Source organism: Pseudanabaena sp. Chao 1811, from assembly GCF_027942295.1.
In the GTDB taxonomy this organism is placed as follows: domain Bacteria; phylum Cyanobacteriota; class Cyanobacteriia; order Pseudanabaenales; family Pseudanabaenaceae; genus Pseudanabaena.
Map to the genome: position 1 here is coordinate 1,697,501 of NZ_CP101416.1, position 57,671 is coordinate 1,755,171.

Here is a 57,671-nt window from a genome sequence, read left to right on the forward strand (position 1 = left end):
TTGCCAACTTTAACTTTTAATTACGAGGCTTTCACTCTCTTTGGCGTGTCATTCCAAACACTTCATCTAATCTCTGTTGTACATTATTGCTGTCCTATAACCCCAATCAGTCTTGCCGATTGGTTTGGGCTCTTTCCCGTTCGCTCGCCGCTACTTAGGAAATCATTATTTATTTTCTCTTCCTTCAGCTACTAAGATGTTTCAATTCGCTGAGTTCGCTCTTTCCCGTCTATTTTATTCAACGGGCAGTATTTAGGGTTGCCCCATTCGGAAACCTGCGGATCAGGGCTCGCTTCCAGCTCCCCGCAGCTTATCGTAGGTAACCACGTCCTTCATCGCCTTCTTGTGCCTAGGTATCCACCGTAAGCCCTTTGTAGCTTGACCTCTGTATCTCTACTTTGGATCTACTTGCTTCTTAATTACTATTACTATGCAGTTTTCAAGGTTCTTTCTAAATTCTCGCTCTCGCTAGAATTTAGCAGTCTCTCTAGTTTTTTGTCTTATGTGACATGACTAGATGAGTTGCTAAACTCTTGCTCTTGCTTTTGTTGGTCTTTCGTTAGTAGTTTGGTGGAGATAAGGAGATTCGAACTCCTGACTTCCTGCGTGCAAAGCAGGCGCTCTACCAACTGAGCTATATCCCCAGAGTTAACTATTGCTTTTGGCTTTTTGCCTCTAGCTTTTAGCTTCTCAAGTGGGCCATACTGGACACGAACCAGTGACCTCACCCTTATCAGGGGTGCGCTCTAACCAACTGAGCTAATGGCCCGTTTGTTCTTAGCCAAATTTAGAACCTGACTTAGTTTGAAAGCTTTCCAATAAACTTCGTTCGACCTTGGGATGACTTATGCCTGACTTAATTCTGTATTGGTTCAGTCTAGACATAAATAGGTCTCCCTATAAGGAGGTGATCCAGCCGCACCTTCCGGTACGGCTACCTTGTTACGACTTCACCCCAGTCACCAGCCCTGCCTTAGGCGCCTCCCTCCGCGAACGGTTGAGATAACGACTTCGGGCGTGACCAGCTTCCATGGTGTGACGGGCGGTGTGTACAAGGCCCGGGAACGTATTCACCGCAGTATGCTGACCTGCGATTACTAGCGATTCCGCCTTCATGCAGGCGAGTTGCAGCCTGCAATCTGAACTAAGACCGGGTTTATGAGATTAGCTTGCATTCGCATGCTCGCGACTCTTTGTCCCGGCCATTGTAGTACGTGTGTAGCCCAAGGCGTAAGGGGCATGATGACTTGACGTCATCCCCACCTTCCTCCGGTTTGTCACCGGCAGTCTATCTAGAGTGCCCAACTTAATGATGGCAACTAAATACGAGGGTTGCGCTCGTTGCGGGACTTAACCCAACATCTCACGACACGAGCTGACGACAGCCATGCACCACCTGTGTTCCAGCTCCCGAAGGCACTCCTCCCTTTCAAGAGGATTCTGGACATGTCAAGCCTTGGTAAGGTTCTTCGCGTTGCATCGAATTAAACCACATACTCCACCGCTTGTGCGGGCCCCCGTCAATTCCTTTGAGTTTCAATCTTGCGACCGTACTCCCCAGGCGGGGTACTTAACGCGTTAGCTACGGCACTGACCGGGTCGATACGGCCAACACCTAGTACCCATCGTTTACGGCTAGGACTACTGGGGTATCTAATCCCATTCGCTCCCCTAGCTTTCGTACTTCAGCGTCAGTTGAGATCCAGCAGGACGCTTTCGCCACTGGTGTTCTTCCAGATATCTACGCATTTCACCGCTACACCTGGAATTCCTCCTGCCCCTATCTCTCTCTAGTCTTACAGTTTCCATTGCCTTTCCAAGGTTAAGCCTCGGGCTTTGACAACAGACTTATAAAACCGCCTACGTACGCTTTACGCCCAATAATTCCGGATAACGCTTGCATCCTCCGTCTTACCGCGGCTGCTGGCACGGAGTTAGCCGATGCTTATTCGTTAGGTACCGTCATTATCTTCCCTAACAAAAGAGGTTTACAATCCACAGACCTTCGTCCCTCACGCGGTATTGCTCCGTCAGGCTTTCGCCCATTGCGGAAAATTCCCCACTGCTGCCTCCCGTAGGAGTCTGGACCGTGTCTCAGTTCCAGTGTGACTGGTCATCCTCTCAGACCAGTTACCGATCGTCGCCATGGTGTGCCGTTACCACTCCATCTAGCTAATCGGACGCAAGCTCATCTACAGGCATTTAAACTTTCACCCGAAGGCACATCCGGTATTAGCAGTCATTTCTAACTGTTGTCCCGAACCTATAGGTAGATTCTTACGCGTTACTCACCCGTCCGCCACTAGTACCGAAGTACCCGTTCGACTTGCATGTGTTAAGCATACCGCCAGCGTTCATCCTGAGCCAGGATCAAACTCTCCATGGTGTCTATCAGTTTCAAGATTTCTCTCTACTCCCTCTAGCTTTTTTCCTTTCGGATGGGTTTGACTTTTTTTTGCTTTTCGCTTATCCTGTCGGATAGCTGGTTATTTTTCAATAATCCAGTCTTTATTTTCTTGACGAGGTTTATTGGTTTCTTAAAGCTTTCAAACTATTCTTTTGTCTAGGTTCTCGCGCCTTTCCTTTCAGTTCGGTTCGCTTCGCTTTCGCTTGGCTCCCCTTCAGCGCTTTATTAATATAGCTACCTTAAATCCCTTTGTCAACTACTTTTCCGAAAAAGTTTTTTTGAGTCTCCTCTGCTAGAGCTGAATACCTTCCTAGGTAAAGCCTTGATAGTGAAATATTCTTTTAGATTTGACCTCCTTAATCTGCTTATCAAGGCTTGGAAGGCTACTGGTTGACAATATACGAGGAGGGAGTTGCTTTTATTTGCCCCGATCGCACTAGAGCTTGGTAGATAAAAGCGGCAACTTCAGCTCTAGTTGCAGTCTGATTAGGATTTAGAATTTTTAAATTAGGGTAATTGACAACCATCCGATTTTCAGTTGCGGCAGCTACACTATTACGAGCATAGGTAGGGATAGTGCTTGCATCTGAGTACACTTGTAAGGTTAAGTCAGTAGATTTAGTGGGGGAATAGCCTAAACCATTGGCTAGAGAAACCAAAATCTGGACACGGGAAATATTTTCATTTGGGCGAAATGTGGTAGCAGAATAACCAGACATAAAGCCTGTGGTATAAGCTTTTTGAATGGCGGTAGCAGCCCAATAATCTGAGGCAACATCGGTAAAGGTGGTGTTGCCACGGATAGTTTGCTTATTCATTGATTGACTGAGAATGGCAGCAAATTGTGCTCTGGTGACAGGAGCATCTGGACGGAAACTACCGTCGGGGAAGCCTTTAATAATATTTCTGGCGGCTAGTTCTTGGATAAAAGTTTGTGCCCAGTAGTTAGCAGGGACATCCTTAAATGAGACTTGATTAGTCGGTGTTGTTGGTGTAGATGGTGGGGTAATGGGTGATGTTGATTGACCAATATTGACTGAGCCTTGAATAAGTTTGGGGTTCACTTGGTTGCCGATCGCTACGACGGTGACTCCCGAAGCATTGTTAATATCAGCTTGCTTATTATTTTGAAAAATATTTTGACCAGGGCTCGCAGTTGTACCGAGATCGACCGTAGGCTGACCTTTACGATCTTTCAAGATTACTAATCCGTTTTCTTGGTTATTGGCAATGAGATTATTGCGAAATGATGGGGTAGATAAATTAGAAACTACAACCCCCCCACGGTTATTGACAATACGATTGGAACTCACAGCTACTTTTGAGTTTTGACCGATCGCTAGACCAAATCCAGTGTTGTCAAAGGTATTCGACTGAATATTTCCTGTACTTGTCCCAACAGCCGAAAGACCATTTGCACCATTTTTGGTAAAAATGTTGTTGCTAATATTGGCGGAAGTTGCACCTGTTAAGAAAACTCCGTCATGGTCAGAGTTGGCAAATGTATTGTTGGTAATAGTGACATTTTGGGCAGATTCTAACCAAAGAGCATAGCCCCTAGTATTTTTATTAGTTAGAGTAATGCCTTCAATACGAGCGCCATTGCCTGCAAGCATGGCAATATTTTGGCGAGCAAAGGTGGGACTAATAAAGCCACCTCCACCTAAAATAATAATTTCTTGCCCCTGATTAGTGGGATTGCCACGCAAAGTTACACCTGCGGGGATTGTGAGGGGGAATTGTTCTCCTGTTGCAGTGGAGTAAGTCCCTGATGCTAGTTGAATAATCGCCCCATTTTGTGGATTTTTTTTGAGTGCGGCTGTTATTGATCTCAATGGCTGATTGGCATCAAGTCCTGAATTAGTATCTGAACCATTAGGAGAAACAAAAATAATTGTATTAGCTTGGGCGATTTGTAGAGTTGTTGAATTTGAGATTTCCGAATTAGCATTTGTAACATTCTGAGCGATCGCTACCTCAGTTAATGTGACAATTTGAGATAGTCCAAAAGTCAAAAGAAATGAAAGTCTCAGAGATGTCTGTGAAAATGACATAAATTTATCCTCTACAATTTATTTAAGTCTCAAATTCTTAAGTCTTGGGTGTCCAGCTTGACGCAAAGCCTCTCAAAATAGTTTCTTGAGCAGCTTTGAGCGCTAGGCACCAAAACTTCAACTAAATATACAGCCAAGTTTTAATTTTGGTTTTGCATTGATCGAGGTATTTGTGAGTTCACTTCCTGTTCCGTCCCATATCCACTACGAGCTTTTACTTCAGTTACTGGAGCGCCAGACCTTGCCTGCACTGCATAACGAGATGAAACAACCTCATTTAGGGGCAAAGCTAAATGTTTCTAGAGAGCATCTTCAGGCTGCAATTATTAATTTACGTAAAGCCTTTGCTTTGCAGAAGCAGGTTGAAGATCTATGCGAATACCACGGTATTCAAGTTTCTTATCGTTGGTCACTGAGTGAGTCGGAGCAAGAAATGGGGAAATCATTAAAAGAAATTTCTAGTCCGCCTAAAGATACTTAAGCATTGCCAAGCAATAAGCCGCCGATTGGGTTAGGGCAAAAACACTCCCCAAGAAGAGAAAGGTGGCGCGATGTGCCACCTTTCTCTTCTTGGGGAGTATGTACTAGGTATCTGGGCAACCGCTGTACTTTGTGTTCTTGCCTAAGGCAACTCCTAATATAGAAATAGAGTGCAGAAGTCTACATATGTCTTTGGACTTGAGTTTACAAAAGTTGAACGCAATTGTGACGAAATTGTTACAATGTGGAGGAGAGTTATTTGTAAATATTAAATATGGTTCAGACTGCATCGCCTACTTTTTCCCGTGAAGATTGGCAAAAGGGATATGAGTCTCTGCGTACTGAGCAAGCTTATTGGATTGATGAAATTGAGGGGGCAATTCCTTTAGGGCTAGAAGGAACTTTATTTCGGAACGGACCTGGGCAGCTTGATATCAATGGTCAGAAATATGGACATCCTTTTGATGGAGATGGGATGATCTGCGCGATCGCCTTCAAAAATGGCAAGGCACATTTTGCGAATCAATTTGTGAAAACACCTGAATTTTTAGCAGAGCAGAAAGCAGGGAAAATTTTATATCGGGGTGTATTTGGGACACAAAAGGCTGGGGGATGGCTGAGCAATATTTTTGATTTGCGGAATAAAAATGTTGCAAATACCAATGTGGTTTATCAGGGAGGTAAGTTACTAGCTCTATGGGAAGCAGCACACCCTTACTCCCTCAATCCTAAAAGTTTAGACACAGTGGGGTTAGAAAATTTTGGTGGTAAGTTAGGGGCAGGAGAGGTTTTTACCGCACATCCTAGAAAAGACGATCGCACAGGGGATCTATGGGGATTTGGGGTACAGCCAGGACCTAAGTCCACGATTTCGATTTATCGGATCACACCTCAAGGTGAATTATCAACGGAATCTCAGGTTAAGGTTTCAGGATTTTGCTTCCTGCATGATTTTGCTTACACGCCTAACTATCGGATTTTTATGCAGAATCCTGTTTCCTTCAAGCCCTTACCCTTTATTTTGGGATTGGCTACGGCTGGTGAATGTATTGAATTAAAGCCAAATTCGCCCAGTCAGTTTTTACTGATCGATCGCCAAGGTAATTTACAAACTATAGAAACCGATCCTTGTTTTGTCTTTCATCATTGCAATGCCTTTGAAAAAAAATCCGAGCAGGGTGATGAAATTATTGTGGATTCGGTTTGCTATCCTGACTATCCCAAATTAGAACCCAATACAGATTTTCGAGAAATTGATTTTGACAAAGTAATTGCGGGGCAGCTATGCCGCTTTACGATTAATCCCCAACTTGGCACAGTGAAGCGAGAATTAATCTTAGAAAGATCCTGTGAGTTTCCTGTAGTACATCCCCGCTGTGTAGGGCAAGAGTATCGTTATGCCTATATTGGCGCGATCGCAAAGGAATCAGGTAATGCACCTTTGCAGGCGATCGCTAAGGTCGATATGCAAACGGGCAAGCAAGAATTTCATAGCTTTGCGCCACGCGGTTTTATTAGTGAGCCAATTTTTGTCCCCCGCGATCGCAGTGCAACTAGCGCGGAAGATGATGGATGGGTATTGACTTTAATTTTTAATGCTGAACATAACCGTTCGGATCTAGTGATCCTTGATGCTCAGAATATTTCTGGTAAACCTGTAGCGACTTTGCATTTAAAGCATCATGTCCCCTATGGATTGCATGGTACTTTTACACAGGAAGTTTTCTAAGAAAAAAGCGATGCATTGCGTCGCTTTTTTCTGTGCTAATACAACGCGAGTTCGGGATAATTTGAAACAGGCTTTGATAGATGTTTTGCTATGCAAACCATCTATCAAAATCCAAAAGCAAAATCCTTGCTAAGCAAGGATTTTACTTTTGGATTTTTAAAATTTGCCAGCTTAACCCAAACAGCTATAAAAAAAGGTCTAACGGAAAATGTCCGTGAGTGCCGCTATATCCATCGGTAAAGTCGGTGTGAAAAGAAAGCAATACACCACGATAAGTACCTTTGTAATTATCGGTATGATAGCGACGGCTGCGCGGATTATATTTTAGATAAATACCATCCGCGATCGCGGGTAAATCGGCTGTGGGTAAATCGTATCGAAAATGCGCCGCATAATTTTGTAAAGTTTGCAAGGCTTCTTGAGTGCTATCAGCACAGATCCCAAAAATGTGATAATCGGCTTGTTTAGTCAAAAAATCTAGGGCTTCACAGATTTGAGATCGGCGCTCTGGAGTCGCTGTTTCTGGGTCTAAGTCACTTAATTCCCAGAGAACACGCTCAGCATCGGCGATAGTTAAATTATTGCTCATGGGTTGCGAAGTGAAGGAAGAAGCTCAATTGTATTATGAACATCAATGAAGAAATCGCGCGTTTGAGAGATCTGCTACCCGCATCTTGGCGCATGTATACATCAGTTAAGTCCAAACCTGAACAACCTGAGTTACTCTCTAGCCTGCCCATCTTACCTTGGCAAAGAGGAACCCAACTAAATATCAATTTTCGTCTATGGAGACAATTGACTGAAGCCCAAAGAGACTTGTTATTTTTGCATGAGATAAGCTGGCGACAACAGACTAAATGGCTGCAAATGGGGGCTTATCAGGGTATTGCCGCAGTATCTGTGGTGGGGGGCATAGTTGAAGCAGTACAGGGTGATGTCACGGGCATTGCGATCGCCTTATTGCTAGGAACCATCGGTTTTAACCAAATTTTGCGGAGTCACAAAAGCTCACAGGTAAAAGTACAAGCTGATAATGAGGCGATCGCTGTTGCTCAAAAACGTGGCTATAGAGAGGAGGAAGCAGCTCAAGCATTACTCGAAGCCATTCCTGCGATGGCAAGGTTAATGGGACGAAATACACCAGAATTTACGGAATTGATCCGTTGTCAAAATCTAAGAGCGATCGCAGGGCTATCCAAAACAACGATCCCAGACAAAGAAATTAATGATTTTTAAGCATATATATACAGAAAATATAATGTAAATACACTGATAGATAACAAAAGGATTGTCACGATCAATCAACTCTTTTTGAAGTGGTGCTAGTTATAATACGAAAATATATTTTTATGCTAGTATTTAAGGCTTTATAGGATTAGATAAAGCTGAATCCTAGCGTGTTTAATCCTCAGAATAAAAGGGTCTCAGTATGAGCAGTTGTAGAAATGCCCTAGAAGAACTAGTCATCGAAGAAGCAGAAGCACAATACAAACGATTAGGTGCTGATGTAAAAAAGCGCGTTGATCTCAGTGAAGTGATCGCTTATACGCTAAATCGCTTACCACCAATGTATGCAACTACTCAGCGTGGCTGGGTACAACAGCGCAAAAAAGCCGATCAGGAATTAGGGGCGGCGATCGCTAAGACAGTACGCAACGGATTTTTAAGTACTCAAAGTGATGTTTTACGGCAGCAAGATCCAATCCCTGCCCATGAGCTAATCAGCCAAGCGCGCTCACTAGTTAAATTAAGAAAATTATTTAATAAAGACTATCTCAAGTGGAAAGATGTTCCCGATGTTGTGCGCGATGCTCTAGATTCAGGTTATTATCAAGGTTTATCTAATGGCACATACATCAGCTTAGATCGTCGCAATTCGCTATTAGCTCGCAGCTATGCAGTGCGTCGCCGAGCAACACCTATTTTAAATAGCTCCTCCAAATCTCCTAAGACTGAGCAAGATATCTCTGCGGAAATTAGGGATTTCGAGTCATATATGTCAGGAACTGTTTATCGATACAGCAATATTTTAGAAAGTTTAGTATCTGCGATCGTGGAGCGCCGAGTCCAGCGCCTTGACGAAGCAATTCAGAAAAAAATTAGCATTGATGATGTGGCTGCCTATGTCCTCAATCGATTGCCTCCGATGTATGCCACTAGTCGTCGCGGCTTACAAAGCCTACGCCAGAGGGTCAAGTCAGAGATGACCAATCAAATTATTAGTATCGTCAAAGAAGCTTTAGTAAAGGTAATCCAAGCCCCTGAACGAGCTTTATCTCCATTACCTTTTGAAAGATTTAATCTCGAACTAGAAGATACCCTAGTTCAACTACGTGAATTACTCCAAAGGGATGACATCACTTGGCGCAATATCGCAGAGATTGTCGAAGAGTGTTTAAGAGCACCTAGATCCGATTATCCAGTTTGGCGGGCAAAACATGATGTTTGATCAAACATCTTTTTCATAAAGAAGAACAGTTATACAACTCTTATTTTTTCGAGATTGCTATAGTAACAGTAGTAAATTAATTAAAATCAAACCTCAGCCTACATTTAATATGCTTAGCCCTATTTTGCAAACTAAAATCGAAAGCCAGATCAAAACTAACAAAATCTTCCTTTACATCAAAGGCACACCTCAACAGCCCCAATGTGGATTCTCTGCCGCAGTTGTCCAAGTATTTAATGCCTTGGGACAGCCCTATGAATCTGCCAACATTTTGGAAGATAACGATTTGCGCCAAGGGCTAAAGGAATTTTCCAGTTGGCCAACTTTCCCTCAAGTGTATATTGATGGCGAGTTTATCGGTGGTTGTGACATCGTGATGGAACTGAATAATCGCGGTGAACTAGCACAAATCGTCCAAGAGGCGATCGCTAAGTAAATCAAAAAGGGCGCTAAGCGCCCTTTTTTTATAGGACTTTTTGTAATGCCTTTTTAGTACGATTCCAAGCCCATGTCCCAAGGGCAAGCACAATCACACTAAAGGCGATTAAGACGATCTGAAACCCCAAAAATCCCTTCTCTCGCCCCCCAAATGTACTAGTGGAAATATCAAGGGCGATCGCAATTAGAGCAAGGGGTAAACTCGCCGCAATATTTTCGCCATTATTTAATAAACCAAATACTTTGCCCCGCATATTTTCAGGCGTATGTTCTTGGATTGCCGTTTGCATAGGAATCGCAATCATTGCCCCATGAATACCAATAAAACCTCCAACAGCTAGCCCCACCCATACATTAGATACAAAAGCAAACATCAATAGCCCGATCGCCATCCCGATAAAACCTACAAAGGGCAAGGGTCGATGGGCAAAGCGATCGCCAAATTGCCCCAAAATAAACGCACCAATTGCTAAGCCAACACCTACCGAAGCAATAAAAAAACCAAAATCATCACGATTATTTGTGACCACTTCAGCCAAATTGAGGGATAGTTTTTGCATCGTTCCTAACACCGAATAGAGCAGAGTTAGCTGGATCATCGCTCCACCAATCAAATGATGATGCCTTACATATTTAAAACCATCCTTTAAGTCTGACCAAATTCCCACCCCTTCTTTTTTCGGCTCAATTATTTCATCCTTGGGCAATATAAATAAAATGAGTCCCGACAAAATATAGATAGAACCAAGCAAAAGCTCACGACTATATTCCCTCGCACTAGGAACAAGATGCATTGTCCATGTCAGCAATGGTGAACCGATCGCAAAGCCCACAATTAACGAACCCACCATTGTGATCGTAAATAGAGCATTGGCTGGTAATAGATCGGACTTCGGCACGATCAAGGGAATTGCCGACTGTTCAGCAGGGGCAAAAAAGTTGGTAAGCGTAGAAATGATAAAAGTGATTAACAAAAGCACCATCAGCGAATGGGGCAGAAAGGGAATCACAAAAATACAAGCCCCCCGCAGAAAGTTGCATAAAATCATCACCTCACGTTTAGGATGCCAATCCACAAAAATTCCTGCGATCGAGCCTAAAAATACCGCAGGCAAAGTCATGGCAATCATGATCAATGACTCACGGGTATTCACAGGTACAGGATAATCTTTGTAATCACTAGAAACAGCGATCGCAATTAGCAAGATCAGCACAATTTTATCGACCAGTTGCGACAGGATTTGCGCGATCCATAGTGCTAAAAATTGACGATTACGCAAAACTGTTAAATAGCCAGCAGTCGAATTCAGATCGGGTTGAGACATCAATTAAGGTAGCTAAAGTAGCATTCAGAGAAATATTGTATAGCGATCAGAAAGGCGGCGCGTTGCGCCGCCTTTCTGAATTATTGAGGGTCTGTTCCATTCATGAAAACTGCCTTCTTGTACCGAGCTTATCCTGACGTTTATTTTTGAGATCATTCCCCCCTTTTCCCCTAGCGATCGGAATGACTTCTGCTGACGACATTTCTCGCGCTGAGCGAATTAGTAAACCTGCAATAAATAAACAAGATAGGGTTGAGCTACCACCATAGCTCAAAAAAGGAAATGGCAAGCCCGTGGTTGGTAACACTCCAGTTGCCACACCCACATTCAAGATTGCCTGTACCACTATTAAAGATGTAGAGCCAAGGGCAATTAAGCGAATGACAGGATCTTTACATTTATAGGTCACGGACAAACCAATCGTGCCGTAAATCATGACCAACATCAACAAACAAATCCCACCAAACAAGCCAAATTCTTCTGCAAAAATGGCGAAGATAAAGTCTGTATATTGAATTGGGAGAAATAGCTTTTGTTGCGACAACCCAAAACCACTGCCCCACAAACCACCTGAACCGATCGCCATCAAACTCTGCACCAACTGATATCCATCTCCCGCTTGATCTTGCCAAGGATCAAGAAAGGACATAATCCGTCGTCGTTGATATTCCCGAAAAGTCACACTGGCTACAGCAACACAAGTACCTAAAGCTGCCGTCCCAAACATCTGAATGCTCGGTAAGCCTGCTCCTAACGCAATCAACCATAGCGTAATACCACAAAGCGCTGTTACGCTCAAACTGGGCTGCATCAAAATACCGCCCAAAACCAACAAAAATATTACGATCCAGAAAGTTCGCGTTTTCCAATGGGTACGATTCCAATTGCCGAAAAGTTGGGCGGCTTGCAAAATCAAAAATGGCTTGATTAACTCCGATGGTTGCAGCAAAAATGAGCTTGACCCCACTGACAGCCATCTTGTTGCTGCATTTCGCGTGGTTCCTAATCCTGGGATATGCGTCGCATATAGCAAAGCCAGAATAATAAATAAGAAGATTGGGCTAATTTTGAGCATGAACCGTAATGGCAAATGCACAATCCCGTTAAAAATCAATAAGCCGATCGCTGCCCAAGCCAATTGATATTTGAAATAAAGCGTGCCATCCTTGAAGGCAATATCCGCAACAGGATAGGATGCCGAGAAAAGCACAGCTAATCCTGCAAATAGCCACAAAAACGTCAGCCAGCGGAGGAGGCGAGCTTCTGTTGCCCATTTATCGACGGTGCGATCGAAAAAGGGGAAGGCTTGAAAAATTTGGAGGAGTTTCACGGTTGCGTGGGGACTTGTGTATTTAAAAGCAAAGCAATATTTCGTGATGCTATTTTAACCACGATTTTTCGCGATCGCTGAAAACAAAAAATTATTTCTTGCAATTACTTGAAGAGAGACACGGCACAAAGCGCTATCCCTCTCCTTTATACGTGCAACTCAAAACTCAAGTTATAAAGTTTGCGTAAATTACAGACCTCATAATCATTGATATTCGTGTCATGTAATTCCAGATTATAAAAATCAATAAATTCTTCTTCAAAAAGGGGACCAGCGTGCCAAGTGCCAGCATTGAGCTTGATGAAACAATTGCCTGTAATCCGAAATGCGGCAATTTGCTCTAAATTAATCTGATCGGTTGCTGATGCGGGGGCTACCGCCATAAACCATTCCTTACCGCCAAGAGAGCCAAGACATTGTGTACATTGCTGATGCCGCGCCAAGCTCTGAAATTTCAAACCAACTTTGCGGAGATGCATGATGTAAAAACGCGGAATCCCTGCCAAAGATAGCTGAGCATCCTTCTCATCAAATTGCTTACCATCGTCAGTAGGAAAAATCACCTGACCATAGGGCTGAAAGTTTTCAGGTGTGATTAATTGCGGAGTTAATTGAGTTGTTAAATTTGCGATCGCCATATTCAAACTGCCTCCCTAAAAAGCGAGTTCAAAAATACTAAATAACTCCTTGAGATTTTGCTTGTCTTGCTCATCGAAAGGAAAAATGATGTTTTTAATTTGAGTGGGAGATCTTTGTTTAATACTTAAAATTTCCACACCAACTATCTTGTTTTGTTCATCAAAGTCACAAATAACCCCATCAGCCACTTCTTCTGACTCTACAATTTCTGTTTCTCGCATACGAATGTAAGCAGCATTAGCGATCGGGTCATATTCAACTCTCATAATTTCCCTCGCATTTTTCGATCAAAATATACTGAGACAACTTTATTAGGGATGACTTTCACATTATAAATGACCCGCAAAACCCTATTGTCGTAATCAGTAATGGTTAACAGAGCATGTCGTAAATCAGGATCTTTGGAGTCTAATTCAACTTTTTGAGGTGCGCTTAAAGTCATCTTAATCCAATTCAAGGATATTTGGCGATCGCTAATCCTTAATTTTGCGTGTTCAGTTAGCTCAAAATCCACGGGAAATTTTTAAATTTTGTGATGCGAATATGCGTAGCTTCAGGGTTTATTTCCCATAGACAATATCTAAATTATCTAATTTTTTATTTAAGCCTGCTTGAGATTCAAAGCTTCAATCATGATCCGAATATTTTCAGCTTGAATTTTCACTGTTTCCGCTTGCAGTTGAGCCGAAATTGCATAGCGATCGGCAGTTGCACTTTGTTGTTTAGTGACTTCCTTGAGTTCGTGTAACTCATCTTTTATATCCACCACATCAAGGGCAACCACATCACGTTGAGTGTAAAGATGCTCAATCAGGCTATCTAATCTACTATTGGTAGATCTCAATTCTTGATTAGTAGCACGTAATTCTTGGCGTAATGCTTGAGATTCTTCAGTTAAAGCAATCAAAGCACTCTCTACGCGATCTAGTCTATTGTTTATTTCTTGAGTCATTTTTAGCTCCCTTGGCTCACAACTCAATTCTATACCTGATGTAAGCCCATCATAAAGTACATCAAAATGCGCTTGAGAGGCGCAATTTGCAAAAGGAGCAACCCAAAGCGGCGTAAGACTTTGAAGAACCAATTATGGTTAGAAAAGAGGATGTTAGAAATATGTGTCAGCAAAATCACACCGAGGTTATCCCACTTACGTTTGGATTCGTAACGCTTTAGGACAGCGATCGCGCCGAGATCTTCTTTGTTTTGATGAGCAGCTTTTAACACCTTGGCTAAAGCATTGACATCACGAATACCGAGATTCATGCCCTGCCCTGCGATCGGGTGCGTGGTATGCGCCGCATCACCAATTAAGGCTAAACGGGACTGGATATATGTCTGGCTATGCATCCAACGGGGAACATAGTTGGCGCGTTCACGGGAAATTACTTTAATCTTGCCGAGCTTTTCCATGAGGGGATTACCAAAACGTTGAGTTAACTCTTGGAGAAATGTCGATTCATCGAGGGCAAGCAGATGGGGCGTTTCCTCAGTAGTGGCAGTCCAGACGATACAAGAGCGATCGCTACCGAGTGGCAAAATTGCGAAGGGTCCACTGGGCTGAAATCTTTCATGGGCAAAATTTTGGTGAGGCTTTTCTGACTGAATCGTAGTGACGATGCAGGTTTGTTCGTATGGGCGTTGATCGATCGCAATATTGGCTAATTGCCGTACTAGCGATCGCCCACCATCGGCTCCCACTAATAATTTTGTTTCTAGATATTGCTCACCAATGTCGGAGCTTATTTTTACGCGCATGACATTGCGCTCTGTGACCTCCTCAATATCTAAAATTTTGGCAGGACAAATTAATTCCAAATTTTGACATTCCCGCGCAAATTCCCAGAGCGAAGCCAAGGTCACTGAATTTTCGACAATATAGCCTAAGGCTTCTTGCCCCATATCTTCGCGCCGCAATTGCACCTGATAGGGCAGATCACCTTCTGAGACTTGGATCGCGTGCATCGGTGTAACTCCACGACGCTGCATCCCACCCCACACACCGATATTTTGCCAAATCTGGCTCGATCCATAGGCGATCGCACTGGCGCGACCATCGGCAGTAAATTCTCCGCGCAAGAAATTACCATTAGCCTCAATAATTCCCACTTTGAGATCACGGGTTGCCGCGCAGTTCTTATCACCTAGCGCACAAGCTAAACTCGCGCCCACCATACCCGCACCAACAATTAGTACATCAAACATGAGTTAAATTATTACTCCTACTACTCCAAGAGAAGATACTTTGCGTTCTCCCTTGATTATCAATGGTTCTAGTTGAATAGAAGGCACAAAGCGTCTTTTTTTGATTGCTCGATAGCTTTACCTCAAGAGCGTAAAACTTCGTGTTCTCTCTTCATTATGGACGCTTTGTAAAGAAATATTGCAGAAGTATAGATATTTTTAACTAGAGCGCTCACAAATGATAACCAAAAAATTACTAGCAGATTCCTAGCAAATTACTAGCAAAACAGGCTACAACTAACAAACGGGTAGGCTGGTATGGTATAGAAAACAATAGAGATTTTATGCTTGCTTCTTGCCATGAGATTTCAGCACAGCAGGAAAATTTTGGACTAGAAAGAAATATTGGAGAAAGTTGGATGAGTTCCCCAGCAGCACTGTCAGCGTCATTAGTACAGATTGTCAACATTGAGAGCGATCTGCGTGCCGCCAATTCTCGTCTGCGATATCGTCTCAAGCTCGTCGAGGATTTGTGGGAATCAGTCCTATTAAGAGAAAGCGGTCAAGAACTAGTTGATTTATTGAGGCAACTGCGGGCGATGTGTTCACCAGAGGGGCAAGCCCCTGAATACCCTGCGGAAGAAGTGCTAAAGGTGGTTGAAAGTCTAGATTTACACCAAGCAACCACAGCCGCTAGAGCCTTTGCTTTATTTTTTCAACTCATTAATATTGTTGAACAAGATCATGAGCAGGAACAAACTAGCATCTATCGGGTTAGTCCGATCAATAGCGAAACCGAATATCCCGTTGGTACCTTTCGCTGGCTATTTCCTGAACTGAAAAAGCTCAATGTACCACCACGTCAAATCCAAAAGATCCTAGACAATCTTGATATTCGCCTCGTCTTCACTGCCCACCCTACGGAAATTGTGCGCCATACCATTCGAGAGAAGCAGCGCACGATCGCCAAGATGCTCAAGGAATTAGATCGCTTAATCGGCTTTCGTGGCGATGAAGCTGTCACCCAAGCGATCGCTATGAACTGGGAAGCAGCCTCATTACAAGACCAAATAGCAGAGGAAATCCGTCTCTGGTGGCGCACTGATGAGCTAAACCAAATTAAGCCCACTGTTTTAGACGAAGCCGACTACACCCTACATTATTTTGAGGAAGTTTTATTTGATGCGATCCCAGTTCTTTACGATCGCATTGCCTCCGCAATTTCTGTAACTTTTCCGAAACTAAAGTTACCGCGCTATGACTTTTGCAAATTTGGTTCATGGGTTGGCAGCGATCGCGATGGCAATCCCTATGTCACCCCCGAAGTCACATGGCAAACCGCCTGCTATCAACGCAATCTAGTTTTAAACAAATATATTAAGTCCGTAGATCGCCTCAGCCGTTTACTGTCACTATCCCAAAGCCTCAGTGATGTCTCTCAAGATTTACTAGACTCCCTTGGTGATGACCAAATCCATTTACCTGAAATTTACGAGAAATATTCGATCAAATTCCGCCAAGAGCCTTATCGACTCAAACTCGCCTACATCAAAAATAGACTAGAGAGAACGCGCGATCGCAATCAAAAGCTTCGCCATAGCGGTTGGCAAGCCTCGGAAATGGAATTGTCTACCAAAGGGCAAGAGCATCAGCTATATACCAATGTTGCCGACTTCTTATCAGAGTTAAAGCTAGTTCAAGCCAGTTTAATCGAAACCAAACTCAATCCGAAGCCCCTTGAGAATCTGATCCGCCAAGTTGAGGTCTATGGTTTTCACCTAGCACACCTTGATATTCGCCAAGAAAGTACGCAGCATAGCAATACGATCACCGAAATTGCCGAGACCTTGCAACTTTTACCCAAGCCTTACGATGAACTCACTGAAGTAGAAAAGGTGACTTGGTTAACGCAAGAGCTAAAAACGCGCCGCCCAATGATCCCTGCCAATCTAAACTTTAGTACCAAAACCAACGAGATTATTGAGACATTTCGGATGGTGGCAAAGGTTCAACAGGAATTTTCCGTAGAAATTTGCAACAACTACGTGATCAGTATGAACCGTAGTGTCAGCGATATTCTTGAAGTATTGCTCCTCGCCAAGGAAGCAGGACTCTACGACCCTGCTACAGGCAAAGGCTCCCTCAGCATTGCCCCCCTCTTTGAAACGGTCGAGGACTTGCAAAGCGCACCGCCAATTATGACGGAGTTGTTTGAATTGCCCCTCTATCGCGCCTATCTTGAAAGTCACGATCATCTACAAGAGGTGATGCTGGGCTATTCTGACAGCAACAAAGATTCAGGATTTTTGAGTAGTAACTGGGAAATTTATAAAGCCCAGCGGGCGCTGCAAGATGTTTGCCAAAAATATCAGGTGGAACTACGGATGTTTCATGGACGTGGCGGCTCAGTTGGACGTGGTGGTGGCCCGACCTATGAGGCAATCTTGGCGCAACCCGGTCGCAGCATCGAAGGCAGGATCAAGATCACCGAACAGGGTGAAGTACTTGCCTCAAAGTATTCATTGCCCGAAATCGCTCTTTACAACCTCGAAACGATCACCACAGCAGTTATTCAAGCTGCCCTATTACCCAGTAGCACCGATACCCTCGATTGCTGGCTGGACACGATGGAAGAAATTTCTAAGCGATCGCGCCAAGTGTATCGCCATTTAATTTACGAGCAGCCGAATCTGGTGGAATTTTTTCACCAAGTTACGCCGATCGAAGAAATTAGCCAGTTACAAATCAGCTCCCGTCCTGCCCGTCGTGCGGGTAAGCGCGATCTTGGCAGTCTCAGAGCCATTCCTTGGGTATTTAGTTGGACACAAAGCCGCTTTTTATTACCCTCTTGGTATGGCATCGGTGCAGCCCTAGAAGAATTTCTCCAAGAAAACCCCGACGGGCATTTGTCACTATTGCAATATTTCTACAGCAAATGGCCATTCTTTAAAACGGCGATCTCCCGTGTCGAGATGACGATCGCCAAAACCGATCTGCAAATCGCCCATCACTACATGCGAGAGCTAACTAAAGAGGGTTACGAGGAAGCCTTTGTCGAAATATTTGCGGAAATCACCGAAGAGTTTCAACGCACACGCAAAGTACTGCAATTGATCACAGGTCAAAAACAAATGCTAGATAGCGATCGCGATCTCCAAAGATCAGTGCAGCTCCGCAATGGCTCAATTGTGCCACTTGGATTTATTCAAGCATCTTTACTCAAGCGTCTCCGTCAACATCGTCCTGATACCGTCGATCTGCGATCGCGCTATTCCAAGAACGAGCTATTACGTGGGGCATTACTCACTATTAACGGCATTGCGGCAGGTATGCGGAATACAGGTTGATCCCTATTGATAGAAAGCACCCTAGGGGTGCTTTCTATTTAGAGCGCAAAGCGTTATACATCCATGTTACGATTTTGGACAAACTGAGCGTGTTTATTGAGCGTGTGTGAGGAGTATGAGCCCCAATCGTAATTTCCACGATCCCATAAGGGTTGGTGTCATTGGTATCGGTAATATGGGGCAGCATCATGCAAGAGTCCTCAGCTTGCTCAAGGATGCAGAATTGATTGGTGTTTCCGATGTCAGTGTAGAGCGTGGGCGTGATACAGCAAACAAACACCGTGTACTTTATTTTGAAGACTACCGCGAACTCTTACCCCTCGTTGATGCAGTTTGTATCGCCGTTCCCACTCGCCTACATTACGATGTTGGCACAACTTGCCTGAAGGCTGGCGTACATGTGCTGATCGAAAAGCCGATCGCCGCCACCATCGAAGAAGCCGAAGCCTTAGTTAAAATTGCTGCCGACCATAACCGTATTCTCCAAGTTGGCCATATTGAAAGATTTAACCCCGCTTTCCAAGAACTCAGCAAAGTTTTAAAGCATGAGACGATTTTAGCGATCGAAGCCGATCGCATGAGTCCCTATTCCCAAAGGGCAAATGATGTCTCGGTCGTATTCGATTTGATGATCCACGATATTGATCTGATCCTTGAACTAGTACCATCAGCGATCGTGCGCGTCTCCGCTCATGGTAATCGCGTTTCCCCAGAATCCAGCTATCTCGACTATGTAACCGCTACCATCGGTTTTGAAAATGGCGTAATCGCTACGCTTACCGCCAGCAAAGTTACCCATCGCAAAAAGCGCAAAATCACGGCTCACTGTACCAACTCCCTCACCGAGTCCGATTTCCTCAATAACGAAATTTTGATTCACCGTCAAACTACAGCCAACTGGACAACCGATTACGGACAAGTCCTCTATCGTCAAGATGGCTTCATCGAAAAAGTCTATACCAGCAACATTGAGCCACTGCACGCCGAACTAGAGCATTTTGTTGCCTGTGTTCGTGATAAGGCACAACCCTCCGTCGGCGGTGATCAAGCTTTAAAAACCCTCCGTCTCGCTAGTCTGATCGAACAAACAGCGATCGATGGTCAAGTCTGGAGAAGTTGTGATTTGCAATTACGCGAGGTTGCCACCGCAGGAAATTATTCCTAAAAAGATTCATCAAAAGGAACTTACCAAAGCCAAGTTCCTTTTATATCTCTCACCCATTAGCATGATTCTCTAGAGATAGAAACCACTCAAAAGGGCAGAAATCCAGTCGGTGAATGGATTTCTGCCCTTTTGAGATTAAAGGGAACATGGGAACTATGCCAATTATCTCCAGTCAAAATAGGCATAGTTCAGCAGGAAATCAATCTCATGAAAGCTCTTACAAAAATCTATTTAGGTGTTGCGATCGCTACTTCAGTTCTTACCTCCTTTAGCGCAGTCGCCTCAGCCGAAGAAGTAAAATTACCAGGTAGCTATGTAGGTGCTGGCATATCTCTCCAAGGATTGGCTACTAACCCTTCTAACGTTGGCGCAAACTTAGCAGGTCGCTATAAGTTTGATGACGTACCACTTTCCGTTAGAAGTTCTGTTCTCTTTGGTAATGGCGGTACTTCCATTGTTCCTACTGTTTCCTATGACTTGCCAGTAGGCGATCGCACTAACGTTTATCTTGGTGCTGGTGCTTCCTTTAAAGTTGGTGGTAACAGCAGCATGACGGGTGATCAAACTGCCTTTGCAGTTCAACCTGGTGTCGAAGTTAGTCTCAACAAAAATATGTTGCTTTATAGCAATGCCGTAATTCCATTTAATGGACAAAGTAATGGTTCTGCAGGAACCTCTCTCCAAGCTGGCGTGGGTCTTCAATTCTAACTTCCCAAAAAAGGCGGCGCAATGCGCCGCCTTTTTTATGCTTCCCAAAAGCGACATCCCTGACAAGGGCCATTCGGATTGACCGCACAACGAAGTATTTCCGAACCTGCGTTATATCGACAACTTCCATCCCCAATTATCCAACGTCCATTCACCAAGCTTCTTTCTAAATTCTCTGGTGCTGGTTGTACATATACTAAGACCCTAAATAAGTTATATTTTCCTCTCCGAAACTGATATCGATGACGGCGCTCTAAGATCACATAGGTTTTACCTTCTAAATCAATATAGTTTCCTGGTTGAGGCATCCAATCAAGATATATTTTACCCAAAGTGCTTTCAGGATGAAGGGTGCACACCTCTGTAGGCACTGCTGATATTTCCATAGGGTTAAGTGTTTAATTGCGCTAAGACATTGTGCCATTAAGTTACAGCGTCATTATAATTTAAAACCTCACAATGAGAGACAGCGCAATAGACCACCAATGATTTATAAGAGAATGGCAGCGCAAAGCGCCACCATTCTCTTATTGGATTTTACATACTTGACGACAGCTAAGTAGATGAGCATATTAAAACCTAAAACCAGAGATTGTTCCGCCCGCGTAGCGGACGGAACAATCTTTTCGGTTTTCAGTTTATTTATGACTAGCTACTTATAAATAGTTGATAAATACAAGATTTCAAAAATCTATAAATAATTCCTGATTGTGATATGCGATGATTTACATAATTATCGCATTCACTCCGAGGTTATCCTATGCCCAAAGCGATCGCCGAAGCAGACACTTTTCTGAAAAAAAAGTTGCTTGGCTCAACGGATTTAGCCGATTCCGAGAAGATTTTTATCAAAAAGGGGCAGTCTTTTTTTGTGACTGAGTATAGCCCCGATCGCAATCAACATCTTCTGCTAACTCTTGCCTCTCCATTCCCTGCCTTAGATGGCAAAGCGCAACTGCAAAAGGTCTATGCCTACGATCCTCATATCAAAATTGAGGGAGAAGATCTTAATACCCTGATTAAACTACCAGTCAAATATTGTTCACAATTAGATAATGATCAGGCAATCTTTGGACCTGGTTGGCGACAGTGCAATACGACTAGCAATACGATGCTAGCCGATTTTGTGCTAAATGGAGCCTTGACAACTATGGCAAAAGCACAGGGATTTGCCGAACCCGAATCTGTCTATATGCGAATCGTGGGTAAGTACGGTGATACCACTGATCACGATGCTCAAACATGGGCATTGAAAGAACTCGGTATCAACTCTTACTTTAGCTATTCCCTCTCCGCAAAAGATGTCTTAATGTCTCTTAAGGCAAATATTCCTGTAGTTGTAGGATTTGCGTATAAAGGCAGTGGTCACATTTGCCTGATCGTGGGACATGACCCTAACAAAAAAGTTTGGCTTGTCCATGATCCTTACGGAACTCGTCATGGGGCTAGCGATAGCTATGATGTTGGGGTTGGTGGAGCTTATGATCCCTATACCTATACGGTAATGCAGCAAATTTTTTGGGATGGCGGCGGTGAAGCTGGCTGGGGAAGAGTCGTCACCAGTATTAAGGGCAAGCCAACGGGTTTACCTTCAGGACTATAATCCTCTCCATTACGGCTCAATAGAGTCATTGAGCCGTAACAAATTTTTAGAAAAACTAGCCAATCTGCTAGTTTTTCTAAAAATTTATTGGCATTTGAATCAATACAAAGTGCTATAAAACAAGATTAAAAAAGGTATTAAGGCAGCGTGAATATTTTAGAACCGAAGCAATTAGTTGACTCTCTGGGATCTATCGGTGGTCATTTAGCAATTTGGGCGATCGTCTTTGCAGAATCTGGTCTACTTATCGGTTTCTTTTTACCAGGGGACTCGCTTCTATTTGCCGCAGGTTTTTTGGCTTCTATAGGAAAGCTCAATATTTTTGCACTGATTATCGGATGCTTTTTTTGTGCAGTGCTGGGAGATAACGTGGGGTATGCTACAGGCAAACGCTTTGGGCATAAATTATTTTCTAGAGAAGATTCGATATTTTTCCATAAGAAGCATATTATCAAGGCACAAAACTTTTATGATAAGCATGGAAAAAAAACTATCATCCTAGCTCGCTTTTTGCCCGTTGTTCGCACTTTTGCCCCCATCGTCGCAGGCATTGGGAAAATGGACTATGAAACATTCTTTAAGTTTAATCTAGTTGGTGGCTTGATTTGGACTTCTGGTTTGTCTCTATTGGGTTATGGATTGGGAAATGTTATTCCTGATGTTGATAAATATTTGCTTCCTATTACGATCGCTATTGTTGTGATTTCGGTTGTTCCTTCGCTTTTACATTTACTTCCAGAACGCGAAAAATAATGAAGGTGATGCTTTGCATCATCTTCATTATTTTGTACGAAAGATAGCTCTAACGGGCAGATGATCAGAGACGTTAGAAAAATAGGTGCGATCGCTATCAAAGCCTAAATCTTTTTGCGGATCGAGAATTTGCACTGATTGAGGAATATATTCTTCTTCTGCACCCTTAGGAGCTTTGGAAACAGCAATATGGTCGATGACGCAACCAGTGCCACGATTGGAATAACGCGGACGACCATCAGGGGTTTTCGGTTGACCATGTTTTTTCAAACAGTTCTCTTGAGCATTGGTTTCCACCGATCTTGTTAAGAAGGTCAAGGGTGCATCACGTAAGCCTCGATTTTGTTCTGCCCATGTGGGACTATTGAAATCGCCGACCAGAATCAAGTCAGGATCGGATTGAGAATTCTTTTGATATTGATCAACCTCTTTCCGTAGGATATCGCTTTGATGTTGACGCAGGCGATCAGCCTCAGCACCGCCACTACCCTTTTGATGCACTACTACTAAGGTAAAATCAAACTTCTGTCCAGCTTTGATGTAGGTGACAAGGGGCGATCGCAAAGTCCCTGTGATATTTACCTGTTTCCATTCCGTCACTTTTTGAGCAGATACTTCATCTTGGCGATAGAAAAGAGCGACCCTTTGTTTATTGCCCGATTCTCCTAAGATAAAGTTCCATTTTTGAGATTTATTCAACTTCTCTTTGAGCTTCTCCGCAGCGACGGGACTGACCTCTTGTAAGCCGATGACATCAAAATTCCGCTCAATAATTTGGCTCACCGCATCAACCTTTGCTGAGTTCAATCCATCAAAATTTTCCAGATTAAAGGTTCCGAGGCGAATTTGGTCGGGGGTATTGGCAGTCGCGAAGGGATTGGAGCAACCCGCAGCGATCGCAAATACACCAAAAACAGCTAAACCCAGAATATGTAAGTATTTAACATTGTGAAAACGCGATCGCATCATAATATTCACATATTTCATGAAAACAAGATGTCAGCAAGGCTATAGCTTAGAATGAACCACTCAAAAAATCATCTAGAGTTACCGATCTTAATTTGATGTAAAAAATCTTCAAGTACATCGATTAACCAACTCACCTCCGTTGGTCGCAAATCGGATACTGCCAAAGTATAGGGAACTCCCGCTAGATAGAGAATCACATTAGACTTCATTGAGTTATCTTCACTGGGTTCACTCGCAGCCCAAGCGAGCCAATTGAAAAAGTTACTATTCTTTCTTTCAATCATTTTCCATTGTGGCTCTACCCTTTGAAATTCACGGGTGGGAAATTTCGCGTGCCAGTAAATTTTGCCAAGTAGCGATCGCCTTAACCAAGTTTCTTGCTCACCGATTTCTAAGATGATGGTTGTTAGGGAATTTACAGTGCCAATGAGCAATAGTAGTAAGATGAAAGCAACACCAATGTAGCTCCAATTTCCTATAGTCGCAATGAGTATCAGGATACTAGGAAAAAATGGCTGAAGAAAGAAACTAATTACAATAACTAATACCCAAATCGCAATTGCTGTCCAGATCTGACAAGGAATAATAATTCTCAGTTGGTTTGCCGATTGCTCAACTTGGATATTGGTATTGTCTGGTGGATAAACTCTACGCTTGGGGCGAACCGTGGCAGTTGGGGCAGATATATTCGAGTTAACTTGAGGTTTTACTAAGGGAGCCGATGGTTCTTTGAGAGCTTGTAAAGCCTCTCTCGCTGACCCATAGCGTTTTTTGACTGTAGGCTCTACTAATTTTTGAATCCATTGCACTAGATGAGAACTAGCACTGGTGCGATCGCGAAAAACTATCTTTGCATCATCATCCTGTGGTAAATCCGCAGGAGAAATCCCCGTCAATAGATGAATCATCGTTGCACCCAAAGCGTAGAGATCAGAGGCAGCTACGGCTCTACCTCCATATTGTTCCATCGGCGCATAGCCATAGGTTCCGACCACGGTAAAAGATTTGCCTTCAGCACTAGCTTTGTCCTGTACTGCTCCAAAATCCACCAGATAAATATTTCTAGATTCCCCTTCTTTACCAGCCAAAATCAAGTTACTAGGCTTAATATCACGATGGAGAACTTGAGGATTCAATTCATGCAGATAAATGAGAATTTCTAAAATGGCGATCGCCATTTGTTTGACCTGTACTTCTGTAAATTTATGTCCCTGAGCAATATATTCTCGCAAAGAATTTCCTTGAATATATTCCTGTACGAGTCCAAACCACAAAGAGCGATCGTCAATGGAAAAGTAATCGCGATATTTAGGAATCCTTGGATGATCTAACTGTTTAAGTACATTTGCCTCCCGTTCAAACAGTTTCAAATCTTCCCATTGCACATTCCCTCCAAAAGCTAATAGCTTGACCACCACCAGTTCATTCTCTTGCTGCAAATCCTTGGCAAGCCAAGTTTCTCGTCCTGCATTCTGACCTAGTTGACGTTCTAATTGATAGCGCTGATTAATGACTTCTTGAGGCTGAAGTGTAGTCATAGAATTTGCTCAAAGAATTGAGTAGTTATACCAAAACTAAAAATGGCTACGCCATTTTTAGTTTTAAAAATCCTTACTGGGCTTGTTTTTTAATTCGCGAAAGTGTTGTCATACTTTCGTGAATTGGTATTAAGCATAGATAAACTTAAAACTTAAACTGTGTGGTTGCACGCTATGTGGGCAGCCACACAATTTGGGTTGAGTTTACAACCATGCTGAGCTATTTATAATATAAACATAATGACAATGAGGAAGATCGAAAGTCATGACTTTCACAATCGATCCATCTATAGATCCTGTTGTACTACCCGATCACACCCAACTGCCAGAGTCAGATGGCACATTTGTGAAAAATTTCCAAGAGCATCCCCAAAGTATTCTCCTGACAGATTCAATAGAGCCTGTATTACAAAAAATCCATCCCGATGGACAATATGCGATCGGTCAGGATAGCGGCATTTATTGGCGCATGACTGAACCTCCCGAAAAAGGAGCAGAGGCTCCCGATTGGTTTTATGTACCAAATGTACCCCCATTATTAAATGGGATTCCGCGACGTTCCTATGTTCTCTGGCAAGAATTTATTGCTCCGTTAATCATTTTGGAATTTGTGTCTGGAACTGGTAAGGAAGAGAGGGATAAAACGCCTTGGAAAGGTAAATTCTTCATCTATGAACAGGTGATTCGTCCTGCTTTTTATGGCATTTACGAGGTTCAAACTGCTAGCGTTGAGCTATATCAATTTGTTGGCAATCAATTTAAACTTGTACCCGCTAATGAGCGCGGACATTACCCCATTGAACAACTGGGGGTTGAGATCGGGATTTGGCAAGGACAATATCAAAATATAGAACTACCTTGGCTCCGTTGGTGGGATGCTCAAGGCAATTTATTAATCACTGGCTCAGAACGTGCTGAGATTGAAAGCCAAAGAGCAACCAAGGAATATCAACGCGCTGAGCAAGAACACCAACGCGCTGAACAAGAACGCCAACGCGCTGATCGCTTACTTGCTCAACTCAAGGCGGCAGGAATTGAACCAGAGGCTTAAGTGCCTAGAGTGTCATATCTTATAAGTCGCTCGGCATAGTTATAAACGAAACCAATATTTCTGTACCGCCCGCTACGCGGGCGGTACAGAAATATTGGTTTTAAGTTTACTTATGCTTGACTACTTAAAACAAATTTGGCGATCGCTGCGGCTGCACCATCATCTTCCACACTAGGCGCAACCCAATCCGCGAGAGGCTTTAATCCTTCAGGACTATTACCCATCGCCACACCGATGCCTGCATATTCGATCATCTCTAAATCGTTGAAGTTATCACCGATCGCTAAAACCTGAGAGCGATCAAATCCCAAAATATTCTCTGCTAAATGTTTTACGGCAGTACCTTTATTAGCGATCGGATTGGTTGCCTCAAAGAATGTCGCCACCGACTTCGTGAGATAAAGTTGCTGCGGCGTATAGCGATCTTTCAATACTCTTAGCATTTCCGTTACTAGTTCGGCGGTATCACTCAGAGCCAGAATTTTTGTGGGGGGATGATCGGTACTAGCACTAGTCAAAAATTCGCGCAAATCACCAACTACCTTAACGCCAACCTTAGAACGTTCGGCATAGGCTTGGGTTTGGGCAGTCATTTTGCGAACATAGAGTTCATCATTGACATAGATATGAATCGAAAGCTGGTCATGGGTCGCAAATTCGCCCAGATCATCTAACAAAGAAAGAGCCTGCTCTAGTTCAACTGGCCAATGTCCTACTAATTCATCGGTTTGAGGATCTTTAATAAATGCACCTTGATAGGAGATCAATGGCATATCTGAGGCGATCGCTTCATGAAAGCGTAATGCTGAGCGATACATTCTCCCTGTGGCGATCGCGACCTTTACCCCCTTTGCCTGAGCTGCTTTGACTGCCTCTTTAACTGCATCATTGACCTGATTGGCATCACCGCTAATCGTGCCATCAATATCTACCACGACCAGTTTAATGTCTTGCGCCATGAGTTTTTGCTTGCCTTATATAAATATATGTAGGGAAAATACGGGTTTCCTACGAAATAGCTGGCAATAGTGTAGCGAAAATTGCCCCAGTCAGGCTGTAGTTAGTGATGCTTATAAAAAAGAAAGGTGACGCTTTGCGTCACCTTTCTTTACGCGAGTTTTGAGAGAGAGTTTGCGTAGCAAACCCTCTCTCAAAGCCCAAAAGTAAAAGCCTTGCTTAGCAAGGCTTTTACTTTTGGGCTTTTAAAATTTGCCAGCTTAACCCGAACTGACATTTTCTTAGGATGAGCGTCAATTATTTTTCAGGACAGGCTACCCCACCTGAGATATTACGACATTGCTCACGAATTTCAGATAACAGACTTGGGTTCAACTGCTTGGCTTTACTCAGAGCGAGTTCAAATTGTTTTTTCGCCTCAGGCACGTTATTCCCCATCCACAACACCTGCCCCTTCAGATAATATAGCTCTGGATTGTTAGGTGCAGAAACTAGTGCCTTATTTACGGCTTCTAAGGCAGGAGCCGCAATTCTTGCATCACGATAGGCTAGAGCAATACCACGCCATTTCAGATAGTCAGGAGCCGCATATTGCTTCAGGCTTGCTAATGCAGACTCAAGGTCAGACAAAGGTAGTACTGAGGCAATCAGCATATCGATATAGCCCTTAATCAAATTCAGCTCAGGATCGTTAGGGTCGATATCCTGTGCTTTTTTGATATTGTCAAATACACTCTGCACAAGGGGCAAAGCTCTAGGGGCGCTAGATACGCCTTCAGTTTTAACAATATATCCAGCTTCAATCAAGTCACTTGCAGCTAGATAAAGATAGGCACGGAGGTTATCTTTCCCCTGTAATGCCTCAGCATTGCGCCGAACTCGTTTGCCAGCTACTTGCATTCCTAGATAGTCTTCTTTGGCATAAAAAGTCGAAGCCCGCAACGCAAAGACGAGTGGCTCATCAGCTTCTGTACCTATGGCTTTGTCTATTTGCTTCACTGCCTCTACATAGTTGCCCTCTTTAAACATTAGTTCAAAGGCTTTTTGGGTTTCGCTACCGATCGCCCTAGCATTTGAGGTGCGAAACGGATCGGCGGCGAAGCTAGGCATTGCGGTGGCGACGCTGACTAATGCTGCCAATAGGGATGCAAATATTGGTGCAGATATTGGTTTCAAAGGACGCTTCATATAATTTCCCCGAAAATCTCAGGCTATAGGTAGTTAGCAAAGTTTAGATCGTATTCTTAGGCATTCTGTCAAAATTTATTCGGACTTAACCTAAACACTTAATCTAAATTTAGTCTGAATTTTTGATCTGCCTGCAATATAGTACTTTGATATATCGAAAGACGATTTTAATTTACAAAAAGTTTCTGACCTTCACCTGATGGTCTAGATCACAAGCTAGCGATCAGTTTTACATTTGCGATTCGACTACTTTTGCGTACCAATCCCATCGCAGAGATGTCTGTCGCTTTCGCTGACGTTAATGTTGTAGGTTAAATAAGCGCGTACTCTGTCGCAACTGCGCCCCATCAAAGCGTCTAAATCCCAACCTGTATTACGATTCCAGAGTTTGATAGTGGTATCACTGCTACCAGAAGCCAAAGTCTTGCCATCGGGACTAAAACTCACGTGCAAGACACTGCCGTCATGCCCCTTGAGGGTGCGAATTTCGGTTCCTGTCTCCAGATTCCAGAGTTTGATTGTCTTGTCTTTACTACTAGAAGCCAAAATCTTGCCATCAGGGCTAAAACTCACACTCCCGACAGACTTATCATGCCCCTTGAGGGTGCGAATTTCGGTTCCTGTTTCTAGATTCCAGAGTTTGATTGTCTTGTCAAAGCTACCAGAAGCCAAAGTCTTGCCATCAGGACTAAAACTCACGCTAATGACAAAGTTATCATGTCCCTTGAGGGTGCGAATTTCGGTTCCTGTCTCCAGATTCCAGAGTTTGATTGTATAGTCACCACTACCAGAAGCCAAAGTCTTGCCATCGGGGCTAAAATTCACGCTATAGACAGAGCTATCATGTCCTTTGAAGGTGCGAATTTCGGTTCCTGTCTCTAGATTCCAGAGTTTGATTGTATAGTCACCACTACCAGAAGCCAAAGTCTTGCCTTCGGGGCTAAAACTCACGCTATTGACAAAGTTATCATGTCCCTTGAGAGTGCGAATTTCGGTTCCTGTCTCTAGATTCCAGAGTTTGATTGTCGTGTCAACACTACCAGAAGCCAATGTCTTGCCATCGGGGCTAAAACTCACGCTAAAGACAGAGTTATCATGTCCCTTGAGAGTGCGAATTTCGTTTCCTGTCTCTAGATTCCAAAGTTTGATTTTATAGGCACTATTACCAGAAGCCAAAGTCTTGCCATCGGGACTAAAATTCACGCTATTGACAGAGTTCTCCTGCCTCTTGAGAGTGCGAATTTCGGTTCCTATCTCTAGATTCCAGAGTTTGATTGTCTTGTCCCAACTACCAGAAGCCAAAGTCTTGCCATCAGGACTAAAAATCACGCTAAAGACAGAGTTATCATGTCCCTTGAGGGTGCGAATTTCGGTTCCTGTCTCTAGATTCCAGAGTTTGATTGTCTTGTCACCACTACCAGAAACCAAAGTCTTGCCATCGGGTCTAAAACTCACGCTAAAGACAAAGTTATCATGTCCCTTGAGAGTGCGAATTTCGGTTCCTGTCTCTAGATTCCAGAGTTTGATTGTCTTGTCACCACTACCAGAAACCAAAGTCTTGCCATCGGGGCTAAAACTCACGCTAAAGACAAAGTTATCATGTCCTTTGAGGGTGCGAATTTCGTTTCCTGTCTCTAGATTCCAGAGTTTGATTGTCTTGTCACCACTACCAGAAACCAAAGTCTTGCCATCGGGGCTAAAACTCACGCTAAAGACAAAGTTATCATGTCCTTTGAGTGTGCGAATTTCGTTTCCTGTCTCTAGATTCCAGAGTTTGATTGTCTTATCTTCACTACCAGAAGCCAAAGTCTTGCCATCGGGGCTAAAACTCACTCTTGTGACAGAAATATCATGCCCATTGAAGGTACGAATTTCGGTTCCTGTCTCCAGATTCCAGAGTTTGATTGTCTTGTCATCACTACCAGAAGCCAAAGTCTTGCCATCGTGGCTGAAGCTCAAGCTATTGACAGCTTTCTCATGCCCCTTGAGGGTGCGAATTTCAGTTCCTGTCTCTAGATTCCAAAGTTTGATTGTCTTGTCACCACTACCAGAAGCCAAAGTCTTGCCATCGGGGCTAAAACTCACTCTTATGACAGAACTATCATGCCCTTCTATGCGGTTACGTTCGCCTCCCTCATTAAGAGCTTCTAGCAGAGCGTTTGTCACCTCTGGACGGCTTACCCGTTGGCTTTGTAGGATTTTCCCTGCCTTAATTGCTGTAACAAAAGCATCCAATTCCTTTCCCTTATCCAACAGAGACAAAGACGCAGATCCAAGAGCATCGGCAAGATTAAGTTCTGCCTCTCTATTTTTTTGCCAAGCCATCCACCCCAACCCCGCACTAATCAGCACCGCCACCAACGAACCCGCCGCAATTCGCCTCGCGGTTCTAATCTTTTCATTCTTCTGTCGTTCCACTTGCGTGACACTCGACTCAATAAACGCGATCGCTATCGCATCCAAATTAGGCAGAGATCCTTCCTTTTGGAGTTCCACAATTCGCGCCAACTTCGAGCCATTCCAGAGTTCGCTATTAGCTTTTTGCCGATCCTGCTGACCCAACTCATGCCACTGGTTCGCATCCGCATACAAGCGATTTCTGAGGACAATGATCTCCTCCTTTTCTCGAATTAAATCCTGTAACACCTTCCAAGAACGCAGCAATTCCTCATGGGCAACTTCCACCGTCGCTTTGCCATCTTCTCCCTTGCTCACCAAAAGCCGATGATCGATCAGTTGATCCAGCACATCCTTTTGGATCGCATCCACCTCAAAAATCGCCTTGTCAGCCCTTCTACTCACCGCCTCCTTGCCCGACAACTCGATTAACTCTAGAAAAATTTGCTCCGCGACTTTCCGTTCTTGTTCATTAAATTGACCATAAATCCTATTCGCCTGTTGCTGAAGTGCGCCCGTTACGCCCCCCAACTCCTGATAAGTCTCAGCATTTAAAACCCTGTCTTGCAGATCATCCTTATTCCACAATAAATTCAAGGTATATTGCAAAAGCGGCAAAGAACCAGCCTGTTGCTTAAAATCAGCAATAATTTGCTCGATTAATCCCTTTTCAAAAACAACGCCATTTCTAGCCGCAGGTTCCGCGATCGCCAATCTCAGATCGCGATCGTCCATATCTGTGAGCATCAAACTATAGCGATCGTGGAGTTTCCCTAAGTCTGGATAAGGACTTAATTTATCCAGAAAATCCGCCCGCATCGTCAAAATGACTTTAATAGAACTATCTGATTTCTCAATCAACTTAATCAGACTTTTAATAAACAAATCCCGCTCTGTCTTCGGTGTGCGCGTAAACAACTCCTCAAATTGATCGATAAAAATCAACCACTGAGCATCCTGCTTCAGAGATTGCTCCACTTGAATTAACGTATCCTCTTTAACTATTTGAGCCAGTTTCGCTTTCGATTTGTATGTAGGTTGAAGAGAGACATAAAAAGATTCAAAGGGACTAACATCAGGAACAAAAGAGAATAGCTTAAATAGACTCAAACTTGGTTGCTTTTTTAACGCAGGCACTAATCCCGCCTGAATCAGCGATGATTTCCCACTGCCAGATGCGCCCAAAAGCAAAAGCACATTCTTATGTTTTAAATGCTCTGTTAAATTTTCAATCCAGCGATCGCGCCCAAAAAATTTATCATGATCCTCTACACCAAACTTCTCCAAACCCAGATAAGGCGAAGCCTCAATCAGTTTGCTAGCCTGAATCTCAGCATCAGATTTTGTCTGAGAAATATAGGTGATATTGACCGTTCCTGTGTTTGTCCCAGCAACGCCAAAAACATCTTGAGCAGATACATCGGAATGGGGTTCAGTCACATAAACCTCTATTAAACTTAATTACTGATAATTGCCCCCTAGCCCCCAATTCTGGGGGAACAAGAAAAGAACTATCTTTCAAAGTCCCCCAGAATTGGGGGACTTAGGGGGAACAAGAAAATAAAATTCTTTCAAAGTCCCCCAGAATTGGGGGATTTAGGGGGCTTAGATATCTTCGCTTATTTCCCCTTATTCACATTCCCAACATTAACCGTTCCTGTGTTTGTACCAGCAACACCAAACACATCACCCGCAACCGTTACAGTTGTATTGTATTTGCCATCTTTAAACCCTTCAGGATCATTTTGTTTCAGTACATCCTCGGCGGCTCTCAGAATTTCTGCATCGCGATCGATCGCGGCCTCAGTTAATTTCTTCTTGAGTGGTACTTCATAGGTTTCAGGATCTTTTTCATGTTCCTCTAAAACCACTTTTGCCCCATTATTGTCAGCAAACCTACGCTTAATCAGCGCTTTTAAACCCTCATAAGCATCCTTAACGCCTTTTTCTGCTACATCCTTAGAAGCAGCAACCGCACCAGCAACTAACGCAGTAATAATGAGAGAAACTGGTTCCATCGTCTGACTCTCCAATGAATGACTAAACTTTATCTAAATTTTATATAGTTTACATAAAAAAAGCAAGCTCTCTCTTGTTTGACGCGCTGTCTTTTGACTGACTGAGCAAATACCATCATGATGAGTACAGACTAAAATTCAACTCGACTTTGCGGCTAAAACCGCGTAGGGCATTAGCGGAGGCTTTGCCCTTATTTTTCGTGAATATATAAAGGAATAAATAAACTATGAAACGCATTTTTTCGATCCTCGCGATCGCCTTAACTATTTTAATGAGTCTCACCTTCAGTCAGCCCGCATTTGCAGAAGTATCCGCAGGGGCAAAAATCTTTAACAATAACTGCGCTCAATGTCATGCAGGTGGCAGAAATAATGTAGTCGCAGCCAAAACCTTGAAAGCAGATGCTTTAGAAAAGTATGGCAAGAACACCGTTGAAGCGATTACCGCGCAAGTTACCAATGGCAAAGGAGCTATGCCTGCTTTTGGCAAAAAACTTAGCGCCGAGGAAATTAACTTAGTAGCAAACTACGTCCTAGAGCAAGCTCAGAACGGTTGGGCTAAAGGCTAAAAATCAACAGTAAAGCCACGCAATGCGTGGCTTTACTGTTGATTTATAAAAGTTGCATTTTTTAGGTAATTGCATGAATCAAAATAATTTTCAATCTCGATTTATATCTAAATTCGTAGTCTTGCTATCCTGCGCTACCGTAGCAGCGATCGCTACTCCAACTACAGCTATAGCCACTGAACAAACCAAAATCCCTAGAGCTAGTTCGCGTATTTTCAATATCAAAGGCGAACAGATAGGAACTGCCACCTTTGTTCAAACCCATGCAGGTGTCAAAGTAACTTTGCAAGTGCAGAAACTCAGAAAGGGTGAACATATGGTGCATCTCCATGAAAATGGAAAATGTGACGCACCAAACTTTAAGACTGCTGGCGATCATTTCAATCCCCAACCTTCAGATCAGACTGGAGAGCATGAGCTTCATCACAAGCATGAAGATGGAAAGCACCAAAAACCTGCGGGAGATTTGCCCAACATTAATGTGCAGCAGGATGGTACTGGCTCATTAACCGCCATATTACCAGCCCTAACCTTAGGTACTGGCAAAAATTCTTTGCTCAAGCAGGGAGGTACAGCAATCCTCATCCATGCAGGTGCAAATGGAAAATCGACAATTCCTAATGTGGATTACAAAACTCGGATTGCCTGTGGCGTTATTAAATCTGAATAGTAAGTAGTTCAGCATATTTATCAACGCAACCCATATTTATGTACCACCTGCTATGCGGACGTTACATAAATATGGATTTTAAGTTTACTTATGCTTGACTAATTGAAGGTAAAGATTATGACATTTATTGCTGGTTTGACCAAAAATCTGTTGCTCAATTTGAACTTCTCTGATCACCCATGCTTGAATTAGCTTCCATTGTATTGACTTTGAATTTATCTACAGCTCCGAACCTAGAGTCTCATTCAAGTAGCAATCCCTTACCTATTAAAATTGCCCATGAGGTGAGAACTTCACAGGAAGTCGGTGGCACAATTCATATTGAACCAAACGATCGCCCCATTGCTGGCAAGAAAACACGCATCTGGATCGCTTTGACTAAAAGGGGTGGCGAAATCATTCCCTATGAGAAATGTAATTGTCAAATGGAGGTGCGATCACTAAGCGATCGCAGCATTAAATTTACTTTATCCAATTCGCTAAATGTTATCGCGCGTTATTTTGGATTACCTAGCCTCGAAGTTACTTTTCCCCAGATAGGAAGATATGAGTTAAAACTGAGTGGTTCACCAAGGGAAGGTGAAAATTTTGCCCCCTTTGAATTAACTTTTACTACGAATGTTGGCAAATAGCAGGGTTATGTCCCCGCCTTCGGCGGGGACATAACCCTGTAATTCAAAACGCTATATACAGATATAGATATAGTTCGGCACAAAGCGGTATAAATAAAGAATGTTGGATTTATTGCTTGTTGCTGCTTTAGGATTTTTGGGGAGCTTTGGTCATTGTGTGGGCATGTGTGGACCTTTGACCGTTGCTTTTTCACTTTCAGGTAAAGAAAATCAGCCTAAAGTGTGGCAACAGCATTTTTATTTCCATATATTGCTCAATATTGGCAGAATTTGCAGTTATGCGATCACAGGGGCTGCCATTGGAGCGATCGGTTCTGTACTTGTAGCTAGCGGACAGTTGGCGGGGATTGAGAGCGACTTGCGCCGTTGGTTAGCAATTTTCACAGGGACTTTATTAGTGTGGATGGGAATATCCCAAATTAAGCCCGAAGGCTTGCCTAATATTCCTTTTTTAAATCCTATGGCAATGGTTGCCCTCCACCAACGACTCAATGCTGCCATGATGAAGTTATCTCTGCATTCCCATCCACTTATGCCTGCATTACTGGGGATGACTTGGGGATTAATACCCTGTGGATTTCTCTATACCGCCCAGATTAAGGCAGCCGAAACGAGCAGTATGGGACAGGGGGCATTGACGATGTTGGCTTTTGGTATCGGTACTTTACCCTCAATGATTGGTATTGGTGTGTTTGCAGGTTTATTAAGTCGCGATCGCCGTAGTCAGTTATTTCGCATGGGGGGATGGATTACGCTCACCATCGGCATCTTAACCCTATTACGCACCAGTGACATGGTGGACTACACAGGTCATGCGGGTTTAATTTTGTTGATCCTTGCTCTCGCCGCCCGTCCCCTCAGTCATATTTTTAAACCTTGGTCTGGATTAATGACCTATCGCCGTGCGATCGGTGTCGGTGCATTTGTTCTATCTATTGCCCACACATTCCACATGATCGAGCATACTTTCCAATGGAACTTTGATGCTTTATCCTTCATGATTCCAAGGCATCAGGTCTCCATCTGGCTCGGCGCGATCGCGATCGCATTGATGACTCCTGCCGCACTTACTAGTTCCGATTGGATGATGACTAAACTCGGTAAGTCTTGGCGCTATTTACATTTACTATCGGTTCCTGCGTTGGTATTAGCGTCAATCCATACAATTGCGATCGGTTCTAATTATCTCGGTGCAGTGGACTGGACTCCGAAAAATTGGATTTTAACGATTTTATGCGGGGTAATTACGGTGGGGACTTTGTTGATTAGGACTTGGAGATTTAGAAAGTAATTGCGATCGCTAGATTGGAAATTGCGATCGCATGATATTGTAGCCACATCAAATAATGACTAGCAGAATTTTGCTACATTAAGCTAAGCAATTCGGTCTCCTTAGATGCAACCCAGCTTTCAAGTTAATTTCGAGAATGGATCAGTGGCGCAAATCATAGAAGTTGAGCGTCAGCAAGACTTATCGGCGGCAATAGATGCAATGGGTTTGCAAGAAACTCGCCCTGTTTTAGTCGTGATTGGTGGTGCGAGTTTAATTTCTGATGAAGATTTTGCACGATTGCAAAAATTATTTGTAGAAGTTCTTGCACCATTAGTAAACAATTTAGGCTGCTTTGTGGTGGACGGTGGGACGGATGCAGGGGTAATGAAACTGATGGGAGATGCTAAACGTCAAACAGGTTTTGGATTCCCGCTAATTGGTGTTTCGCCCATAGGACTTGTCCAACTACCTGATACCACCAATCCACCACTCAAATCTGTGCCCTTAGAACCTCACCATACACATTTCTTTCTTGTAGCAGGATTTAACTGGGGAGACGAATCGCCTTGGTTAGCAAAGATTGCGAGTTTATTGGCTGGAGATTATCCATCGGTGACAGTACTAATCAATGGTGGCGAGATCGCTTTAGTCGATGCTAAGGAAAGTACTAAAGTTGATCGGCCGATTGTGGCAATCGCAGGTAGCGGTAGATTGGCTGATGAGATTGCTAATGCAGCGTTGCATCCAGATATGGAACGGCGTGAGGAAATAGGATTGTTATTAGAACAGGGACAAATTCATTTATTCGATCTTGACGCGCCGATTGCTGAGTTAGAGAAAGTGCTTAGACAGAAACTGTCAGGAGAATAGGATTAATGGAAGCGATACCAGAATCAAATCCACTTAATCGTTCGCTTTTGGAAGATGCATGGCGATTGTTTTGTGTTTATGATCGCACAGCAGTTGTAACGCAGAGGCGTTTTTTAAATTTTCGGATTGCAATTTTAGTTGTGGGTGTGATTTCGACAATCTTGGTGATAATCAGATCTGCATGGGATAAGCATCTGATCGGATTGATTGGTTTGGATAAGCCTGAATTTAGCCAAATTTTCAATATTCTCAGCAATGGTTTTTATTGGTTGGTGATTATTGCGCCGATCACGGTCAGTGTTTTGTTGGCGGCTTCAGTGAAGTTAGATCGCGGGATGAATTGGATTATTTTGCGAGCTAGTGCCGAAATCCTCAAAAAGGAAATCTATTGCTATCGCACACTCAGTATTTACGAACCCAAAGATGCGGATATGCGGTTGGCGGAGTCGATTCAGGTAGTTAGCGATCGCTTGATGAAAACACAAGTGAATCGATCAGGATTAGCTCTTGATAGTGGGTTAGAGATTGGTAGTAAGGAACTACTAAAAGCAATTAAAAATAATGTTTGTAGAGAAGATACAGAAACATTTTCACCACTAACAGTTGAGCAGTATTTAGGATATCGATTGATTGACCAGCTTAGTTGGTATCGCCGTAAAACAGTGAAGCTAGATCGACAATGGCAACTTCTGCAATGGTCGATTTATGTTTGGGGCGGTTTGGGAACTTTTTTGGCGGCGGTTCAGGCGGAGATATGGATTGCGATTACCAATGCGATCGCTACAGCGATCGCTAGTTTTTTGGATTTTAAGCAATTAGATACGACCATGATGGCTTATAACCAAGCTGCTTGCAATTTAGAGAATCTGTTGTGTTGGTGGCACGCGCTGACGGATGAGGCGAGGGCAAATCCAGATAACATCAAAAAATTAGTCAACAGTACGGAGAAGGTAATTCAGTCGGAGACGAGTAGTTGGGTGGAGGAGATGCGCGAGGCGCTGTCGGAACTCTATAAAGAGAAAGAAGAGGCAGAAAGCAAGAAAAATTAATGATTTTTAACTTGATTATTAGCTAAAAATTAAGTTAAGATAAAGCTATTTTTCAGGCTTGTCAGGTAAGGGTTTTCATGGCTGACGTTTTTATTTCATACTCACGTAAAGATAAAGAATTTGTCAGTATCTTATACGAAGCATTTGAACGCAGCCAAAAGAAGATCTGGATTGATTGGAAAGATATTCCGCTTACTTCGGATTGGTGGACAGAGATTGAGAAGGGGATTGAAGCTGCAGATACGTTTGTATTTGTGATTAGTCCTGACTCGGTTGCCTCTGAGGTTTGTGCGAAGGAAATCGATCATGCTGTAAAACATAATAAGAGATTGTTTCCGATTGTGAGACGCGATGTGGAGAAATTTGAGGAGGGGAATGTTGCTCATGCGGTTTTGCAAAGACATAATTGGTTGATGTTTCGGGAGCAGGATGATTTTGAGGTGGCATTTGAGAAGCTGACTCTAGCAATTTCGATAGATTTAGAACATTTACATCGGCATACAAGGCTGTTGGTAAAGGCGATCGAATGGAATGATCTGGGGCGCAAAGATAGTTTATTATTGCGGGGTGAGGATCTTGAAACTGCGGAGATGTGGTTGACGGAGAATGAAGATACGGAACCACTACCAACAGAACTTCAGGAAACCTATATCAAAAATAGTCGTGATGTAGAGGACGCTAATCATCGCGCAGCAGAGATCCTTCAGGCTGCTGTGCAGAAAGCGACACGACGCACCAAAGTTGGCGCGGTAATTTTGGCTGGAGCTATCTTGATGGCAGGAGTTGCAGTTTTTTTAGGGACTAATTCATTGCATCAAGCTAATGAAGCTAATAAAAAAGCTAAGGATGAGGCAAACAAAGCTCTACAAGCTAAGACTGAAGCTGATAAAGCTAAGACTGAAGCTGATAAAGCTAATAACAAAGCTAAGACTGAAGCAAACAAATCTCTACAAGCTAAGACTGAAGCTGATAAAGCTAATAACAAAGCTAAAGCTGAGGCTGATAAAGCTCTACAAGCTAAGACTGAAGCTGATAAAGCTAATAACAAAGCTAAAGCTGAGGCTGATAAAGCTCTACAAGCTAAGACTGAAGCTCGTACTGAGGCAGACATAGCTCTAAAAGCCAAAAAGGAAGCTGACAATTTATTCGTAGAAACTACAAAATTACAACTCGCTTTTTTAGGTCAAAAGTCCATCGATCAGATCATTAGACCAGACTCTGTACCAGGTGTCTTAAAAGTACTCAATAACGATCAAGCTTGGTCAACGCTACTAAAAAAAGACAATCAGATATTTGCAATGTTAAGAGAGTTTGAGCGTGGAAGAATATTAGCAGCTTCCCATGATGGTATCCTCCATGATGAATTGTTGAATTTCAAAAATGAAGAAAGTCAAGAATTTATAAAGACAGTACTTAAATGGTTGAATGGACGTTATGGAAGACAGAGAATAGTTGTCTCAAGTGGACATTGTGAGATCCTTACAGTGAGCCAAAATGACAAATTATCAAGATTATCAAAATGGAAAAAACAATTTGAAAATTGGAAATATACAGTAAATGATATTCCTGCACCAATTACAGATATTAATCTTAATGAAGTAGATATTCTAATAGTTGGTAATGCTTGGGGCAACTTAAAACAAGAAGAAATCGATGCAATCAAAAAGTTTGTCTCTAAAGGAGGGGGAGTACTCGCTGTTGGAATAGGATGGTCTTGGAGAGATTATAATTTTAATAATTCTGCATGGGAACGTGCACTTGAATGTGAAGATAAAAAATTAGGTCAATCGCTCGAAAATCCTTCAACATATCCAATGAATCGACTATTTGAACCTTTTAATTTGCAATGGACTATGGATTACATTGATAGAACCAAATAATTACTGATAAAAAGATTAGATACTGGTTTATAAGGATATCCTGCTAACTCCTCCAGAAGATATTTGTTTTTCAGAAAAGCCTATAAAGTTAGTTGGAACACTATAATACCCAACCTCAAAAAACAACAAAATAAAGTAAGGGAAAAACTTATAATGCAGGACTAATGACACAAAATTTATTCAGAAAATCATGATAATCTGTTCATATGATAATCTAAGTTTTAGCCTATTTAAATAACATAATTAAAATTTTTTTATGGCTGATGTTTTTATTTCTTACTCACGCAAAGATAAAGAATTTGTCAGTGTCTTATATAAGGCTTTAGAACGCAGCCAAAAGAAGATTTGGGTAGATTGGAAGGATATTCCGCTTACTTCGGATTGGTGGTCAGAGATCGAGAAAGGAATCGAAGCTGCGGATACTTTTATTTTTGTGATTAGTCCCGATTCGATTGCCTCTGAGGTATGCGCGAAGGAAATCCTCCATGCGGTGCGAAATAATAAGCGATTGTTTCCAATTGTGCGGCGCGATGCGTTTAACTTTGAGGATGGGAATCTTGCCCATGAGAGGATCAAGCAGCACAATTGGTTGATGTTTCGGGAGCAGGATGATTTTGAGGCGGCGTTTAAGACGCTGACGGAGACGATTTCGCTGGATCTAGAGCATTTGCATAGTCATACGCGGCTATTGGTGAGGGCGATCGAATGGGGTAAAGGGCGATCGGATAGTTTGTTATTGCGCGGGGACGATCTCGCAAGTGCGGAGATGTGGTTGGGTGAGAGTGCGGGTAAAGATCCGCAGCCAACAGAACTTCAGGAAACCTATATCAAAAATAGTCGCGATGTGGAGGATGCAAGCGATCACGCGGCGGCGATTCTACGAGAGGCGGTGCAGAAGGCAGCGCTGCGTACCAAAATTGGCTCAGGGATTTTGGCGGGGACGATTTTGTTGGCTGTGGTTGCGAGTGTGTCGGCAAATAAGTTTGTGAATGAGGCTAATGTTAAGGTCGAGAAAACAGAGAAGGAGGCAAAGGCTAAGTTACAAGAAGCTGATAACTCTGTATCAATGGCGCAGAAAAAGGCTGATGAAATTCAAAAAGACTCGGAAAAAGTGAAGCGATCATCGGCGACAACGATAAGGGATGCCAATGAGAAGAAAAAAGAGGCGGATCTGAAGGTTAAGGAGGCACAAAAGAATCTGGAATTGGCTAAGGCTGAGGCGGAGAAGGTGGCGCAAGAATCGGCGGAGAAGGTAGCGGTGGCACAGGCGAAAATTGTGGATGCGGAAGGGAAGGTGAAGGTTGCCTTAGCGGAACAGGCAAAGGCGGCGGCGGCAGTGAAAGAAGCAACTGATGATATTAAACTGGCGGATATAAAACTGAAATCTCTTGAGGCAAAAGCATCTTTTCAGGGAGGGAAAGATATTGATGCATTGTTACAATTATTCAGTGCAGTTCAGAAGCTAAAGCAATTAGATTTTAAGCTTTGGTTAAAAAATGATACAAAAATGTTGGTTACAGCGAACTTATCTCAACTTTTATATGAAATCAAAGAAAAAAATCGTTTCACTCATGATTATATGATCTTTAGTATGGTCTTTAGCCTCAATGGGAAAATGATCGTGACAGGAAGTTGGGATGGAACCGTGACGTTATGGAATCTTGATGGCACAAAAATTAAATCCTTCAAAAAGCATAGTACTCCTGTTAACTGTATTGCCATTAGTCCAGATGGTGAGACAATTGCTTCTAGCAGTGACGAAACAGTGAAATTGTGGAGTCTAGATGGTAAGGAAAATAAACCGTTGATTGGACACACTGCTTCTGTCAATAGCATAGCGTTTAGTCCAGATGGAAAAACGATCGCGACAGCAAGTGGGGATAAAACTGTGAAATTATGGAGTTTAGATAGCAAGGAACAGAAAACATTTGCTGAACACACTGCTTCTGTCAATAGTGTAGCGTTTAGTCCCGATGGCAAAATGATTGCCTCTGGTAGTGACGACAAAACCGTAAAATTTTGGAGTCTAGATGGCAAGGAGATATCAAAAAAAATTGAAGGAGTAACTGCATTTTCCTCGCTTGCCTTTAGTCTAGACGGAAAAATGCTAGTGACAGGAAGTGGGGAAGGAACCGTAGAATTGTGGAGTTTGGTGGATTACAAGAAACAGAAGACATTCACTGGGCATAGTGATAATGTCTCTAGTGTCACCTTTAGTCCAGATGGAAAAATGATCGCCTCTGGCAGTTATGACAAAACCATGAAATTGTGGAGTCTAGATGGCAAGGAACAGAAAACATTTACTGGACATAGTGAATATGTTTCTAGTGTTGCTTTTAGTCCCGATGGCAAGACGATTGCGACAGGAAGTGGGGACAGCAGCCTCAAATTGTGGAGTTTGGATGGTAGGAAACTAAAAACTTTAGAGCATAGCAACCATGTCAATAGCGTAGCATTTAGTCCCGATGGAAAAATGCTAGTAACAGGAAACCGAGACGGAATTGTGAAACTATGGAATCTGGACAGAAATGAAAAGAAGACATTTGAAATGCAGACTAATTCTGTCAATAGTATAGCGTTTAGTCCCGATGGCAAAATACTGGTGACGGGAAATAGTGATGGAACTATAAAATTGTGGGATCTGAACGGAAATGAAAAGAAGACGTTTGAAATGCAGCCTGCTTCTGTCAATAGTGTAGCATTTAGTCCCGATGGAAAAATGCTGGTGACAGGAAATAGTGATGGAACTGTAAAACTATGGAATCTGGACAGAAATGAAAAGAAGACGTTTGAAATGCAGCCTGCTTCTGTCAATAGTGTAGCGTTTAGTCCCGATGGCAAAATGCTAGTGACAGGAAGCAGGGACGGAACTGTAAAATTGTGGAATCTGGACGTAAATGAAAAGAAAACGTTTGAAAAACACACCGCTCCCGTTAATAGCGTAGCGTTTAGTCCCGATGGCAAGATGATCGCCACTGGTAGTGACGACAAAACCGTGAAATTGTGGAACCTAGATGGGATGAGTCCCAAAACCCTCACAGGGCATAGCTCTTTTGTCTCTAGTGTAGCCTTTAGTCCTGATGGAAAAACACTTGCGACAGGAAGCTTAGACGACACCATCAAATTGTGGAGCTTGGACGGACAAGAATTGCAAACGTTGAAAGGTCATAGTGATGATGTGCTTAGCGTTGCATTTAGACCTGATGGTAAAATGATCGCCTCTGGTAGTCAAGACAACAATGTAATTTTATGGAATCTTGATCTCGATGACCTGATGGCGAGGAGTTGCACGTGGCTGCATGATTATCTGGTTAATAATCCCAACGCGAGTGATGAAGACAGACAGATGTGTGGCATTGAGCCAAGGAAAAAGTAAAAAGATAAAAGGAAAAAATTCGGATTAAACTAGAGAATATGTAACAGGGTAAAAACATGAAAGAGGTCTGCACGATGCTCGACACACCAACCCAATATATGCACATCCAACTTCAAGACAACGTACCTATCATTTCAGGTACGACCATGAAAGTCATCGAGCTAGTCACCTCGCATCTTACCTATGGCTGGAGTCCAGAAGAACTACATTTTCAATATCCCCACATTGCCCTCAGTAAGATCTATTCTGCCCTCGCCTACTACTGGGATCACAAACAAGAACTTGATAACGATATCCAGCGCCGCCTCGACTACGCCGAACAAATGCGCCTAAACGCTCCAATCTCACCATTGCAAGCTAAACTTCAAGCAAGACCTCATTAATCTATGGCGATCGCCCTATACATGGATGAAAACGTACCGCGCCAAATTTTACTTGGATTGCGTCTAAGAGGAGTAGATGTGCTTTCTGTTCAAGAAGATCAGCGATCAGGAGATCCAGACCCTCAGGTTTTAGCGAGAGCTAACGAGTTACAGCGAGTTTTATTCACTAGAGATGATGATTTTTTGGCGATCGCCAATCAACTTCTACAAGAAGAGACTAACTTTATTGGCATCATTTATGCCGCACAACAAATTGCGAGTATAGGCGTTTGCGTGAGGGACTTAGAACTAATTGCCAAAGTTAGTGATCTGGAAGACTTCTCTAACCATATTCAATACTTGCCTCTATAGGGGATGACGCGAAAATATAGAAGAAAGGGAAATTTACTATGGCTATATCGAGAGAAGAACAACTGAAAATCCTTGGACAGATGCAGGAATCTGACATCGACTATTCAGATGCACCAGCCACTAATACAGAATTCTGGCAAAAAGCTACACTCAACATTCCCCCCGTCAAAGTTCCCGTCACCATCAGAATCGATCCAAACGTCCTAGCATGGTATAAGCAACAAGTTCCACGAGGCTACCAAACCTTGATTAATACTGTCCTCAAGAAATACATGATAGAACATCAAACAGAAGGAACAAATAGAATGTAAAAAATTGGAGATGTAAGGAATTTTGTGTTTGAGCGATCGCGTTTTTTGGTGATGAGTTTAGCGACAATATATATGGTGATATAGTAGCTTCATGGCTGTCATCTCGCCGTTAATTCAGGAACATCATAAGATTCATGGACGTAAAAGCCGCAGTTGCCTTTGCCGCAGGACAACCCCTCAAAATTGAGACCGTACAACTAGATCCTCCCAAAGCAGGAGAAGTGCTTGTCGAGATCAAAGCCACGGGAGTCTGTCACACCGACGCATTCACCCTCTCAGGAGATGACCCCGAAGGACTATTTCCCGCCATCCTCGGACATGAAGGCGCAGGTGTCGTCGTCGAAGTCGGTGCAGGTGTTACCTCTCTTAAAGCAGGCGATCGCGTCATTCCTCTCTACACTCCCGAATGCCGTAACTGCTCCTACTGCCTCAGTGGTAAAACCAACCTCTGCCAAGCAATCCGCGTCACCCAAGGTCAAGGCTTAATGCCCGATGGAACTAGTCGATTCTCCATCAATGGCGAAAAAATTCATCATTATATGGGAACTTCCACCTTCGCCAACTACACAGTTCTCCCTGAAATTGCCTTAGCCAAAATTCGTGATGATGCCCCCTTCGAGAAAGTCTGCTACATCGGCTGTGGTGTCACGACTGGCATCGGCGCAGTGATTAACACCGCCAAAGTTGAAGTTGGTTCCAATGTCGTTGTCTTTGGCTTAGGTGGGATTGGTCTAAACGTAATCCAAGCATGTCGCATGGTCGGCGCAAACATGATTGTCGGCGTAGACATTAATCCCAAAAAACGCGCCCTCGCTGAAAAAATGGGCATGACCCATTTTGTGAATCCTTTAGAAGTAGAAGGCGATCTCGTTCCCTATCTCGTTGACCTGACTAAAGGCGGTGCGGACTATAGCTTTGAATGTATCGGCAGAACCCAAACTATGCGCCAAGCTCTCGAATGCTGTCATAAAGGATGGGGTGTCAGCGTGATTGTCGGTGTTGCAGGCGCAGGACAAGAAATCAGCACCCGTCCATTCCAATTAGTCACAGGTCGAGTCTGGAAAGGTACAGCCTTTGGTGGCGCAAAGGGAAGGACTGATGTTCCTAAAATTGTTGATTGGTATATGGAAGGCAAAATCGATATCGATAGTTTGATTACAAATGTCATGCCAATTGAGCAGATCAATGAGGCTTTCGATATGATGCACAGAGGCGATGCAATCCGCACAGTACTAACCTTCTCATAGATAGAAGATAGTGGTATACCACTATCTTCTATCTAAACTGTTCCATTAACCATGCAGTTGTTGCCGACTGGTTTTCTTGGCGACTGCGTTGTATGGCTTGTTCCAAGATTTCTAGCTTCAGTCCTACCAATACTAGCGATTCACGAATTCGCCGAGTACTACCATCTATCCCAATTGTAAAAGCAAAAATTTGCATGGTCTGAACATTCACAATCCAATATTCTGAAATACCGAGTTCCTCATATTGTAAGCGCTTTGTGCCTAAGTCATCGGAGATAGAAGTATCCGATATTTCAATAACCAGATCAGGTAATGGATATTGCTCTAAATCAAATATTCTAGTTCCCCAAGGTATGACATCAGCTTTGTCACCAATGTAGTAAGACGCATCAGGCTGAAACTCAGTAGCGCCTTTCTTACGATAGGAACAGCAATCATGTCCATTGATTGGGATATTTCGCAAAGCCGCAAATAAACCAACACTCAAGATGATCGTCATGTGATCTTTGGAATGATCGGAGCCTGTAGACATGTTTTCAAACCTCATCTTGCCGTTGTAATAGTAGCTTTTAAGTTTGGTGGAGTCTGGGGCATCGGCAATATTGACAAACTCTTCCCAAGTCACAGCTATCCAACTATCTAGTAAAGCTTTGGTTTGTAGTAGGGGCATGGTATTCACCGAGAGACGCAAATAGGCGATCGCTTATTTGTTAATTTTAGCCCAAAAAATTTAGCAAAAAAAAGAGAAGCCTCGCTAAGCGAGGCTTCTCTTTTAAAATCAAAAAAGCGCATAGCGCTTTTTAAAACTAGGCAGCCGCGAAGTTAGCAGCGACAAAATCCCAGTTGATTAGCTTTTCAACAAAGTTAGCCATGAAGTTAGGACGGCTATTTTGGAAGTCGAGGTAATAGGCATGTTCCCAAACATCCATTGTCAACAAAGGAACTTGACCTTCATGGATCAAAGGATTTTCAGCGTTAGGAGTCTTAGTAATTTTCAGTGTACCGCCTTCAGCAACGAGCCATGCCCAGCCGCTACCAAATTGAGTTGCACCAGCATTTTTAAATTCGGTCTTAAAGTTATCCAAGCTACCAAAGCTCGCATTGATAGCATCCAACAAAGCACCAGTAGGAGCGCCACCACCAGCAGGCTTAATACCATTCCAGTAGAAGGTATGATTCCACACTTGAGCAGCGTTATTGAAAATTCCAGCTTTGCCTTCTTTGTAGCTAATCTTGATGATTTCTTCTAAGGATTTGTCAGCAAGATCGGTATCTTTAATCAGGTTGTTGAGGTTATCAACATAAGCCTTATGGTGCTTACCATAGTGAAATGATAGGGTCTCAGCAGACATACCCGAAGCTGCAAGAGCATCTTGGGCGTAGGGTAAAGGTGGGAGTTCAAATGCCATTGTTGTTTAACCTATTAAAGTTTGAAGTGATTTCTCAGCTTTAAGTATTGTTACGATTATAGTCGAGATGGTAGATAGTAGTAACTGTTACTTTTTGGTGATCTGCCATACACAGACCACTCAGATTGTTTTGCTGAGCGTATAGCGGTCAGCAAAACAATCTGAGCTTGAAGTTTGCTTAACTACTTTTCAACGATTTCACATCCAGAAAGCTAGTGAATTGCGTAACCTCCATAAATAGATGATTGCGACCATTTATTAATTTGTCAGATCAACCATGAAAAAAAGAGATTTCCTAATAGCTGGAACTGCCCTAATTGGCGGTACATGGCTCTGGCAGACTTGGCGATCGCCATCGAGCAATTCCATATCCAAAGATTCAGCGATCGCCTTAGACTTAGATATAGACTCAACTAAAGCAACTAAGAAATATTCAATTATGAAAACTGAAGATGAATGGAAACAAATCCTCACACCAGAGCAGTTTCGCGTTTTACGCAAGCATGGCACTGAGCGAGCCTTTACTAGTCCCCTAGATAAGGAATATAGCAAGGGTACTTACAACTGTGCAGGTTGCGATTTGCCACTGTTTACATCAGATACAAAATTCAATAGTGGTACAGGTTGGCCCAGCTTTTTTCAGCCTATCGAAGGAGCGATCGCCACTACCGTTGACAATTCATTCTTCATGAAGCGTGTTGAAGTTCATTGCAGTCGATGCGGTGGTCATTTAGGTCATGTCTTTAATGATGGACCGAAACCAACTGGACAACGCTATTGCATGAATGGTGTATCCCTCAAATTTATTCCTAGCTAATAACAAAAAGCCTTGCAATGCAAGGCTTTTTGTTATTAGCTAGAATCTCATACAAGCTGACATCCTAATTACGCTGTTCAATTCCATTCTGGACGTTGGTTACATTAGAAGGAGGACGTGTCCAATTGAAATCACTGATTCGCAACAGAAATTCACCCAGACCTTGATTAGGATTGTATCTGACAATTACTGAATAGGTACGCCTTGCATATTCTAGAGAATAGACAGAATCAAATAAATTACCAGTATCAAGATTCCAACTTTGCTGAATCCCAACACGAATTGGCCCATAGATCTGCTGTACTATGCCTGCGGTAAGCGTTCGAGTATCAGCAATTCGATCAAAGAAGAAAGGCGAAACACCACTAGAAAAGGCTTGAGTATAACTGACGGAAAACCCCGTATAGTCAAGAAAATCCTTGGCAAAATTCCCAACTTCCCCAGACAAACCTAGGGTTCCAAATAGTGCAGCTTGATTGGCTCCATTAGAATAAAAAGAGTTAACACCTTGCAAAGCTACAACGGCATCAAGCCTCGGTACAATCGGTTTGGGAGAGAACCGTAATCCTGTCTCCTTTTCGGCGGGGGCTGGTTCACCACGCAGTAAGGGAAATGCTCGACTTACAATCGCAGCACCTTGCACACGGATTAATGAACTAACCTCATTAGGCTGTATATCAGATCGTAATGCACCAACAAACTGAGCAGAAACTTGATAGCTTAAAGATATTTTGGAATCTCCAAGAACGTAATTTGGTGATAGTAAAGTAGCTCCTAAAAGATTATTTACATCTTGAAACCCCAACGAACCATTGAAAACCTGATCGCGAAAAGCATACTGTGATAGCAAGGTATGATCGCCAAACACAGGTAATCGATAGCTAGCATTAGCCCTCAGTACCGAATCAAGTTTCGATATGTTTAGCCCTGATAAACTAGCTCTCGCGGATAAACTCTGTCCATTGTCAAAAGCACCATTTAGGGTAGCAACAACCCCAAAGATATCAAAGCCCAAGATATTAGAGCTAGACAAGGCTCTCTGTAATAGGATTTGTGGCGATACTTGAAAACTTAAATTCGGTTGAGTAACGACATCGAAACTTTGTTGATAGAAAACACCATCGCGATCGCGTTTGTCAAAGCCCACTAGGGCAGGGGCAAAGCGCTGAAACCGATCAATAATGATACTGTTAACTGGAAAGGGCAGTGAAAATCCTTGATCAAAAAAGATTCTAGGAGATTCTAGTTCGAGACGACTTTGAGTCGCGGAAATCGGGGTTAAAGTGGCTTTGCTAGTGACTAACTCCAATTCAGGTGGGCTAAAGGGATCATTCGTAACGCGCAAATTTTCGGCTGTCCAGTTATCACCATCTAAAATTAGCCGATCAGCGATAAACCCAAAGCGGCGTACCTGTCCTTCAGCAGTATCACCTGAGCCTGTTGCCGATACAGTAATTGAGTTAGTAGCTATTTCCGCAGGTGTTCGTGATACTTCAGAACTAACTAAAGTACCAAGGTCAACGGCTCCCGATGCCTTAAGTAGCTCCCCTTTGACAGTCCCATAGTTATAGGTGAGTTTTGTACCCCGAATCTTTTGATTACCACGGGTAAAAAATACATTCCCATCAGCAATTACTTCTTGACTCTTAGTATTTAATTGAACCCGATCAGCTATTAATTCTGATTTTTTGTACTTAATTACAACCTTGCCTTCAGCCACAAATACCTGTGTATTAATGTCATATTCTTGGCGATCGCTAACAACGTTTAAGATCTCACCTTGAGGTGGTGGTAAAACAGGACGAGGCTTATCCTTGGGCTTAGGTTTCGGCAGACTATTAGGCTTAATTGGTCCGACTTGAGCCACCTTAGTCGATTGGATCAATTTCCTTGCGATCGCATCAGGATCGGGCAAAGATTCCAGAAAAAGCTCTAGCTGCGATTGCACCTCAATCGGCAATTCAACGGCAAATCTCGTTGCGATATGATCATTTAGCGCTGGCGGCGATGCTAGCGTGCGTTGAGAGCGTTCCTGTCGTACCTCAGCATAGTTGCTAGGCGGCAGTTGTGATGAAGGTAGTGGTAAAAAGTCCATACGCAACTAAGTCTACAGGATTTTTCGCTGAGATGAAAAGGAGAAGATCGCTTATTGGCAAATCTAACGATAAAATCACACCATTGGCAGACTTTTTTAATAGTTGCCTTTAGCAACTAGAGACAACTAAAAAGCGCTATACAGCCTATTTAGGGTTTGTGAAACCCAAATAAATTTTGAAAAAGCTTGCGAAGCAAGCTTTTTCAAAATTTATTTGGGTTTCGAGCAAGCGCAAAGCGCTATAACCCTTATTAGTCATAATTAAAAACCGTATTAAATCCATGTAACGCAAGTTGTAACTGCATTACATGGATTTAATCATGCCCAAATACTTACACAATTAGTTACGAATTTGAACAGGCATGAGCAGATATGTCATTTTAGTTGCCCCAATTGGCACAAGCACCGCAGGACTGGTGGGGTTATTGAGCTGAATTTGAATTTCATTACTAGGCAAAGCCTTTAAGCCGTCTAGCAAATATTTGACGTTAAAGGCGATTTCCACATCTTCACCCGAAATCTGCGCTGGCAAAGACTCACGCCCTGCGGCAACGTCTGGAGCTTCAACAGACAGAGAAATTTCCTGACCTGTCGAGTCAATTGTAATTTTGACAATGTTGTTTTTTTGGTCAGCGAGTACAGCAATCCGTTCAAGGGCTGACAGAAACAATTTGCGCTCAACCGTAACTTGACGCTCAAAGCGATTGGGGATCAACTGGCGATAGTTGGGGTAAGTGCCGTCTAGCAATCTCGAAATCAAGATTTGATTCGCACTTTGGAAAATCATGTTGGCACGGTCGAACTTAACCGCGATCGCCCCTTCGGTCTGTTGATTGAGCATTCTTTCTAGCTCCCGCAAAGCTCTGGCGGGGATCGTCACTTCCAAACTAGTGGATACGGTATCACCCGTCACAGGTGGCTCATCGGCATCGAGAAAACCTGTCTGGACTACGGACAAGCGATGTCCATCAGTTGCAGCAAACTCAAGGCGATCGGCACTAGCCGTCAAATGCACCCCAGTCAGAATCCGCTTAGTTTCATCGGCTGAAGTCGCAAACAGGGTCGAGGCTAAACCACTGAGCATCGATTCCACAGGCAAGTAGGTAGTTTCACCATCTTCACCAATTTGGGGCAATTCGGGAAACTCTTCCACAGGTAGACCATGCATTTGGTAGCGACCTGAACCACAGACGATCGACACCATCGTGTTGTCTTTGTCTACGCTGATAGTGATGTCCTCATCGGGTAGACGGGAAACAATGTCGTTGAGCAGCTTTGCAGGCAGGGTAATCGATCCCGCCTCTACCACTTGGGCAGGAAAAGAAACCTGAATCCCCAGATTGAGATCAAAGGCAGTCATACCAAGGCTTTGGCTAGAGCTATCGGCATCCAGTCGAATATTTGCCAAGATGGGGTGTGTGGGGCGAGACGCGACAGCACGACCGACAAGGGCAAGATTAGCAGCGAGTTGGTTTTGAGGGCAGACTAGTCGCATAGTTTGAGGGCAAAGTTTGTCTAAACTGTTTGGAAAACAATGGGATTATGGCTAATTCTTGAACTAAAAGGCAATAAGGCTGTTGTGTAAATGCCTTGTTTGAGAGTTAGTTTGGTACTTGTTTGAATTTTTAAAAATTGAGGAGATAGCTCATGTGGAAAAGTCGAGAAGGTTTCAAAGATTTTGAGGACTTAATGAAGTCTTAACAGAAATCTGAAAAAATGGCAAAACTGAAAAAATGTATTTGAGCAATTTAAAAATTTAGGAAAAAACTTTAAAGCGAACATGTTGAGCTAAAGCTCTTTAGTTTTTTAATTTGTGGAAGCTAATCATAACATCGTTGGAAATTTTTATACGTTGAAAATAAAATTTTATTTTTCGTTAATTTTTCGTTCGATCTAATTATTACTATTCAAGAATAAATAAATTTATTAATAGTAGTAGTAGGGGCTGTGGAAAATGTGGAAAACTTTAAAAATAGTATATCTAATCGGCTCTCTAGGGATTTTTGCCTGTGGAAAAACCTGTGGAAAAAGTGGCTAGTTTTCCACAGAGTATAAATACTTATTAAAAGTTTTCCACATTTATACCTAAGTTATCCACAGATTTAGCCAAGTTATCCACAAAAGATTTTGAGTTTTCCACAGGTTTTCCACAGGCAAAAGTTCCTTATGGGGACTAGGCTGAGGATAACTTTATGCAAAACATAAAAAAATGGGTAATAAAATTTTGCGATCGCCATCATCTTTTCTGTAAAATATCACTAAATTTATGTGGGGCAAGGGATAATTTGACAATGTTTTTAATTTCATTCTAAATTCATTTTTGAAGACTGAAGTCTGTAATTAACCATTATTTTTCGTGTTTGTAATAATTTCCGTAAGTGCATGAGGATAGTTGCAATCCAGAAAATTGTGATATCTGCCCTCATGACAGCACGATCACTTGATGCCTACAGTTGCTAAGAAACGCTTGGCGATCGCTACAGGTGAATAATGCTCTAGCGCCCATGCTCGACCTGCGGCGGAAATTTCGGGCAAGCGATCGAGATTTTGGGCAATGGTTTCAATGGAGAGATCAAGATGATCGAGATCGATACCAAAGTAATGCTTCCAATTTTCGGGCATGACAGGCAGTACAAAACCATATTTATCAAAATCTAAATGAATGGGAACACATCCAGCTGCCCAAGATTCCCACAAACGCCAACTATCCCATTGGACTAGTCGATGGGTTTTCCATCCTAACTTCGTAATCGTTTTACGACAGGCTCTACCCAAAATCGTGTGAGGATGCTGAGGAAATGGAGAAATAAAGTAACCACCAAAACTGCTACAGGTACTAGTTGACAGTAAAAGCTCATAGTATCCAGGATTATGTCTACCACTAGCCTGCGCCCATTGCAATGCGTGATAGGCTCCGCGATCGCGAGCATCCGCAATTACTTTTGACTCTAAGGGAATAATGGAACTGATTTTGGGTAAAAAGTATTTCTGAATGTAGTTTCGCAACGAGTGATCGCCGTTGAGAAATACACGGGAATTAACTAATAAATTATGCTGCCGTTGACTAAAGGGAGGTACATGTTCTAATTCTTGAATAATTCTGTTGGATAAGCCAAAAGGAAATGGATGAGCATTAGGGAATACGGGAGTGGATTTGGAGATATGCGATTTAAAATAATGGTCAAATAGGGCTAGCCGTGGATCGAGAAAGTTGCGGCGAGGAACATCATCAGAGAGATCGATGAGGATGGTTTGATGGGGACGATCTTTCCGCAGTAAATGGGGAATGTCACATAGGGATCTCGCAAATTGATCCTGTCTTTCCCACCAAGCATCGTTGATGATGACAATATCGCAGTCATCGGGCGTTACGTTGGGATCATAACGAAATAGAAATGGCTCTTCGGGTGATGGTAGCCAAAAATTGACATTTGCATAAAATTCAATGCCTAATGCCTTTAGTCCTTCTGCCAAACATACAGTTCCATGTTGATAGTAATGATACCCTGAAGTATAGTCTCCATAGCCATTTAGCGTTGGTGGGAAACAATAGAAATAGACTTTTAATTTGCTTTTGTCATTCATAAGAATTTATTTGTAAATATTAATTAGTATTCTAAAAAATGTCCTAAGAGAAACATAAATCTGTAATTTAATACAACGGAAAATGCTATACAGCCTATTGAGGGAAAGAGTAGTACAAGATAAGCTAGGATAGCAAAACCCAAAAGAGAGTAAAAAATGGCACCTTACTCACTAGATCTCAGAGAAAAGATCGTAGCAAACTACGAAGCAGGAAATACATCGATTCGGGAAGTAGCGAAGCAATTTCAAGTCGCGACGAAAACAGTGCAAAAACTACTGAATCAATACCGAGAGACAGGAGAACTAAACCACAAACCATTAGGTAGTCCAATCAAAAGTCCCCTCGAAGCGCATCAGGAGAAAATCCTCGAAATTGTCTCAGAGCATCCAGATTGGACACTATGGCAGTACTGTGAAGAAGTAGCAGAACAAACAGGAGTATCAGTGACCACAGGCAGCATGTGCCGATTTTTCCAGAGGCATAACATCACTCTAAAAAAAAGACCTATCGCCATGAAAAGGTAAAAAGTGAGGCAGTACAACAGCAAAGATGTGAATTTTGGGAAGCATTGAATGAAGTGAAAGCTGAAGATCTGATTTGTATTGATGAAACGGGAGTATGGCAGGGGATGGAACGCTCTGTGGCAAGAAGTGAATGTGGCAAAAGAGTATTCAGTCTTCGTCCCTTTTACAAAGGTCAGAAATACACAATAATTGGCGCTATTTCAGTTGATGGGATTGTTTGCCTGAAAACGATTCAGGGTTCTATGAAAGGAGCAGATTTTCTCACCTTTGTCCAAGATGACCTAGTACCTAAATTACGTCCTGAGCATAGGATCATCATGGATAACTGAGAACTTGCACCATTCTGGAAAGGGGTTGCAAAGAGAGTAAAGATGTGAAAAAAAGGGCGTAGTAGTAAATTAAATAACGATTATGGAAAGCATCGTTAAGCACGCCCAAGGTTTAGTGTATAGCCTAATTTGTCTGATGCCAAGTGTGTATCAAAAAGCAAGTCTGAATGCAATATTAGGGCTATTTCTGGAAGCGCAAGGGCATCCCTATCCAGAACATACACAGGTAAAATCAGCGAGTGCATTAAGCCGATTTCTCAATCACTATAACTGGTCAACAAGAGGACTAATTCGAGCAACAAGGCTGTCAATTTTGGGGCAAATCGCCAAGCATCGCCCATCGAAGAGAGTGCCATTAAAGATACTGATAGACCTGACCACCTTAGAAAAAAGCGGCAAGTTTTTACATTTGAGCAATCCCACCCCAAACGAACCAGACCCATGGGTGAGAATCCTCAACGGAAAGCGAGGACTACATCTGGTTGTACTGTATCTGGTCTATGGAGAGTGGCGCGTACCATGGAGTTTTAGAGTATGGCGCGGCAAAGGATACTCCAGTCCCTCTGACTTAGCTTGTAAGTTATTGGGGACAGTACCCAAGCAACTAACCCAAGGCAAGACTGTGATTGTCCTTGCTGATACTGAGTTTAGTACGGTGAAGTTTTTCAATGCTGTCCGCGCCAAGTCTTGGCGCATCGTTGTCGGTGTCCGCAACAATCGTAAACTTCAAGATGGACGTACCGTCAAACAACTTTATCCCCATGGCAAACGTGGACAACTAATTTTACTGGAAGGGCTAAGTACGCCTTTGACGATCTCTTGGTTCTGGCTCAAAAGAGCCGATAGTAAACGGGAGTTACGCTTTGTGGTCTCTTCTCATCCTTATTCTGGCGCTTATCTGGTGATGTTAGGTCGTAAGCGTTGGGCGATTGAGGGATTCTTCAAAACCATCAAACATCGCTTTGGTTTGCATTGTTTTGGGCAATCTACAAAACTTGGCGTTTATCGTTGGCTTATCCTCTCTCTGCTTTCTTATCTTTTGGCTCATTGGATTGATCAATGGTCGTTTCCTCCCATCTTGGACTGGAAAGCTACCTGTGATTTAACCCTTTCTGTTTTATTCCCTTCTGTCCTTTGGTTGAAACTTCTCAGGTATCTTCAAATTAGTGCCGATATTGCTGCTCGTCATGGCTTTGAAATTATTCTCAAACCCATTCCCACTTGACTCTTTCACGAATGCTGCAAGATCTCAGTTAACCTCAACTGCCATAAAGTTGAGGGGGTCGCAAAAGCAATTACAGCGACAGGTGCTAAGATTTTGTACTTACCCACCTATTCTCCTGATTTTAATCCAATTGAGATGATGTGGTCGGTTCTCAAATATTTTATTAGATTGCTTAGACCTCATTCTCAAAAACTACTTCAGCATTTAATCAACGTTTTCCCTTACTTGTTAGAAAAAGATTTCTTCAAAAATTGGTTTACTAAGTGTTGTTACTGTACTACTTAATCCCTCAATGGACTGTATAGTGCTTTTCAATCTAGCGAGGTATAGAGGAATGTGTCCCTGACTGCGGCGGGGACACATTCCTGTACTTCACTAGATTGGTATACGCTATAAACTGAATAAGTAAGTATATGAGCATAATTAAAAATCAGAACCGAAACCTGTATAGTATGCTGTGCGTACACTATAGGTTTTTTGTTTTTATATTTAATTGCATCCAGCTACTTAATAAGTAAACTTAAAAACCTAATTGACTCAACGAGTTTAAATGATTTTACGGAATAAAATTTATCATTGTTCTGCTAGTATCGCGACTGCGGGTGGTGGTGTTAAAACCTATATCAATGGATTGTATAGGGCAATGCCAGATGCTTTTGGTACAGAGATTATTGCGAATCTATTAGAGTATGATCAAAGTCATTTTCATCTGCTGCATATCCATGAAGCTAGTGCTTTAGCTCAAGTCAATAATCAATGTCCTGCAGTGTTTACTGCCCATAACCATAATGTTTATTGTGCAAGTGGAACCAAATATTTAGCAGCTTCTAAAACTAGTTGCGATCGCCTATTAAATGGCTGGGGATGTACATGGGGGCATTTTATCGATGGTTGTGGTAGCCGTCGTCCGCCACAAGTGCTGAAAAATTGGCAACGTGCTAGTACAGAAATCGCTACGCTGAAAAAATTAGGGATTCTGACGATCGCTAATAGTGACTATGTGCGATCGCAACTAATTGCGAATGGATTACCTTCCTCACAGGTTGTAACCTTGCTCTGTGGGATTGCTCCTCCTGAAAGTGAGCATACACCGCTCACCCAAGCAGTTCATGACCAAAAACGCATCTTGTTTGCAGGGAGAATCGTCCCTGAAAAAGGTTTGGATTGGCTACTTCGCGCATTACCACTTTTAGACCGTAGTATTTACCTAGATATCGCAGGAGATGGCTGGGCAATGCCCCAAGTGCGAAGGCTAGCGGAGGATTTGCAAATCAGCGATCGCCTAACTTGGCATGGTTGGTGTCAAGGGGAAAAATTAGAAAATTTATACAGGGAGAGTTTTGCAGTCATTTTCCCGAGTGTATGGCCAGAACCTGCGGGACTGGTGACTTTAGAGGCATATGCGAGATTTCGGGCAGTGATTGCTAGTGTTGCTGGTGGTATTCCTGAGCATATTCAAGATGGAAAAACTGGTATTTTAGTAGTCCCTCATCAGGTGGAACAGTTAGCATCGGCGATTACCGAGCTGGCTACTAATTTTGACAAAGCTCAAATGCTCGGCATTGCTGGTAATGAGTTATTTCATAACGAGTTCACCTTGGATATTCATGCCCAAAGACTGCAAAAGATTTATGCTGATGCGATCGCCCAGTTTAGTCAAAGCAATAGTTCTAGTTAATTTACTAGCATGATCTACGCTTTGTTCGGGGCTATTGACTAGGCTTCATGATGACAGCTAGTGTATGGACATTAATTTTTGGAAAAAATTGACCATTATTGAATGAAGTCAGTAACTCTAGGAAATCAACAAGAGGCTTAGGGATAAAAGGCAAGAGATAATTGGTCTTGAGATATCCGTTGGTCAATGGATTACTAAAAAGGCATAATTCTTTGAGAATGAGACCAGACTTTTTGACTAAATTCTCAATTTCATCTCTGTGCAATAAAAAAATATGCCCATCAGCATCAGGTTTGAATTGAACATTTTCAAATACGGAAGAATCAGGGCAGTCAGAAAATCTCGGCAAATTATTTCTGATATATTCTCCATTGGGCGTAGTCATGATGATGTATCCACCTGGCTTAATCAAAGTACTTATATTAAGCAAAAACTGATCAGGATGGGCAACATGTTCAATAATTTCCGTAATGACAACTGCATCGAATTCCTCTTGAAGGTTTAGCTCAAAACAATTGCCTGACAAGTAGTTGATATCTCCTGTTTCGTATTTTAGCTTTACATAATCAGCTAATTCAGCACGTAGGTCATTCCATGTTACTAAATAACCCAACTCAGCTAGACGTAATGAAAAGTTACCTTGAGCTGCAGCTACATCGATTATACGAGAA

At 42.8% G+C, this 57,671-nt stretch carries 50 protein-coding genes, 2 tRNA genes, 2 rRNA genes and 1 pseudogene (2 of these 55 running past the window's edge); 29 read left to right on the forward strand and 26 right to left on the reverse strand.

Annotation, left to right across the window (positions count from 1 at the left end; genetic code table 11):
* The 5 genes from NMG48_RS08005 to NMG48_RS08025 all read right to left on the reverse strand — a co-directional run.
* Positions 1–384: ribosomal RNA gene (locus NMG48_RS08005) — 23S ribosomal RNA — on the reverse strand (it extends 2,438 nt beyond the left edge of the window).
* 184 nt (positions 385–568) lie between these two features.
* Positions 569–644: transfer RNA gene (locus NMG48_RS08010), tRNA-Ala, on the reverse strand.
* Between the two features lie 51 nt (positions 645–695).
* Positions 696–769, reverse strand: a tRNA-Ile gene (locus NMG48_RS08015).
* Between the two features lie 131 nt (positions 770–900).
* Positions 901–2,386 (reverse strand): 16S ribosomal RNA (locus NMG48_RS08020).
* The 16S and 23S rRNA genes sit together here with 2 tRNA genes alongside, the layout of an rRNA operon.
* A gap of 404 nt (positions 2,387–2,790) precedes the next feature.
* Positions 2,791–4,461, reverse strand: coding sequence for an S-layer homology domain-containing protein (locus NMG48_RS08025; RefSeq protein ID WP_271254737.1), 1,671 nt, complete (start codon positions 4,459–4,461; stop codon positions 2,791–2,793).
* 172 nt (positions 4,462–4,633) lie between these two features.
* Between NMG48_RS08025 and NMG48_RS08030 the strand changes: the two genes are divergently transcribed.
* Entirely contained in the window at positions 4,634–4,942 is a 309-nt protein-coding gene (locus NMG48_RS08030) for a DUF5340 family protein (protein ID WP_271254738.1), read from the forward strand.
* 273 nt (positions 4,943–5,215) lie between these two features.
* Positions 5,216–6,670, forward strand: a complete 1,455-nt coding sequence (locus NMG48_RS08035; RefSeq protein WP_271254739.1) for a carotenoid oxygenase family protein — start codon at positions 5,216–5,218, stop codon at positions 6,668–6,670.
* Between the two features lie 184 nt (positions 6,671–6,854).
* Here NMG48_RS08035 and NMG48_RS08040 read toward each other — a convergent pair whose 3' ends face one another.
* Positions 6,855–7,259, reverse strand: a complete 405-nt coding sequence (locus NMG48_RS08040; protein ID WP_271254740.1) for a DUF1824 family protein — start codon at positions 7,257–7,259, stop codon at positions 6,855–6,857.
* 35 nt (positions 7,260–7,294) lie between these two features.
* Between NMG48_RS08040 and NMG48_RS08045 the strand changes: the two genes are divergently transcribed.
* The 3 genes from NMG48_RS08045 to grxD all read left to right on the forward strand — a co-directional run bounded on the left by NMG48_RS08045 (position 7,295) and on the right by grxD (position 9,555).
* Positions 7,295–7,906 (forward strand): DUF3318 domain-containing protein, encoded by a 612-nt coding sequence (locus NMG48_RS08045; protein ID WP_271254741.1) that lies wholly within the window; start codon positions 7,295–7,297, stop codon positions 7,904–7,906.
* Positions 7,907–8,099: 193 nt separating this feature from the next.
* Positions 8,100–9,119, forward strand: coding sequence for a late competence development ComFB family protein (locus NMG48_RS08050; RefSeq protein ID WP_271254742.1), 1,020 nt, complete (start codon positions 8,100–8,102; stop codon positions 9,117–9,119).
* A gap of 109 nt (positions 9,120–9,228) precedes the next feature.
* Complete coding sequence (grxD, locus tag NMG48_RS08055; protein WP_271254743.1) at positions 9,229–9,555, forward strand: Grx4 family monothiol glutaredoxin; 327 nt, start codon at positions 9,229–9,231, stop codon at positions 9,553–9,555.
* 28 nt (positions 9,556–9,583) lie between these two features.
* Here grxD and NMG48_RS08060 read toward each other — a convergent pair whose 3' ends face one another.
* The 7 genes from NMG48_RS08060 to NMG48_RS08090 form a co-directional block, all read right to left on the reverse strand.
* Entirely contained in the window at positions 9,584–10,882 is a 1,299-nt protein-coding gene (locus NMG48_RS08060; protein ID WP_271254744.1) for an MFS transporter, read from the reverse strand.
* Between the two features lie 100 nt (positions 10,883–10,982).
* Positions 10,983–12,212 carry an FtsW/RodA/SpoVE family cell cycle protein gene (locus NMG48_RS08065; RefSeq protein WP_271254745.1) on the reverse strand — a complete coding sequence of 410 codons (1,230 nt, stop codon included), beginning with the start codon at positions 12,210–12,212 and terminating at the stop codon, positions 10,983–10,985.
* 146 nt (positions 12,213–12,358) lie between these two features.
* Positions 12,359–12,850 (reverse strand): ureidoglycolate lyase, encoded by a 492-nt coding sequence (locus tag NMG48_RS08070; RefSeq protein ID WP_271254746.1) that lies wholly within the window; start codon positions 12,848–12,850, stop codon positions 12,359–12,361.
* Between the two features lie 15 nt (positions 12,851–12,865).
* Positions 12,866–13,117 (reverse strand): DUF2283 domain-containing protein, encoded by a 252-nt coding sequence (locus tag NMG48_RS08075; RefSeq protein ID WP_271254747.1) that lies wholly within the window; start codon positions 13,115–13,117, stop codon positions 12,866–12,868.
* Entirely contained in the window at positions 13,114–13,365 is a 252-nt protein-coding gene (locus NMG48_RS08080) for a DUF4258 domain-containing protein (protein ID WP_271254748.1), read from the reverse strand. The genes NMG48_RS08075 and NMG48_RS08080 overlap by 4 nt, the downstream gene beginning before the upstream one ends.
* Positions 13,366–13,452: 87 nt before the next feature.
* Entirely contained in the window at positions 13,453–13,803 is a 351-nt protein-coding gene (locus tag NMG48_RS08085; RefSeq protein WP_271254749.1) for a hypothetical protein, read from the reverse strand.
* Positions 13,804–13,832: 29 nt separating this feature from the next.
* Positions 13,833–15,053, reverse strand: a complete 1,221-nt coding sequence (locus NMG48_RS08090; protein WP_271254750.1) for a UbiH/UbiF/VisC/COQ6 family ubiquinone biosynthesis hydroxylase — start codon at positions 15,051–15,053, stop codon at positions 13,833–13,835.
* A 398-nt stretch (positions 15,054–15,451) separates the two neighbouring features.
* On the opposite strand from NMG48_RS08090, the gene ppc reads away from it, so the two are divergent.
* The 3 genes from ppc to NMG48_RS08105 all read left to right on the forward strand — a co-directional run bounded on the left by ppc (position 15,452) and on the right by NMG48_RS08105 (position 20,252).
* Positions 15,452–18,379 carry a phosphoenolpyruvate carboxylase gene (gene ppc, locus NMG48_RS08095; protein WP_271255259.1) on the forward strand — a complete coding sequence of 976 codons (2,928 nt, stop codon included), beginning with the start codon at positions 15,452–15,454 and terminating at the stop codon, positions 18,377–18,379.
* 115 nt (positions 18,380–18,494) lie between these two features.
* Entirely contained in the window at positions 18,495–19,544 is a 1,050-nt protein-coding gene (locus tag NMG48_RS08100; RefSeq protein WP_126383975.1) for a Gfo/Idh/MocA family protein, read from the forward strand.
* Positions 19,545–19,751: 207 nt separating this feature from the next.
* Positions 19,752–20,252 carry an outer membrane beta-barrel protein gene (locus tag NMG48_RS08105; protein WP_271254751.1) on the forward strand — a complete coding sequence of 167 codons (501 nt, stop codon included), beginning with the start codon at positions 19,752–19,754 and terminating at the stop codon, positions 20,250–20,252.
* Between the two features lie 35 nt (positions 20,253–20,287).
* On the opposite strand, the gene NMG48_RS08110 is transcribed toward NMG48_RS08105, so the two are convergent.
* Positions 20,288–20,638, reverse strand: a complete 351-nt coding sequence (locus NMG48_RS08110) for a DUF6464 family protein (RefSeq protein ID WP_126383981.1) — start codon at positions 20,636–20,638, stop codon at positions 20,288–20,290.
* A 374-nt stretch (positions 20,639–21,012) separates the two neighbouring features.
* On the opposite strand from NMG48_RS08110, the gene NMG48_RS08115 reads away from it, so the two are divergent.
* Together NMG48_RS08115 and NMG48_RS08120 are read left to right on the forward strand one after the other, a co-directional pair.
* A complete protein-coding gene (locus NMG48_RS08115) occupies positions 21,013–21,855 on the forward strand; it encodes a C39 family peptidase (RefSeq protein ID WP_271254752.1) in 843 nt (280 codons plus the stop codon).
* 147 nt (positions 21,856–22,002) lie between these two features.
* A complete protein-coding gene (locus NMG48_RS08120) occupies positions 22,003–22,608 on the forward strand; it encodes a DedA family protein (protein WP_271254753.1) in 606 nt (201 codons plus the stop codon).
* Between the two features lie 27 nt (positions 22,609–22,635).
* On the opposite strand, the gene NMG48_RS08125 is transcribed toward NMG48_RS08120, so the two are convergent.
* Both NMG48_RS08125 and NMG48_RS08130 read right to left on the reverse strand, forming a co-directional pair.
* Entirely contained in the window at positions 22,636–23,595 is a 960-nt protein-coding gene (locus NMG48_RS08125; protein ID WP_271254754.1) for an endonuclease/exonuclease/phosphatase family protein, read from the reverse strand.
* 50 nt (positions 23,596–23,645) lie between these two features.
* On the reverse strand, positions 23,646–25,115 hold the full coding sequence (locus NMG48_RS08130) for a serine/threonine protein kinase (protein WP_271254755.1): 1,470 nt from the start codon (positions 25,113–25,115) through the stop codon (positions 23,646–23,648).
* A gap of 265 nt (positions 25,116–25,380) precedes the next feature.
* On the opposite strand from NMG48_RS08130, the gene NMG48_RS08135 reads away from it, so the two are divergent.
* A complete protein-coding gene (locus NMG48_RS08135) occupies positions 25,381–26,166 on the forward strand; it encodes a Uma2 family endonuclease (RefSeq protein WP_271254756.1) in 786 nt (261 codons plus the stop codon).
* A gap of 110 nt (positions 26,167–26,276) precedes the next feature.
* Here NMG48_RS08135 and NMG48_RS08140 read toward each other — a convergent pair whose 3' ends face one another.
* The 4 genes from NMG48_RS08140 to NMG48_RS08155 form a co-directional block, all read right to left on the reverse strand.
* A complete protein-coding gene (locus NMG48_RS08140; RefSeq protein WP_271254757.1) occupies positions 26,277–27,125 on the reverse strand; it encodes a Cof-type HAD-IIB family hydrolase in 849 nt (282 codons plus the stop codon).
* 295 nt (positions 27,126–27,420) lie between these two features.
* Positions 27,421–28,311 carry a Sll0314/Alr1548 family TPR repeat-containing protein gene (locus NMG48_RS08145; protein ID WP_271254758.1) on the reverse strand — a complete coding sequence of 297 codons (891 nt, stop codon included), beginning with the start codon at positions 28,309–28,311 and terminating at the stop codon, positions 27,421–27,423.
* 246 nt (positions 28,312–28,557) lie between these two features.
* Positions 28,558–32,148 (reverse strand): nSTAND1 domain-containing NTPase, encoded by a 3,591-nt coding sequence (locus NMG48_RS08150; protein ID WP_271254759.1) that lies wholly within the window; start codon positions 32,146–32,148, stop codon positions 28,558–28,560.
* Positions 32,149–32,327: 179 nt separating this feature from the next.
* Complete coding sequence (locus tag NMG48_RS08155) at positions 32,328–32,726, reverse strand: hypothetical protein (RefSeq protein WP_271254760.1); 399 nt, start codon at positions 32,724–32,726, stop codon at positions 32,328–32,330.
* Positions 32,727–32,953: 227 nt separating this feature from the next.
* On the opposite strand from NMG48_RS08155, the gene petJ reads away from it, so the two are divergent.
* The 12 genes from petJ to NMG48_RS08215 all read left to right on the forward strand — a co-directional run bounded on the left by petJ (position 32,954) and on the right by NMG48_RS08215 (position 45,337).
* Positions 32,954–33,295: a cytochrome c6 PetJ gene (gene petJ / locus NMG48_RS08160; RefSeq protein ID WP_271254761.1), complete on the forward strand. Its 342-nt coding sequence runs from the start codon at positions 32,954–32,956 to the stop codon at positions 33,293–33,295.
* Between the two features lie 73 nt (positions 33,296–33,368).
* Positions 33,369–33,965: a superoxide dismutase family protein gene (locus NMG48_RS08165; protein ID WP_271254762.1), complete on the forward strand. Its 597-nt coding sequence runs from the start codon at positions 33,369–33,371 to the stop codon at positions 33,963–33,965.
* A gap of 179 nt (positions 33,966–34,144) precedes the next feature.
* A complete protein-coding gene (locus NMG48_RS08170; protein ID WP_271254763.1) occupies positions 34,145–34,597 on the forward strand; it encodes a hypothetical protein in 453 nt (150 codons plus the stop codon).
* A gap of 100 nt (positions 34,598–34,697) precedes the next feature.
* Positions 34,698–35,888: an urease accessory protein UreH domain-containing protein gene (locus NMG48_RS08175; RefSeq protein ID WP_271254764.1), complete on the forward strand. Its 1,191-nt coding sequence runs from the start codon at positions 34,698–34,700 to the stop codon at positions 35,886–35,888.
* 144 nt (positions 35,889–36,032) lie between these two features.
* Positions 36,033–36,740, forward strand: coding sequence for a hypothetical protein (locus NMG48_RS08180; RefSeq protein WP_271254765.1), 708 nt, complete (start codon positions 36,033–36,035; stop codon positions 36,738–36,740).
* Positions 36,741–36,745: 5 nt separating this feature from the next.
* Positions 36,746–37,789, forward strand: a complete 1,044-nt coding sequence (locus NMG48_RS08185) for a DUF4231 domain-containing protein (protein WP_271254766.1) — start codon at positions 36,746–36,748, stop codon at positions 37,787–37,789.
* Between the two features lie 77 nt (positions 37,790–37,866).
* Positions 37,867–39,669: a TIR domain-containing protein gene (locus NMG48_RS08190; RefSeq protein ID WP_271254767.1), complete on the forward strand. Its 1,803-nt coding sequence runs from the start codon at positions 37,867–37,869 to the stop codon at positions 39,667–39,669.
* Positions 39,670–39,925: 256 nt separating this feature from the next.
* Entirely contained in the window at positions 39,926–43,045 is a 3,120-nt protein-coding gene (locus NMG48_RS08195) for an eIF2A-related protein (RefSeq protein ID WP_271254768.1), read from the forward strand.
* Positions 43,046–43,101: 56 nt separating this feature from the next.
* Positions 43,102–43,428, forward strand: coding sequence for a DUF433 domain-containing protein (locus NMG48_RS08200; RefSeq protein WP_271254769.1), 327 nt, complete (start codon positions 43,102–43,104; stop codon positions 43,426–43,428).
* 3 nt (positions 43,429–43,431) lie between these two features.
* Positions 43,432–43,779 (forward strand): DUF5615 family PIN-like protein, encoded by a 348-nt coding sequence (locus NMG48_RS08205; protein ID WP_271254770.1) that lies wholly within the window; start codon positions 43,432–43,434, stop codon positions 43,777–43,779.
* A 38-nt stretch (positions 43,780–43,817) separates the two neighbouring features.
* Complete coding sequence (locus NMG48_RS08210; protein ID WP_271254771.1) at positions 43,818–44,090, forward strand: BrnA antitoxin family protein; 273 nt, start codon at positions 43,818–43,820, stop codon at positions 44,088–44,090.
* A 134-nt stretch (positions 44,091–44,224) separates the two neighbouring features.
* Complete coding sequence (locus NMG48_RS08215) at positions 44,225–45,337, forward strand: S-(hydroxymethyl)glutathione dehydrogenase/class III alcohol dehydrogenase (protein WP_271254772.1); 1,113 nt, start codon at positions 44,225–44,227, stop codon at positions 45,335–45,337.
* 28 nt (positions 45,338–45,365) lie between these two features.
* On the opposite strand, the gene NMG48_RS08220 is transcribed toward NMG48_RS08215, so the two are convergent.
* Positions 45,366–46,007 carry a Uma2 family endonuclease gene (locus NMG48_RS08220; RefSeq protein WP_271254773.1) on the reverse strand — a complete coding sequence of 214 codons (642 nt, stop codon included), beginning with the start codon at positions 46,005–46,007 and terminating at the stop codon, positions 45,366–45,368.
* Positions 46,008–46,143: 136 nt separating this feature from the next.
* Entirely contained in the window at positions 46,144–46,746 is a 603-nt protein-coding gene (locus tag NMG48_RS08225; protein ID WP_271254774.1) for a superoxide dismutase, read from the reverse strand.
* Between the two features lie 277 nt (positions 46,747–47,023).
* Here NMG48_RS08225 and msrB point away from each other — a divergent pair, with 277 nt between their 5' ends.
* A complete protein-coding gene (msrB, locus tag NMG48_RS08230; protein ID WP_276067611.1) occupies positions 47,024–47,563 on the forward strand; it encodes a peptide-methionine (R)-S-oxide reductase MsrB in 540 nt (179 codons plus the stop codon).
* A gap of 64 nt (positions 47,564–47,627) precedes the next feature.
* On the opposite strand, the gene NMG48_RS08235 is transcribed toward msrB, so the two are convergent.
* From NMG48_RS08235 to NMG48_RS08245, 3 genes are all read right to left on the reverse strand, one after another.
* Positions 47,628–49,658, reverse strand: a complete 2,031-nt coding sequence (locus NMG48_RS08235; protein ID WP_271254775.1) for a DUF3769 domain-containing protein — start codon at positions 49,656–49,658, stop codon at positions 47,628–47,630.
* Between the two features lie 340 nt (positions 49,659–49,998).
* Entirely contained in the window at positions 49,999–51,153 is a 1,155-nt protein-coding gene (dnaN, locus tag NMG48_RS08240; protein ID WP_271254776.1) for a DNA polymerase III subunit beta, read from the reverse strand.
* Positions 51,154–52,094: 941 nt separating this feature from the next.
* Positions 52,095–53,243 (reverse strand): glycosyltransferase, encoded by a 1,149-nt coding sequence (locus NMG48_RS08245; RefSeq protein WP_271254777.1) that lies wholly within the window; start codon positions 53,241–53,243, stop codon positions 52,095–52,097.
* 156 nt (positions 53,244–53,399) lie between these two features.
* Here NMG48_RS08245 and NMG48_RS08250 point away from each other — a divergent pair, with 156 nt between their 5' ends.
* From NMG48_RS08250 to NMG48_RS08270, 5 genes and pseudogenes are all read left to right on the forward strand, one after another.
* Entirely contained in the window at positions 53,400–53,768 is a 369-nt protein-coding gene (locus tag NMG48_RS08250) for a helix-turn-helix domain-containing protein (RefSeq protein WP_271251623.1), read from the forward strand.
* Between the two features lie 53 nt (positions 53,769–53,821).
* Positions 53,822–54,097 carry a transposase gene (locus tag NMG48_RS08255; protein ID WP_271255229.1) on the forward strand — a complete coding sequence of 92 codons (276 nt, stop codon included), beginning with the start codon at positions 53,822–53,824 and terminating at the stop codon, positions 54,095–54,097.
* An 82-nt stretch (positions 54,098–54,179) separates the two neighbouring features.
* Positions 54,180–55,322 carry a transposase gene (locus NMG48_RS08260; protein WP_271252192.1) on the forward strand — a complete coding sequence of 381 codons (1,143 nt, stop codon included), beginning with the start codon at positions 54,180–54,182 and terminating at the stop codon, positions 55,320–55,322.
* Between the two features lie 30 nt (positions 55,323–55,352).
* Positions 55,353–55,497 (forward strand): annotated as a pseudogene (locus NMG48_RS08265) (transposase); the annotation flags it as partial.
* A gap of 375 nt (positions 55,498–55,872) precedes the next feature.
* Positions 55,873–57,000 (forward strand): glycosyltransferase family 4 protein, encoded by a 1,128-nt coding sequence (locus NMG48_RS08270; protein WP_271254778.1) that lies wholly within the window; start codon positions 55,873–55,875, stop codon positions 56,998–57,000.
* Between the two features lie 31 nt (positions 57,001–57,031).
* Here the strand turns inward: NMG48_RS08270 and NMG48_RS08275 are convergent, their stop codons facing one another.
* A protein-coding gene (locus NMG48_RS08275; protein WP_271254779.1) for a class I SAM-dependent methyltransferase crosses the window boundary here: on the reverse strand, positions 57,032–57,671 show its 3' portion. The gene runs 167 nt beyond the window's last position; the window shows 640 of its 807 coding nt (coding positions 168–807); its start codon lies off the right edge, out of view — the gene reads right to left on this strand; its stop codon occupies positions 57,032–57,034.

Excerpts from the sequence above, each read along its gene's own strand:
- NMG48_RS08195 (WP_271254768.1), top strand. The coding sequence starts at position 39,926 with ATGGCTGATGTTTTTATTTCTTACTCACGCAAAGATAAAGAATTTGTC.
- NMG48_RS08130 (WP_271254755.1), bottom strand. The coding sequence starts at position 25,115 with ATGACTACACTTCAGCCTCAAGAAGTCATTAATCAGCGCTATCAATTA.
- NMG48_RS08235 (WP_271254775.1), bottom strand. The coding sequence starts at position 49,658 with ATGGACTTTTTACCACTACCTTCATCACAACTGCCGCCTAGCAACTAT.
- NMG48_RS08270 (WP_271254778.1), top strand. The coding sequence starts at position 55,873 with ATGATTTTACGGAATAAAATTTATCATTGTTCTGCTAGTATCGCGACT.
- NMG48_RS08085 (WP_271254749.1), bottom strand. The coding sequence starts at position 13,803 with ATGACTCAAGAAATAAACAATAGACTAGATCGCGTAGAGAGTGCTTTG.
- NMG48_RS08205 (WP_271254770.1), top strand. The coding sequence starts at position 43,432 with ATGGCGATCGCCCTATACATGGATGAAAACGTACCGCGCCAAATTTTA.
- NMG48_RS08260 (WP_271252192.1), top strand. The coding sequence starts at position 54,180 with ATGGAAAGCATCGTTAAGCACGCCCAAGGTTTAGTGTATAGCCTAATT.
- NMG48_RS08105 (WP_271254751.1), top strand. The coding sequence starts at position 19,752 with ATGAAAGCTCTTACAAAAATCTATTTAGGTGTTGCGATCGCTACTTCA.
- NMG48_RS08075 (WP_271254747.1), bottom strand. The coding sequence starts at position 13,117 with ATGAGAGTTGAATATGACCCGATCGCTAATGCTGCTTACATTCGTATG.
- NMG48_RS08155 (WP_271254760.1), bottom strand. The coding sequence starts at position 32,726 with ATGGAACCAGTTTCTCTCATTATTACTGCGTTAGTTGCTGGTGCGGTT.
- NMG48_RS08125 (WP_271254754.1), bottom strand. The coding sequence starts at position 23,595 with ATGAAATATGTGAATATTATGATGCGATCGCGTTTTCACAATGTTAAA.
- NMG48_RS08110 (WP_126383981.1), bottom strand. The coding sequence starts at position 20,638 with ATGGAAATATCAGCAGTGCCTACAGAGGTGTGCACCCTTCATCCTGAA.
- petJ (WP_271254761.1), top strand. The coding sequence starts at position 32,954 with ATGAAACGCATTTTTTCGATCCTCGCGATCGCCTTAACTATTTTAATG.
- NMG48_RS08045 (WP_271254741.1), top strand. The coding sequence starts at position 7,295 with ATGAACATCAATGAAGAAATCGCGCGTTTGAGAGATCTGCTACCCGCA.
- NMG48_RS08070 (WP_271254746.1), bottom strand. The coding sequence starts at position 12,850 with ATGGCGATCGCAAATTTAACAACTCAATTAACTCCGCAATTAATCACA.
- msrB (WP_276067611.1), top strand. The coding sequence starts at position 47,024 with ATGAAAAAAAGAGATTTCCTAATAGCTGGAACTGCCCTAATTGGCGGT.
- NMG48_RS08175 (WP_271254764.1), top strand. The coding sequence starts at position 34,698 with ATGTTGGATTTATTGCTTGTTGCTGCTTTAGGATTTTTGGGGAGCTTT.
- NMG48_RS08035 (WP_271254739.1), top strand. The coding sequence starts at position 5,216 with ATGGTTCAGACTGCATCGCCTACTTTTTCCCGTGAAGATTGGCAAAAG.
- NMG48_RS08025 (WP_271254737.1), bottom strand. The coding sequence starts at position 4,461 with ATGTCATTTTCACAGACATCTCTGAGACTTTCATTTCTTTTGACTTTT.
- NMG48_RS08145 (WP_271254758.1), bottom strand. The coding sequence starts at position 28,311 with ATGAAGCGTCCTTTGAAACCAATATCTGCACCAATATTTGCATCCCTA.
- NMG48_RS08140 (WP_271254757.1), bottom strand. The coding sequence starts at position 27,125 with ATGGCGCAAGACATTAAACTGGTCGTGGTAGATATTGATGGCACGATT.
- NMG48_RS08220 (WP_271254773.1), bottom strand. The coding sequence starts at position 46,007 with ATGCCCCTACTACAAACCAAAGCTTTACTAGATAGTTGGATAGCTGTG.
- NMG48_RS08185 (WP_271254766.1), top strand. The coding sequence starts at position 36,746 with ATGGAAGCGATACCAGAATCAAATCCACTTAATCGTTCGCTTTTGGAA.
- NMG48_RS08225 (WP_271254774.1), bottom strand. The coding sequence starts at position 46,746 with ATGGCATTTGAACTCCCACCTTTACCCTACGCCCAAGATGCTCTTGCA.
- NMG48_RS08090 (WP_271254750.1), bottom strand. The coding sequence starts at position 15,053 with ATGTTTGATGTACTAATTGTTGGTGCGGGTATGGTGGGCGCGAGTTTA.
- NMG48_RS08100 (WP_126383975.1), top strand. The coding sequence starts at position 18,495 with ATGAGCCCCAATCGTAATTTCCACGATCCCATAAGGGTTGGTGTCATT.
- NMG48_RS08165 (WP_271254762.1), top strand. The coding sequence starts at position 33,369 with ATGAATCAAAATAATTTTCAATCTCGATTTATATCTAAATTCGTAGTC.
- NMG48_RS08245 (WP_271254777.1), bottom strand. The coding sequence starts at position 53,243 with ATGAATGACAAAAGCAAATTAAAAGTCTATTTCTATTGTTTCCCACCA.
- NMG48_RS08135 (WP_271254756.1), top strand. The coding sequence starts at position 25,381 with ATGACTTTCACAATCGATCCATCTATAGATCCTGTTGTACTACCCGAT.
- NMG48_RS08040 (WP_271254740.1), bottom strand. The coding sequence starts at position 7,259 with ATGAGCAATAATTTAACTATCGCCGATGCTGAGCGTGTTCTCTGGGAA.
- NMG48_RS08170 (WP_271254763.1), top strand. The coding sequence starts at position 34,145 with ATGCTTGAATTAGCTTCCATTGTATTGACTTTGAATTTATCTACAGCT.
- dnaN (WP_271254776.1), bottom strand. The coding sequence starts at position 51,153 with ATGCGACTAGTCTGCCCTCAAAACCAACTCGCTGCTAATCTTGCCCTT.
- ppc (WP_271255259.1), top strand. The coding sequence starts at position 15,452 with ATGAGTTCCCCAGCAGCACTGTCAGCGTCATTAGTACAGATTGTCAAC.
- NMG48_RS08250 (WP_271251623.1), top strand. The coding sequence starts at position 53,400 with ATGGCACCTTACTCACTAGATCTCAGAGAAAAGATCGTAGCAAACTAC.
- NMG48_RS08060 (WP_271254744.1), bottom strand. The coding sequence starts at position 10,882 with ATGTCTCAACCCGATCTGAATTCGACTGCTGGCTATTTAACAGTTTTG.
- NMG48_RS08200 (WP_271254769.1), top strand. The coding sequence starts at position 43,102 with ATGAAAGAGGTCTGCACGATGCTCGACACACCAACCCAATATATGCAC.
- NMG48_RS08050 (WP_271254742.1), top strand. The coding sequence starts at position 8,100 with ATGAGCAGTTGTAGAAATGCCCTAGAAGAACTAGTCATCGAAGAAGCA.
- NMG48_RS08210 (WP_271254771.1), top strand. The coding sequence starts at position 43,818 with ATGGCTATATCGAGAGAAGAACAACTGAAAATCCTTGGACAGATGCAG.
- NMG48_RS08215 (WP_271254772.1), top strand. The coding sequence starts at position 44,225 with ATGGACGTAAAAGCCGCAGTTGCCTTTGCCGCAGGACAACCCCTCAAA.
- NMG48_RS08115 (WP_271254752.1), top strand. The coding sequence starts at position 21,013 with ATGCCCAAAGCGATCGCCGAAGCAGACACTTTTCTGAAAAAAAAGTTG.
- NMG48_RS08190 (WP_271254767.1), top strand. The coding sequence starts at position 37,867 with ATGGCTGACGTTTTTATTTCATACTCACGTAAAGATAAAGAATTTGTC.
- grxD (WP_271254743.1), top strand. The coding sequence starts at position 9,229 with ATGCTTAGCCCTATTTTGCAAACTAAAATCGAAAGCCAGATCAAAACT.